General features: G+C 73.9%; 38 protein-coding genes and 1 pseudogene. 15 read left to right on the top strand and 24 right to left on the bottom strand.

The genetic code is table 11. The annotated features are described in order from the left end of the window. A partial coding sequence (gene pcaC / locus ACTWP5_RS29070) for a 4-carboxymuconolactone decarboxylase (protein ID WP_443224136.1) occupies positions 1 to 479 on the top strand: 479 nt, incomplete at its 5' end. Positions 480 to 558: 79 nt separating this feature from the next. On the opposite strand, the gene ACTWP5_RS29065 is transcribed toward pcaC, so the two are convergent. The 4 genes from ACTWP5_RS29065 to ACTWP5_RS29050 all read right to left on the bottom strand — a co-directional run bounded on the left by ACTWP5_RS29065 (position 559) and on the right by ACTWP5_RS29050 (position 7232). Continuing rightward, a complete protein-coding gene (locus tag ACTWP5_RS29065) occupies positions 559 to 1608 on the bottom strand; it encodes a LacI family DNA-binding transcriptional regulator (RefSeq protein WP_443224135.1) in 1050 nt (349 codons plus the stop codon). 141 nt (positions 1609 to 1749) lie between these two features. Further along, positions 1750 to 3093, bottom strand: coding sequence for a poly(ethylene terephthalate) hydrolase family protein (locus tag ACTWP5_RS29060; protein WP_443224134.1), 1344 nt, complete (start codon positions 3091 to 3093; stop codon positions 1750 to 1752). 124 nt (positions 3094 to 3217) lie between these two features. After that, positions 3218 to 5674, bottom strand: coding sequence for a non-reducing end alpha-L-arabinofuranosidase family hydrolase (locus ACTWP5_RS29055; protein ID WP_443224133.1), 2457 nt, complete (start codon positions 5672 to 5674; stop codon positions 3218 to 3220). Positions 5675 to 6221: 547 nt separating this feature from the next. Then, positions 6222 to 7232, bottom strand: a complete 1011-nt coding sequence (locus ACTWP5_RS29050) for a LacI family DNA-binding transcriptional regulator (protein WP_443224132.1) — start codon at positions 7230 to 7232, stop codon at positions 6222 to 6224. A 314-nt stretch (positions 7233 to 7546) separates the two neighbouring features. On the opposite strand from ACTWP5_RS29050, the gene ACTWP5_RS29045 reads away from it, so the two are divergent. After that, positions 7547 to 8518 carry a glycoside hydrolase family 6 protein gene (locus ACTWP5_RS29045; protein ID WP_443224131.1) on the top strand — a complete coding sequence of 324 codons (972 nt, stop codon included), beginning with the start codon at positions 7547 to 7549 and terminating at the stop codon, positions 8516 to 8518. 129 nt (positions 8519 to 8647) lie between these two features. Then, positions 8648 to 9238: a toll/interleukin-1 receptor domain-containing protein gene (locus ACTWP5_RS29040; RefSeq protein ID WP_443224130.1), complete on the top strand. Its 591-nt coding sequence runs from the start codon at positions 8648 to 8650 to the stop codon at positions 9236 to 9238. On the opposite strand, the gene ACTWP5_RS29035 is transcribed toward ACTWP5_RS29040, so the two are convergent. The 4 genes from ACTWP5_RS29035 to ACTWP5_RS29020 all read right to left on the bottom strand — a co-directional run bounded on the left by ACTWP5_RS29035 (position 9207) and on the right by ACTWP5_RS29020 (position 14942). Beyond that, the gene (locus ACTWP5_RS29035; RefSeq protein WP_443224129.1) at positions 9207 to 11117 is read right to left on the bottom strand and encodes an SPFH domain-containing protein; all 1911 of its coding nucleotides are present in this window, start codon (positions 11115 to 11117) and stop codon (positions 9207 to 9209) included. The genes ACTWP5_RS29040 and ACTWP5_RS29035 overlap by 32 nt on opposite strands. A gap of 51 nt (positions 11118 to 11168) precedes the next feature. After that, entirely contained in the window at positions 11169 to 12710 is a 1542-nt protein-coding gene (locus ACTWP5_RS29030) for a toll/interleukin-1 receptor domain-containing protein (protein ID WP_443224128.1), read from the bottom strand. 348 nt (positions 12711 to 13058) lie between these two features. Further along, positions 13059 to 14126, bottom strand: a complete 1068-nt coding sequence (locus ACTWP5_RS29025; protein WP_443224127.1) for a hypothetical protein — start codon at positions 14124 to 14126, stop codon at positions 13059 to 13061. A 252-nt stretch (positions 14127 to 14378) separates the two neighbouring features. Continuing rightward, positions 14379 to 14942 (bottom strand): cupin domain-containing protein, encoded by a 564-nt coding sequence (locus ACTWP5_RS29020; protein WP_443224126.1) that lies wholly within the window; start codon positions 14940 to 14942, stop codon positions 14379 to 14381. 169 nt (positions 14943 to 15111) lie between these two features. Between ACTWP5_RS29020 and ACTWP5_RS29015 the strand changes: the two genes are divergently transcribed. After that, on the top strand, positions 15112 to 16104 hold the full coding sequence (locus ACTWP5_RS29015; RefSeq protein WP_443224125.1) for an alpha/beta fold hydrolase: 993 nt from the start codon (positions 15112 to 15114) through the stop codon (positions 16102 to 16104). Between the two features lie 224 nt (positions 16105 to 16328). Next, the gene (locus ACTWP5_RS29010) at positions 16329 to 17135 is read left to right on the top strand and encodes a DUF427 domain-containing protein (RefSeq protein ID WP_443224124.1); all 807 of its coding nucleotides are present in this window, start codon (positions 16329 to 16331) and stop codon (positions 17133 to 17135) included. Between the two features lie 209 nt (positions 17136 to 17344). Here ACTWP5_RS29010 and ACTWP5_RS29005 read toward each other — a convergent pair whose 3' ends face one another. Both ACTWP5_RS29005 and ACTWP5_RS29000 read right to left on the bottom strand, forming a co-directional pair. Further along, positions 17345 to 17770 (bottom strand): RDD family protein, encoded by a 426-nt coding sequence (locus tag ACTWP5_RS29005; RefSeq protein ID WP_443224123.1) that lies wholly within the window; start codon positions 17768 to 17770, stop codon positions 17345 to 17347. 227 nt (positions 17771 to 17997) lie between these two features. Then, the gene (locus ACTWP5_RS29000; RefSeq protein WP_443224122.1) at positions 17998 to 18615 is read right to left on the bottom strand and encodes a TOPRIM nucleotidyl transferase/hydrolase domain-containing protein; all 618 of its coding nucleotides are present in this window, start codon (positions 18613 to 18615) and stop codon (positions 17998 to 18000) included. A 201-nt stretch (positions 18616 to 18816) separates the two neighbouring features. On the opposite strand from ACTWP5_RS29000, the gene ACTWP5_RS28995 reads away from it, so the two are divergent. Further along, positions 18817 to 19899 (top strand): LacI family DNA-binding transcriptional regulator, encoded by a 1083-nt coding sequence (locus ACTWP5_RS28995; protein ID WP_443224121.1) that lies wholly within the window; start codon positions 18817 to 18819, stop codon positions 19897 to 19899. 126 nt (positions 19900 to 20025) lie between these two features. Here the strand turns inward: ACTWP5_RS28995 and ACTWP5_RS28990 are convergent, their stop codons facing one another. Continuing rightward, on the bottom strand, positions 20026 to 20406 hold the full coding sequence (locus ACTWP5_RS28990) for a M23 family metallopeptidase (protein WP_443224120.1): 381 nt from the start codon (positions 20404 to 20406) through the stop codon (positions 20026 to 20028). Between the two features lie 298 nt (positions 20407 to 20704). Here ACTWP5_RS28990 and ACTWP5_RS28985 point away from each other — a divergent pair, with 298 nt between their 5' ends. Continuing rightward, positions 20705 to 21823, top strand: coding sequence for a peptidoglycan-binding domain-containing protein (locus ACTWP5_RS28985; protein WP_443224119.1), 1119 nt, complete (start codon positions 20705 to 20707; stop codon positions 21821 to 21823). A 76-nt stretch (positions 21824 to 21899) separates the two neighbouring features. On the opposite strand, the gene ACTWP5_RS28980 is transcribed toward ACTWP5_RS28985, so the two are convergent. From ACTWP5_RS28980 to ACTWP5_RS28970, 3 genes are all read right to left on the bottom strand, one after another. After that, positions 21900 to 23822 carry a glycoside hydrolase domain-containing protein gene (locus tag ACTWP5_RS28980; protein ID WP_443224118.1) on the bottom strand — a complete coding sequence of 641 codons (1923 nt, stop codon included), beginning with the start codon at positions 23820 to 23822 and terminating at the stop codon, positions 21900 to 21902. Positions 23823 to 23906: 84 nt separating this feature from the next. Next, on the bottom strand, positions 23907 to 28199 hold the full coding sequence (locus ACTWP5_RS28975; RefSeq protein WP_443224117.1) for a hypothetical protein: 4293 nt from the start codon (positions 28197 to 28199) through the stop codon (positions 23907 to 23909). A gap of 39 nt (positions 28200 to 28238) precedes the next feature. Then, positions 28239 to 31211: a hypothetical protein gene (locus tag ACTWP5_RS28970; RefSeq protein WP_443224116.1), complete on the bottom strand. Its 2973-nt coding sequence runs from the start codon at positions 31209 to 31211 to the stop codon at positions 28239 to 28241. A gap of 404 nt (positions 31212 to 31615) precedes the next feature. Between ACTWP5_RS28970 and ACTWP5_RS28965 the strand changes: the two genes are divergently transcribed. Further along, the gene (locus tag ACTWP5_RS28965) at positions 31616 to 32656 is read left to right on the top strand and encodes an NAD(P)-dependent alcohol dehydrogenase (protein ID WP_443224115.1); all 1041 of its coding nucleotides are present in this window, start codon (positions 31616 to 31618) and stop codon (positions 32654 to 32656) included. A gap of 31 nt (positions 32657 to 32687) precedes the next feature. Here ACTWP5_RS28965 and ACTWP5_RS28960 read toward each other — a convergent pair whose 3' ends face one another. Next, on the bottom strand, positions 32688 to 33923 hold the full coding sequence (locus ACTWP5_RS28960) for an NAD(P)/FAD-dependent oxidoreductase (protein WP_443224139.1): 1236 nt from the start codon (positions 33921 to 33923) through the stop codon (positions 32688 to 32690). Positions 33924 to 34138: 215 nt separating this feature from the next. On the opposite strand from ACTWP5_RS28960, the gene ACTWP5_RS28955 reads away from it, so the two are divergent. The 7 genes and pseudogenes from ACTWP5_RS28955 to ACTWP5_RS28925 all read left to right on the top strand — a co-directional run bounded on the left by ACTWP5_RS28955 (position 34139) and on the right by ACTWP5_RS28925 (position 41527). Further along, positions 34139 to 34933, top strand: coding sequence for an APH(3'') family aminoglycoside O-phosphotransferase (locus ACTWP5_RS28955; RefSeq protein ID WP_443224138.1), 795 nt, complete (start codon positions 34139 to 34141; stop codon positions 34931 to 34933). Between the two features lie 214 nt (positions 34934 to 35147). Beyond that, positions 35148 to 36746: an alkaline phosphatase D family protein gene (locus ACTWP5_RS28950; protein WP_443224114.1), complete on the top strand. Its 1599-nt coding sequence runs from the start codon at positions 35148 to 35150 to the stop codon at positions 36744 to 36746. Positions 36747 to 36752: 6 nt separating this feature from the next. After that, positions 36753 to 37616, top strand: coding sequence for a polysaccharide lyase family protein (locus ACTWP5_RS28945; RefSeq protein ID WP_443224113.1), 864 nt, complete (start codon positions 36753 to 36755; stop codon positions 37614 to 37616). A gap of 109 nt (positions 37617 to 37725) precedes the next feature. Then, positions 37726 to 38430: pseudogene (locus ACTWP5_RS28940) on the top strand (SDR family oxidoreductase); the annotation flags it as partial. A gap of 11 nt (positions 38431 to 38441) precedes the next feature. Continuing rightward, positions 38442 to 39440, top strand: a complete 999-nt coding sequence (locus ACTWP5_RS28935; RefSeq protein WP_443224112.1) for an RNA polymerase subunit sigma-70 — start codon at positions 38442 to 38444, stop codon at positions 39438 to 39440. A 382-nt stretch (positions 39441 to 39822) separates the two neighbouring features. Beyond that, positions 39823 to 40491, top strand: coding sequence for an RNA polymerase sigma factor (locus ACTWP5_RS28930; RefSeq protein ID WP_443224111.1), 669 nt, complete (start codon positions 39823 to 39825; stop codon positions 40489 to 40491). After that, positions 40484 to 41527, top strand: a complete 1044-nt coding sequence (locus tag ACTWP5_RS28925; RefSeq protein WP_443224110.1) for a CU044_5270 family protein — start codon at positions 40484 to 40486, stop codon at positions 41525 to 41527. Before ACTWP5_RS28930 ends, ACTWP5_RS28925 begins: the two co-directional genes overlap by 8 nt. A gap of 145 nt (positions 41528 to 41672) precedes the next feature. Here the strand turns inward: ACTWP5_RS28925 and ACTWP5_RS28920 are convergent, their stop codons facing one another. The 9 genes from ACTWP5_RS28920 to paaA form a co-directional block, all read right to left on the bottom strand. Further along, the gene (locus ACTWP5_RS28920; protein ID WP_443224109.1) at positions 41673 to 42842 is read right to left on the bottom strand and encodes an RNA polymerase sigma factor; all 1170 of its coding nucleotides are present in this window, start codon (positions 42840 to 42842) and stop codon (positions 41673 to 41675) included. Positions 42843 to 42844: 2 nt separating this feature from the next. Continuing rightward, entirely contained in the window at positions 42845 to 43183 is a 339-nt protein-coding gene (locus tag ACTWP5_RS28915) for a YciI family protein (protein WP_443224108.1), read from the bottom strand. 193 nt (positions 43184 to 43376) lie between these two features. Further along, positions 43377 to 43742, bottom strand: a complete 366-nt coding sequence (locus ACTWP5_RS28910; protein ID WP_443224107.1) for a hypothetical protein — start codon at positions 43740 to 43742, stop codon at positions 43377 to 43379. A 241-nt stretch (positions 43743 to 43983) separates the two neighbouring features. Continuing rightward, on the bottom strand, positions 43984 to 44757 hold the full coding sequence (locus ACTWP5_RS28905) for an enoyl-CoA hydratase/isomerase family protein (RefSeq protein ID WP_443224106.1): 774 nt from the start codon (positions 44755 to 44757) through the stop codon (positions 43984 to 43986). Between the two features lie 10 nt (positions 44758 to 44767). Next, positions 44768 to 45871, bottom strand: coding sequence for a 1,2-phenylacetyl-CoA epoxidase subunit PaaE (gene paaE, locus ACTWP5_RS28900; protein WP_443224105.1), 1104 nt, complete (start codon positions 45869 to 45871; stop codon positions 44768 to 44770). After that, entirely contained in the window at positions 45872 to 46417 is a 546-nt protein-coding gene (gene paaD / locus ACTWP5_RS28895; RefSeq protein ID WP_443224104.1) for a 1,2-phenylacetyl-CoA epoxidase subunit PaaD, read from the bottom strand. It abuts the gene before it with no gap. A 29-nt stretch (positions 46418 to 46446) separates the two neighbouring features. Then, entirely contained in the window at positions 46447 to 47301 is an 855-nt protein-coding gene (gene paaC / locus ACTWP5_RS28890; protein ID WP_443224103.1) for a 1,2-phenylacetyl-CoA epoxidase subunit PaaC, read from the bottom strand. Between the two features lie 8 nt (positions 47302 to 47309). Continuing rightward, positions 47310 to 47603, bottom strand: coding sequence for a 1,2-phenylacetyl-CoA epoxidase subunit PaaB (paaB, locus tag ACTWP5_RS28885; RefSeq protein WP_443224102.1), 294 nt, complete (start codon positions 47601 to 47603; stop codon positions 47310 to 47312). Then, positions 47600 to 48664: a 1,2-phenylacetyl-CoA epoxidase subunit PaaA gene (paaA, locus tag ACTWP5_RS28880; RefSeq protein ID WP_443224137.1), complete on the bottom strand. Its 1065-nt coding sequence runs from the start codon at positions 48662 to 48664 to the stop codon at positions 47600 to 47602. The genes paaB and paaA overlap by 4 nt, the downstream gene beginning before the upstream one ends. Positions 48665 to 48670: the final 6 nt, after the last annotated feature.

Below are 48670 nucleotides of genomic sequence, written 5' to 3'. Positions count from 1 at the left end.
AGGCCAACCCGGTCCACGCCACCCTGGTCGAACTGCCCGACGCGGCGCATCTCGCCCCGGTCGAACGGCCCGGCGCCGTGCTCGCCGCCCTCCGCGGCCACCTCGGCCCTCCCGGGGTCCGCCGCGGCATGACGACGCGGCGCGCCGTTCTCGGCGACGCCCACGTCGATCGCGCCCAGGCCGACACGACCCCGTTCACGGCGCGCTTCCAGGACCTCGTCACCGGCTACGCCTGGGGAGAGATCTGGACCGACCCCACCCTCAGCCGCCGCGAACGCAGCATGATCACCCTGACGGCGCTGGTGGCGCGCGGCCACTGGGACGAGCTGGCGCTCCACGTCCGCGCCGCCCGCCGTAACGGGCTGACCGCCGAGGAGATCGCGGCCCTCCTCCTCCAGACCGCCGTCTACTGCGGCGTGCCGGCGGCGAACAGGGCCTTCGCCACCGCGCGGCGGGCCCTGGCGGAGGACGACGGGTGAGCCCGGCGGGTCGGGCGGGGTCCACCCTGCCCGCGCGCACGGTCGGAGGCGGACGGCCGGCCGGCGGTCGCGCCCGCGCTCACGCGCCGGGCGCGGGCGGCGGGGCCGTGCTGTCGCGGACGACGAGCTCGGTGGCGAGCTCCACCCGCTTGTGGGCCAGCGGCCTTCCCTGGGCGACGTCGATGGCCATGGTCGCGGCGGTGGCCGCCATCTCGGCGAGCGGCTGGCGGACCGTCGTCAGCGCCGGGGTGAGCCAGCTGGAGGGGAAGAGGTCGTCGAAGCCCACGACGCTGAGGTCGTCCGGGATGCGCAGGCCGGCCTCGGCGGCTGCCCGGAGGACGCCGAAGGCGGTGCCGTCGTTGCAGGTGACGATGGCGGTGGGCCGGTCGGGCAGCCGCAGCAGCTCGCGGCTGTGGGCGAGGCCGGTCTCGGCGTAGAAGTCGCCGGTGCGGATGAGCTCGTCGTCGACGGGGTGCCCGCTCAGCTCCAGCGCGGCACGGTAGCCGTCGAGGCGGGCGCGGCTGGCGAGGGAGTGGGACGGGCCGGTGATGGTGGCGATGCGCCGGTGCCCGAGGTCGATCAGGTGGCGGGTGGCGGACATGCCGCCGCTCCAGTTGCTGGCGCTGACCACCGGGCAGTCCTGGGTGGCGTCGTGGATGGGGTCGAGCAGCACCAGGGGGATGTCGCGGGTGTGCAGCTGGCTGACCTGCGCGTCGGTGAGCGCGGCGAACACGGCGATGACGCCGGTGGGGCGTCGCGCCAGCACACTCTCGACCCAGCCGGAGCGTCCCGTGTGGCGTCCCGGCTCGGCGACGGACACCGCGAGGGTCTGTTCCCGGGCGACCTCCTGGACGCCCTTGATGATCTCGGCCGGATAGGGGCCGGCGAGCTCGTGGAAGACGAGCTCCAGCGTCGGCGCCGGTCCGGCGGCCTTCTTCTGACGCCGGTATCCGTGACGTCGGATGAGCGCCTCCACGACCTCGCGGGTCTCGGCGGCGACCTCCGCCCGACCGTTGACCACCTTGGAGACCGTGGCGACCGAGACGCCGGCGCGTTCGGCGAGCTGCGCGATGGTCAGGGGCTGGGGGGTCGCGCCGTCAGCGGACGCGTTGGTGTCGGCTGAGGTCACGTGATCAGTCTACGCACCACCGTTCCGATCGTTTCGGTGGGCGGGACCGGCGCTGGCGTGCGGGAACGGCCCGGCGCCGCCGCCGGAGGCCGAACGGTCCTCCTCGGCGGCCGGTGGCGGCGCGGTCCGTCATCGAGGCGTTCAGCCGGCGAGCAGGTCGAAGGACTGCTCCGGGCCGATCGCCGTGCCGTTCGCGATCAGCGGCTCGGCTCCGCCGTTGGCCGCGGACACGTACCGGTTGTTGACCTGTGCCCGCAGGCTGACGCTGCCGTCCGCGTTGGTCACGCGTGCGAAGGTCTCCCACGCCCCGACGGACGCGCGGTTGGCGATGAGCTGGCCCGCTCCCGCGTTCTCCGCGCACACGTACTGGCCGTTGGCATGGGCGCGCAGGGCGACCGCGCCGCCGCCGAGATCGACCAGGTCGAAGCGCTCCCACAGTCCGACGGACGCGCGGTTGGCGATGAGCTGGCCCGCCCCGGCGTTCTCCGCGCACACGTACTGGCCGTTGGCGCGGGCGCGGAGGCTGACCACGGAGCTGGGGAGGGTGGCGAGCGCGGCTTCCCAGCGGGTGGTGGTGGTTCCGGAGGTGGCGTCGGTCTGGAGGCGGTCGCGGGCGGCGGTGTCGGCGTACAGGCTCCAGCGCATCCAGTCGACGTAGGTGGCGACGGTCTGGGTGTGGTTGTAGCCGCTCCAGATGTACTCGTCGTGGGCGGCGCCGACGTGGGTGAGGAACGCCTTGGGCGCGGGGAGTTCGGCGTAGGCCTGGCGGGCGGAGGAGTACTGGGTGAGGGTGTCGCGGTCGCCGTGGACGAACAGGACGTTGGCGGTGACCGAGGAGGCGGGGTTGCCCATGTCGACGCAGGCGAAGGGGACGGCGGCGGCGATGCGTTCGTCGGGCCAGGCGGTGAGCAGGCCGTGGGTGGTCATGCCGCCCAGGGAGTGGCCGGCGACGCCGACGCCGGCGGCGGTGTCCAGGCGTCCGGCGAACGGGTCGCCGGAGGTGGTGTTCAGGGCGAGGGTGCGGGTGATGACCTCGGAGACGTCCATCGACTGGTTGCCGTTGTAGACGTCCTGGACGTTGCCCGGGGTGCCGGAGGAGGTGGTGGGGAAGACGGGGGCGGGGACGACGAAGCCGGCCTCGGCCAGGGGGCGGACCAGCGGCGCGTAGCTCTCGGGGTTGCCGCCCAGGCCGTGGCTGAACTCGACGACGGGGAAGACGCCGTCGGCGAGGGGGGCGTTGGTGACCGGGTTGCCGCCGGGGGTGCCGGTGGCCGGGTAGAAGATCCGCGTGACCAGCCGGCGGCTGCCACGACTCCAACCGTACTCACGCACCCCGATGGCGAACCGCTGGGTCGGTGCGTCCAGGGGCGCCGGGATGGTGGCGGCGGACGCGGGGCCCGCGCCGCCGAGCAGGGACGCCGCCGCGCCCGCGGTTCCGGCCGCGCCCACGGTGAGCATGGAGCGCAGAAGGGTTCGCCGTGTCATCGGCATGGGAGTCTCCTCGGTCATGGGTGGCGTGGTGGGGTGGGGTGGGACGGGTGGCCGGGTGGCGTGCCGGCGTGCCCACCCGGGCGCCCCCCGCGGCGAGTGCGGGGGGCGCCCGGCGGGTTCAGCAGCTGGAGTTGGTCTGCGTGAGCAGGCCCAGGCGGTAGGGCAGCTGGGAGTACTCGACGTTGACGTTCGGGTCGCGGCCCTGGTAGAGGAACTGGAGGTTGCAGGGGTCGATGACCATGGTCTGGTCGTTGTTGCTGCGCAGCAGCTCGCCGTGGCTGATGTCGTTGGTCCAGTCCCCGTTGGGGTAGCTGGTGTTGGCGGCGCCGGCGAACGGGCTGGACTCCATGCCGGTCAGGGGCCGCCACTGGCCGTTGATGCTGTTGGAGGTCCAGGAGCGGTAGTAGCGCCCGCCCGAGCCGATGGCCTCCACGAGCATCAGGTAGGTGTCGGAGTCGCCGACCCGGTAGACGATGGAGCCCTCGAACAGGTTGTTCCGGTTGCTGTCCTGCAGCGCGATCTGCGTGTTGCGGAAGCCGTTCGGGAACTCTCCGACGGTGGTCTCGGCGCGGTAGATGTGGCCGTTGTCGTCCGCGGAGAACAGGTAGCACATCGAGTCGTCGCAGATGACGTGGAAGTCCAGCCAGTGACCGTTGCCGATGTTCTGCTGCACGATCGACGGGACGCTGTTCTGGAAGTTGCGGGGGGCGGACCAACTGTTGGGATCGTTGATGTTGGTCGTGGTGGAGTACGAGGGCAGGCCGGTCTGGTAGACGAGGTACCACAGGCCCTGGGGCTCGAAGTAGAACACGTGCGGCGCGGCGCGGTAGCCCTGCCCGACGCCGGAGGAGGTCTCCAGGTTGGTCTGCGGGGCGGAGCCGGCCTGGGACCAGTTGTCGAAGCTGGTCTGTGACAGGCTCCAGTCACCCGAGGTGCTGGCATGCGTCATCAGCACGTGCCAGCGCCCGTCGTTGCCCTGGACCACCGACGGGTCCTTGACGGAGACAGCGCCGTTGATGCGAGGACCGATCAACGCGGCGCTGGAGGACCACCGGTACGACGAGGGCAGCCCTGAGTCCGGCGGGGTGCCGTTGTCCACGGCCACGAGCTGCCACTGCTGGTTGGCGCCGCCCCAGTCGGCGTACTGGACGATGTTGGCGCCGTCGTTGGTCGCAGCGCCCTGCACCTCCAGCGCCTTGCCGCTGTTGCGGTTGATCAGGCGGACGTGGCCGCCGTCGGAGTCGGCGAGCCGGAACTGCTGGTTGGTGGTGTTGTTGTCGGTCCACTGCACGATGCTGGCGCCGTCGGCGGTCGAGAAGTTGTGGACGTCGAGCACCTTGCCCGAGTGCCTGGATCTCAGCCGGTAGTAGCCGTTTCCGGAGTCGACGAACTGCCACTGCTGCTGCGCCTGGTCGTTGCGCGACCACTGCGTGATCCGCGCCCCGTCGTTCGTCGCCAGGTTGTACACGTCCAACGCCTTGCCGCTGTTCCGGTTCACCAGCACGTACCAGGCGCTGGTGTCGATACCGGTGGGCGGGTTGGAGTCGTCCTCGTTGAGCGCGTTCAGCACCGCGGTGTAGGCGGGCTTCTTGTTCCCCGCGCTGTCGAACAGCAGCGGGTTCTGGCCGGTCCGCCACGAGTCGCTGTCGCGGATGCCCCAGACCGTGATGCCCGTGCAGGCCTCGACGGCCATGCAGGCCCGGGTGACGGTGGCGTAGACGTTGGCCTGGTTGGAGCCTGAGATGTCGAGCTCGGTGATCTGCACCTCGACGCCGAGGTCGGCGAAGCGCTGGAGGTTGGCCTGGTAGTCCCCGGGGACGCTGTTGGTCAGGTGGGACTGGAATCCGACGCAGTCGATCGGCACGCCGCGGGCGATGAAGTCGCGGACCATGTTGTAGATCGCGGTGCTCTTGGCGTTGATCCCGTCGGTGTTGTAGTCGTTGTAGCAGAGCCTGGCGTTCGGGTCGGCCGCGCGCGCCGCGCGGAACGCGGCCTCGATCCAGTCGTTCCCGGTGCGCTGGAGGTTGGAGTCGCGGCGTGCCCCGCTCGAACCGTCGGCGAAGGCCTCGTTGACCACGTCCCAGGAGTGGATCTGGCCCCGGTAGTGGCTGGCGACCTGGGTGACGTGGTTCATCATCGCCGACCGCAGCGAACTGCCCTCCATGCCCTGCGCCCAGCCCGGCTGCTGCGAGTGCCACAGGAGCGCGTGTCCGCGCACGTCCATGCCGCGCTGGAGGGCGTGGTTGAGGATCCGGTCGCCGGCGGTGAAGTTGAACGAGCCGCGGGAGGGTTCGGTGGCGTCCCACTTCATCTCGTTCTCGGCGGTGACGCTGTTGAACTCACGGTTGAGGATCGTGGTGTAGACGCTGTCGTTGAGCTTGCCGGCGGCGACGGCGGTGCCGAAGTAGCGGCCACTCTCGGCCGCGGCGGTGCCGAGCGTGGTGCCGGCCTGGGCGGAGCCCGAGAACGCCACGGACATGCCGGAGGCGAGGAGCACGAGGGCGAGGAGCGTCACCAGCGCTCTCAGCCGTCCTAACGGGGCGGGCAGGAGGCCCACCCGGGTCGGGTGATGCATCGGTCGTCCCTTCTGACGAAACGGTGGACAGCCCTTTCGGGCGCTTCGGCCGTCGCGCGGGAGACGGACGTACGGACGCGGGCGTCCCGAACGTCCGGTGACGGACGTGGAGATCGACACCCTCCCCGACCGGGACGGCGGTCTCCGGGGCGCGGCGCGGAGGGCCCCTGGCGACGGTGGGGCCGAGGATGTCGGTGTGCTGTGGTGCGGCTCGACGGGAGGGCTCGTGCGCACGACGGCCACCGTTGACGGGAACGGGGTCGGCGCGGGGTGGCACCGAAGCGGGCGAACCCGGACGGGGTGGTGACGTGCGGTCAGGCGGTGGGGGGCGGGGTGGGAGTGGCGTAGGGTCAGCCGCAATGTTCGATATCTCGAACGATGACCGGCTTACCAGACGCTCATCACAAAGATAGGCATCGCCTGCACGACGTCAACACCCTCGTCCACGTTTGTTTCAACGAACCTTACGAAAAAATCGCTTTCTCGGACCTGGGGGCAGGCGGCGCCGATCGTCGGGCGCCGACGCGTTGGGGAGGTCACGTGCCGGTCAGGTGCTGGCGCGCGTGACCAGTTCGGTGGGAAGGACCAACGGGTCGGCCTCCTCGCCCGCGACCAGCCGGACGAGCATGCGCGCCGTCTCGCGCCCCAGAGCCTGGATGGGCTGGCGGACCGTGGTCAGCGACGGCTCGGCGATCCGCGCGATGTCCAGGTCGTCGAAGCCCACGACGGCGACGTCACCGGGGACGTCCCGGCCGGCGGAGCGCAGCGCGCGCAGGGCTCCGGCGGCCATGTTGTCGTTGGCGGCGAACACCCCGTCCACGTCCGGGTGCCGCGCCAGGAGATCGGTCATGGCCCGCGCGCCGCTGGGCTCGGTGAAGTCACCGCTCTCCGGGGCCAGCGGCTCCAGCCCGGCCAGGACCAGTGCCTCGCGGTAACCACGGTGGCGCGCCCGGCTCACCCGGGTGTCCCCCGGTCCACAGATCATGGCCACCCGCCGCCGCCCACGGGCGAGCAGGTGCTCCGTGGCCTGACGCGCGCCGCCGACGTTGTCGACGTCCACGTACCACGGCGGGTCGTAGCCCACCGGGCGCCCACCGAACACGACGGGCACCTCGGTCTCCCGGACGATGCCGAGGACGGGATCCTCCTCCCGAACGGCCATGAACATCACGCCGTCGACACCCCGGGCGCGCAGCAGCTCCTCCAGGCGCCGCCGGCTGCGGTCGGAGGCCGCGAGACACAGCATCAGGTGGAGGTCGGCCTCCTCCAGTGCGGCAGACGCGCCGACGATCACCCGGGCGAAGAACGGGTCCGCGAAGATCGACGGCGTCTCCCCGGAGATGACGAGCGCGGCCACACCTCGCTGGCGCGTCACCAGGGCCCGCGCCGTCGGGTTCGGCACGTACCCGAGCTCCCTGATGGCCCGTTGGACCGCCTCGCGCTTGTCGCGGCTGACGTGAGGGGCGTTGTTGAGCACCCGGGAGGCCGCCGAGCGGGAGACGCCGGCACGCTCGGCGACCTCGTCGAGCGTGGGCTGCCGGCGCGGCACGTCTGTCATGGACTGAAGGGCCCTCTCCCTGTGGTCGCCGAACTGGTCATTCCTGGGAGCGCTTCCAGTTTCTGACCCTAGCAGCCCGTCACTTCCGCCTGAAGTGCGGCATCGCGACCCGTCTTGACAGCTCTCACCAGCTACCACACGATGTCCGTGGACCTTCAAGTCACACCCTGCGGTCTGGGAGCGCTCCCAGTTTGATCGGTTTCCGAACGCGCCGCCCGCGCTCGGGACGCCGTAGCACGGCGCCACAGCCCCACGTCGCGGTCTTCAGGACGAGAGCCGCGCGGCGCTTCCCTCCCCACGAATGAGGTACACCCATGCGCAGACTCCTCCACGGGGTGGTGGCAGGACTCCTCGCCCTGCCCCTGTTCCTGGTCTCCTCGCCCACCGCCCAGGCGGCACCCAACCCGCTCGCCATGACGAGCGGCTTCTACGTCGACCCGAACTCCAGCCCCGCGGTCTGGTCAGCCGCCAACCCCGGTGACGGACGCGCGGCCGCGATCCGCGACTCCATCGCCAGCGTCCCCAGCGCCCGATGGTTCGGGTCCTGGAGCGGCGACATCGGCTCCGCCACGAGCTCGTTCGTCGGCGCCGCCGAGTCCGCCGACAAGCTGCCGATCCTCGTCTCCTACAACATGTACGGCCGCGACGCCTGCGGTGGGCACTCCGGGGGCGGAGCCGCGTCCCCGTCCGAGTACGCGAACTGGATCTCCGCGTTCGCCAGGGGCATCGGCAGCAGGCCGGCCGTCGTCATCCTCGAACCCGACGCCCTCGGCGACTACAACTGCATGACCCAGGACCAGATCAACGAGCGCCAGAACATGCTCACCAACGCCCTCACCCAGTTCAGGTCCCAGGCGCCGAACGCCTGGGTCTACCTCGACGCGGGCAACCCCGGCTGGGTCGACGCCTCCACCATGGCCGACCGCCTCCACGCCTCCGGGCTGAGCCTCGCCAGGGGCTTCTCGCTCAACGTCTCGAACTACTTCCCCACCGCCGAGAACGCCTCCTACGCCGGCAGCGTCAACCAGATCCTGAGCCAGCGTCGCGGCTACACCAAGCCGTTCGTCGTGGACACCAGCCGCAACGGCAACGGGTCCAACGGCGAGTGGTGCAACCCCGGCGGCCGCAGGATCGGAACCCCCACCCAGGAGGGTGGCAACGGCGCCGAGATGCTCCTGTGGATCAAGACCCCGGGTGAGTCGGACGGCGACTGCGGTGTCGGAGCGGGCTCCACGGCCGGCCAGTTCCTGCCGGAGGTCGCGTACAAGATGATCTACGGCTACTGACGCCTCACGTCAGCGGTACGGGGTGCCGGCGGGACGCGCCGGCACCCCCCTGCCGGCCACGGCGTCGTGGACGCGAACACCGCCCACGCGCCCCCCTGTTGGGTCGGCCGCCTCGCGTAGCCTGGCGGGATGGAGCTGGCCGGGTTGCTGCTCACGATCGTCGGTACGGTCGCCACGCTGGCGGGGACGTACGTCGCCGTGCGGGAGTACCTCCGCCGGCGAAGCGTCGGGCCGGGGCCGGCCGCGCCGCCGGTGGCCGGGCCGGACGAGGACGGGGACGGGGACGGGGACGAGGCGGCGTACGACGTCTTCGTCGCCTACGGCAGCGGGGACGCCGCGTGGGTACGCGCGTTCGCCGGGCGGCTCGCCGCCCGGGGGGTCCGGGTGGCCTACGACGAACTGCTGGCGCGGCCCGGTGGGGTGCGCGTCCACACGCTGGAGCGCGCGATCCGCGAGGCGGCCCACGGGCTGCTGGTGTTCGGCCCCGGCGTGTGGGACGACGGGTGGGTGCGGCGGGAGTACGCGGCGCTGATGCGGCGGTCGATCGAGAACGAGGCGCAGCGGTTCGTTCCGGTTCTGGTCGGGGACCCCGACGCGCCGCTGGAGCTGCCGGAGTTCGCCGAGGTCCTCTACCCCGCGGACTTCCGGGGCGTCGACGAGGCGACGTACGAGCGGCTGTGTGAGCAGATCAGCCGCGTGGTGCGGGAGGGTCCGGGCTGAGGTCCCCGTCGACCTCCGCCGCGGTCGCTCCGTCGGGCTCGCCGTCGCCGTCGCCGTGGCCGTGGCCTGCCTCCAGCGCCTCCTTCGTCGGTGCCGCCTCCAGCGGGGTGCCCTGCGGGCGGTGGTGCTGGCGGACGGTGGCGATCACCTCCTGGAGACGCTGCCAGGGCATGAACCCGCCCAGCACCGCCGCGTCGCCGGATATGACCTCCGGGACGCGCATGTCCTTGATCTCGGCGACCAGCGCCTGGACGGAGGCGACCTCGGGCCCGAGCAGCTCGGCGAGGCGTTCCAGCTCGGCGACGGCGAGGCCGCGTTCCTCGCGTTCGACCGCGATCTCGATCCGCCGGATCCGGGCGCGGATCTCGGCGTTCTTGACCTCCTCCTCCAGGGTCAGGCGCTGTTGCTGTTCGGCGATGACGCGTTGGCGGATGCGGTCCAGCTCGGGATCCTGGGCGACGGCCAGGCCCATGAGGGTGTCGGAGACGGTGATGCCCCACTCGGACAGGTTCTGGCGGACCCGGGCGGCGAGTTCGGCGCGGATGGTGTCCTGCTGGGTGAGGTACTCCTCCACGGTGCTGGAGGCGGCGACCTCGGTGAGGTAGTTCTCCACGGTGCCGCCGAGGACGCGTTCGACGAACCGCTGGACCGGGCGGGGGTCGTTGACCAGGCCGCCCAGTCCGTGGGCGGTGACCGCGCTGCCGAACTGGCTGACCAGGCGGGGGGCGGCGGAGGCCGGGATCTGGAGGGTCTGGGTGATGTTCACGTTCAGCAGGAAGCCCTGGATGCTGATGACGAGCTGCTCCAGCTCGGCGTCGTAGTTGTCCGCCTCGCCGGGCGTCTTGCGTTTCCACTCCAACGTCAGCAGCCGCGTCGGCATCAGGACGACCCGCACGAACCACGGGTTGAGGGCGTACACCCCGCCCTGCCGCAGCGGCTGCTGCTGCACGCCGCGCCAGCCGAGGCCGGAGAGGAAGGCCCACGGCAGGCGGTAGTTGCTGTGGCCGGGCACCACGGGGCCGATCACGTCGTCGTCCGGCGGCGGCTCGATGCCGTGCAGGGTGACGACCACGCCCACGTATCCGACGGGGATGTTGATGTCCCGCAGGTGGTCGGGGGTCATCCCGTCCTTCCTGCCGGGTCGCAGGTTCTCCGTGGTCAGGACCTCGAAGAGGTCGGGGTGGATGTCGTAGGAGGCGCCGCCGCCCAGGACCGCGAGCTGGCGGCCCTGTTCCCCGCCGCCGAGCAGGAAGGCGTCGCCGTCCTGGAAGTTGTCGCACTCCACGTGCCGGCCGAACGGCTGGTCCGGCGGGCGCAGCCGCCCGACCTTCGCGATGACCAGGCCGACCGTGCCGTCCGGCACGTGGGTGCGGGGGACGACGACCACGGTGAACAGCGCCGGGTTGATGTAGTACGACGCGTCGCCCGGCAGCGTCGCCAGCTGCCGGCCCTGCTCCCCGCCGCCGAGCAGGAAGGCGTCACCGTCCTGGAAGTTGTCGCACTCCACCCGGCGGCCCAGTAGCCGGCCCGAGGGACGCGGGACGCCGTCCAGCGCGGTGACCAGGCCGATCATGCCGGGCGGCACGTCGGTGCGCGGCGCCAGCTCGACGCTGTAGACACCGGGCTTGAGCCAGTACCGGGTGCCCGGCGTCAGGCAGCGGGCCTGCACGCCCCGCGCGTCGCCTGGCACCACCCGCTTGAAGCGCGGGTCCGACGGGTTGCCCCCGACGCGGCGCCGCACCACGCCCACCTTGTCGGCGGGCACCACGACGAAGCCCATCCGTCGGGCGAGGCCACTCTCGGGTTGGAGGGCCGCGGCACCGAGGGCCACGCCGGCCGCCACCAGCACCAGGAGCGCCAGCACGAGAACCATGGCCATCCGTCCTCCTCCTCCGTACGTTCCTCGGTGACTGAACCGCGCTCGGCCCACTCAGCCCGGCCAGGCGAGCAGCCGCTGGTGCAGCGCGCGGACGGTCAGGGACCACTGGTCGTGCCAGTCCTTCTTCGACTCGCTCTGGGGGTTGCGGAGCGTCGGGAAGAAGGCGGGAAAGGCCGCCGGGGCCGACGCCGCGGCGCGGACGAACGTCTCGTAGCGCGGTGACGGGACGTGCGGGGCGTCGTTCCAGCCGTAGGCCTGCGCGAGCGCGGTGAACGCGCGGTGGCCCCGGCCCGTCAGGCGCGAGCGCCGCAGCTGCGCCCGGAACCCGTGGAGGCCGGCCGTGCCGTCCTCGGCCGCGCCCGGCACGAGTCCCGCCCAGGACGCGTCGACGGCGTCGAGCAACGCGTCGGGAAGCGTCCGCGCCAGCCGCGCGGCGTCGGCCCCGAGCGGCCGGACGAATCCGAACTCGTGCCGTCCGGCCTCCTGTAACAGCAGCGTCGTCGTCAACACGTCGGCCTGCTCGACCTCGCCCGCGGCGAGGAGATGCGCGAGCGTGGCCAGGGAGGCGTCGACGGGCGCGCGCACCGCGACGACGGCGGGGTGGCGGCCGGGCCGTGGCGGCGGGTCGAAGGTGGGCACGGGCGGCGGGGGCACGGCCGGCGACGCGGCCCCGCCGGCCAGGGCCGGCGACGGGACGCGCGAACGGGAGTCCCGCACGCGGTCCCGGAGCCGTCGCAGCTGGTGGAGCTCGGACGGGCCCGGCAGCGCGCCACCACGGGCGTCGAAGTACCAGCTGCTGGCCAGCAGGTAGTGCCGCTCGCCCCGGAGCAGGATCGGCAGGAACGGGCGCCCGTGCCGCTGGCCTTCGAGGATGTCGCGGGTGACGTCCTCGGCCGCCTGCGCCTCCGGCGACATCACCACCACGACGGCCAGCGCGCTGGCCAACTGCCGCCGGATGGCCCACACCCAGTCGTCCCCCCAGGTCAGACTCCCGACGGTCCACACCGGCAGCCCGGAGGCGGCCAGGTGGTGGGCCAGCCGGCGGGCGTAGCCCACGTCGGTCCTGGCGTGGCAGATCACGACGCTCGGCTCGGCGGGCGCGGTCAGCGGGCGGGGCGGAGCCTCCCGCACGACGGACAGGTCGTCGGCGGCGTCCTGGCCGTTGCACGGGAGGTGCTCCGGCAGGGGCTCGCCCCGGATGATTCGCGCGAGCAGCGCCACCCGGTCGTCGAACGCGTCGCCGCCGACGGGCAGCCGGCGGAAGTCCATGGGCAGCCGCGTGGCGGCGAACGGCGGCGGCTCGGCGTCGCCGAGCAGGACGGGCACGAGCCGCAGCTCGCGGGTGGTCGACGCCTGGAACAGCGCGGCGTACTCCTGCCGGAGCCACTGCTGGGACAGGGCGGTGGAGCTGAGCACGACGAGCCCGGTGGTGGCGGACCGGATGGCGTCCTCCACCTCGTGGACCACGACGCTGCCCGGCAGCAGCCGGTGACGGTCGCCGAGGGCCTTCACCCCGTGGGCGCGCAGGCGCTCGGTGAGGACGTCGACCCAGTCGGCGTCCTCCGACGCGTACGCCACGTAGGCGTCGGCCATGCCGGGCCCCCTCCCGCAGCTTCGCCGTGGTGTCCCCGCAGCTGACACGCCGCCGGACGTGCCGTCGGTTCCGGGAGCGCGGGGTGTTGTCGAGGGTACCGGTGACGCGGTGTCAGGGGGAGGGCACGGACACGGCACGCGGGGAGACGGGCGACGTGGCCCTACCCGGCCTGCCTCGGCCCGTGGCCTGCCCGCCGACGAGGGACGCCGCCACCGGGACGACGTCGGCCGGGTGATCGACCGCCTCGCCGGGCCGTCACCGGCGCCCGGCGGGGGTGCGGCCCTCCGGCCGAGCCGGTGGCGGGCACCCGCTCGCCTCCTGGCGAGGGGTGTCCTCCCCCGGGCCGTCTACTCCTGCTCCGGCACCTGCCAGGTCACCGGCTCGGTCTGCGCGCCACGGGGCTGGAAGACCAGGACGGACGGGGTGTCCCCCTCGTCCACGAGGTGGATGGAGCACATCGTGACGGTGCCGCCCGGCGGGACCATCTCGTCCGGCAGCCGCTCAGGGCACGGCTCCACGCCCACGCCGTAGACGTCGAGCAGGAGGAGCTGCTGGACCGACTGCCCGCTGACGGTCCGCAGTTCCACGGCCTCCTGGAAGTTGGGGTACACCTCGACCTCGCTGCCGTTGCGGTACTCGACGGTGACGTAGTACGGCACCACGTTCTCGTCGTCCACGTCCCAGTCGCGCAGGTCGTCCATGGTCCCGGCGGCCACGCTCACCGGCGTCGCCCGCAGCGGCACGTTCCGGCTGTCGCTGTCCTGCCACGACGTCTCGACGGCCTCGTCGGCGGCCAGCAGGCTCTCGTCCGCCTCCGCGCCCTCGACGAGCCAGACCAGCGGGGCGGCGTCGGCGTCCGTGTAGGAGACGGAGACCGCCTCCTGTCCCTCGGCCAGCATGAAGATCTGGCAGGCCTCGGCCGTCTCGCCGGCCGCCACCCGCTCCGGGGTGGTCATGTCGCAGCCGCCGGGCGCGGGGGTGTCGCCCCAGCCGCCGAAGAAGGTGAGCCGCTCGGCCGGCTGCCCGTCCCCTCCGTTGACGGAGAGGTTGCGGGCGAGGTCCGCCTCGACCAGCGGCTCGTCTCCGGTCGGGGTGTAGGAGAAGGTGAGGTAGTGGGGGACCATCCGGGCGAGGTCGGCGTCGAGTTGGATGCCGTCGAGGTCGGATACGTCGCCGCGCCCCAGCGCCACGGGGGCGATCTCCACCTCGTGCCCCCGGTCCTCGGGGTCGGTCCAGACGGTCGCCCGGGCGGCGGTGTCCACGGCTATCGGCTCGGGCTCGGCGACCTCCGCGGCCTGTTCGGGACGCTCCTCTGACGCCGACCCCGAGTCGTCGGACCCGCCGCTCCCGCCGCACCCCGCGGCGAGGAGAACGAACGCACCCGCGCTCGCGACACCGGCGATTACTCTGCGCACTCGCACCTGTGATACCTCACGACCCGTTCGATGTTCGTACGACCAACCTGGCGGCAGGTCAGGGCCGTTGCTGTCCCTGCCGCGACCGTGGTTGTCGAAGTTCTGGCCGTAACCCTACGTTGCCGATCATCCGGTCGGCGGTGCGGGGGTGTCGGGACGGCCCCGTGTCGAGCGCGCTCCTCCCGGAGCCCGGCCGGGGTTTCGGGCGTCCGGTCGCCGGACGCGACCGCCGCGACGTCAGGTCTCGGCCCCCTAGACGTGGGCACGCTCTCCCTGGGCTCCGAACAGGGTGAGCACTTCCGCGGGCTCGCTGTCGGCGCTGCCGATCCAGTGCGGCACGCGGGTGTCGAACTCCGCCGCCTCCCCCGGGCCGAGGCGCAGCTCCCTCTCGCCGAGCACGAACAGGACGCGTCCGCTCAGGACGTAGAACCACTCGTATCCCTCGTGGGTCTGCGGGGTCGTCGTGGGGGCGCGTCCCGCGGGTGGGTGGATCACCTTGTACGCCTGGATGCCGCCGGGGCGCCTGGTCAGCGGCAGCATGACCAGCCCGGACCGGCGCACCGGCCGCAGGTGGACGCGGGGGTCGCCGGTCGGCGGCGCCTGCACGAGGTCGTCGAGGGTGACGCCGTGGGCCCGTGCCAGCGGCAGCAGCTGCTCCAGCGTGGGGCGGAGCTTCCCGTTCTCCAGCCGCGAGAGCGTGCTCGACGTGAGGCCGGTCTCGGTGGTCAGCGCCGCCAACGTCGTGCCCCTCGCCCGGCGCAGGGCGCGCAGGCGTGGCCCGACTCCCGCGAGGACGTCCTCGTCCGTTCTCTCCATCCCCGCATTGTGCGGATCCGCAAGTTTTCTTGCAAGAGCGGAACAACGGGGGCGACGCTGTCCGCGGAGGTGACACCCAGTGGTCGAGACACTCACAACAGCCCGGCGGAACGGAACGGTTGGCGTCCGCGAGGCCGGATCACGACGGGCGCGAGGCGCCTGGCTGGCCGTGGCCGCCCTCGTCCTGACGTCCGCGTGTGCGTCGGACGGCGGGCGGACGACGGACGGGCCACCGCGCCCGCCGGCGGCCGAGGCCGGCGCCCCGGCCTTCGACTCCGCCACCCGCGACGACGCGGAGTTCAACCGGCTCTTCCGTCACGAGTTCGCCGACGTCGACGGCGTGCGCATGCACTACGTCACCGGCGGCACGGGCGAGCCGCTGGTCCTGCTGCACGGCTGGCCGCAGTCCTGGTACGCGTGGCGGGGGATCATGCCGGCGCTTGCCGAGCGGTACACGGTCTACGCGCTGGACCTGCCGGGCCTCGGCGACAGCGAGGGAGCGCCGCCCAGCTACGACAAGGCCACCCTCGCCCGGTACGTCCACGGCCTGCTCGCCGACGAGCTGGGCCTGGACGACGTCAACCTCGTCGGGCACGACCTCGGCGCCGGCGTCGGGTTCCGGTACGCCGCGCGGTACCCGGACGAGGTCGCCCGGTACGCCCACCTGGACTATCCCCTGCCGGGCCCCGGACTCAGCGCGGACCAGTACCGGTCGCTGAGCTGGCACCTCGCCTTCCACGACCAGGACGCGTTCCCGGAGGCGCTCGTGACGGACGACGTGCGGGAGTACCTCGCGCTGTTCTTCCCGTACGTCGCCCACGGCGGGGCGAGCTTCGGCGGGTCGGGGGCGCGCTCCCCGTTCACCGAGGAGCAGATCGACGAGTTCGCCCGCACCTACAGCCGGCCGCAGGTCCTGACCGGCGGGTTCGAGCTGTACCGGACGCTTGGTCAGGACGAGCGTGACAACGCCGAGGGCGCGCCGGTCACCGTGCCCACGATGCTCATGACCGCCGAGGGACTGCTCGCGCCCACCCGGGCCACGCTCGAACCCCTGGTGGCGCGCCTCACCCGGGCTGTCGAGGTGCCGGGGGCGGGCCACTGGCTGTCGGAGGAGAACCCGGAGTTCGTCACCGACGAACTGCTGGCGTTCTTCGACGACTGAGCGGTCGGGAGGCCCCGGTCGCCCGCGCGGGCCGGTCGCGGGCCTCCCCCGCCACCCGGCATCCCCGCCACCCGGCACCCTCCGCCACCCGGGCTTTCGGGACGCCGGCTCGGTGGGTCTGCGGGGATTCACGCGCCCCGACCGTAGGGTCGTGCCAGGGAACGCAGGCCGGGCCGCGTCCCGCCTCCTCTCCCCCACGCCGCCACGCCGCAGGAGGTACGACGGTGACGTTGACGCTCTCGCAGGGGCCGCTGTCCGCCACGCCTCCCTCGTCGGTCAACTACGACCTCACCGGCCCCGCCCACCGCCTGTTCCTCCAGGAGTTCCCCCGCCGGGTGCGCGCCGTGGTCAACGGCGAGACCGTGGTGGACACCCGCAGGGGCGCGCTGCTGCACGAGACCGGCCTGCTGCCCCAGCTCTACGTCCCCGCCGAGGACGTCCGTCGCGAGCTGCTGGCGCCCAGTTACCACACCACCTGGTGCCCCTTCAAGGGGCGGGCCAGCTACTGGTCGATCCGCGTCGGCGACCGCCGGACACCGAACGTGGTGTGGTCCTATCCCCGGCCGCGGACGGAGGCCGCGTGGCTGCGCGACCTGCTCGCCCTGTACTGGGACGCGGCCGACGCCTGGTTCGACGAGGAGGAGCAGGTCCACGGCCATCTCCGGGACCCCTACCACCGTGTCGACGTGCGCCGCAGCGGCCGGCACGTGCGCGTGCTGGTCGACGACACGCCCGTCGCCGAGACGACCACCCCCATGCTGCTGTCCGAGACCGGCCTGCCCAACCGCTACTACCTCCCGTCCACCGACGTCCGGCGCAAGGCGCTGAGCGAGAGCGCCACCCGCAGCGTCTGCCCCTACAAGGGCACCGCCACCTACTGGTCGTTCACCGCCGGCGGCCGGCAGGTGCAGGACGTGGCGTGGTCCTATCCCGACCCCCTGGAGAGCGCCCTCAAGGCACGGGGTCACCTGTGCTTCCCCCACGAGACGAGACGGGTGACCGTCGAGGTCGACGGGGAGCCGCTGCGCTGAGGAGCGCCGACGGCCGTTGGGTGGTCCGGCCGTCCCCCGGTTGGTGTGACGGGGCGTGGTGGAGGACCCAGTCGGTGGCGGAGGTGTGGGTGGGTCGCCAGTCGAGGTCGGTTCTGGCGGCCTCGCCGCGGACGCGGCTGTGGGATCCGAGGGCGTGGACGGCTGGTTCGTGGCCCCACTCGGCGATCGCCGTCTCGATTCCTCGGAGTTCAGGAGAAGCCGTAGCGGGTGTAGCGCCGCAGGTGGCGCCGGCGCACGGTGCGCAGTCCGCACGCCTCCCCCACGCCGCCGCCCTCCTCAGCCATCATCATCACCACGAGGAGCCCGTAGCCGCTCAGCCATCGGCCGACCGACCGCCAGAAGCCGGGCCGCCCACCGTCGACCACCCGGACCACCCGCAGGCCCCACAGCAGCTTGCCGACGCTGGCGCGCAGCAGCCACATGCCGAGGACGTGGTTGAGGAAGGAGACGGCCAGCGCGCAGCCGAGGAACGGCAGCACGTACCCCAGGATGTCGAGGTCCTCCACCGCGAAAGCCCGCGCGCCGACGATCCCGACGCCGAGCGTGACCAGGAGGTCGGTGGTCGTCGCGAGCAGCAGCCACCCCTCGTCGGCCTCTTCCGGTATCACTGACACGGCCCCTCTCCCGATCACGGTTCGACGCGGGGAATCTACGGCGCGGACGCCGACGGTTCGATGCCGGTCGCGTCACGGGACCGCGACAGCCGCCGGCCGATGGAGCCGCCGGCTGGCGGGCCGTCACCGGCACCGCCCGTACCGCGGGCGCGCCCCGTCGCCCGCCGCTGACGGGGCGGGACCTGACCGGTCCGGCGGGGACCGGAGCGCGCCGCGCCGTGAAGCGGTCAGAGACTGGTGAGCAGCCCGTCGAGGGGAGCGGGCACGCGGTCGGGGTCCAGGGCCTCGACGAGGACGCGGCCGTAGTGGATCTTGCGCCCCTTCTTCGTGCCGAAGAAGCGCCGCAGCCGCTGCTGCGAGGTGCGGTCCCGCTGCGCGGGCTGGCGCAGGAAGGTCTGTAGGGCGCGCAGGTCGCCCTCCGCCCGGACGAGCTCCTCCACCCGCGTCTCGCCCAGCGCGCGGATCAGCTCGTCCTCCAGGTCGGCCGCGCACACGAAGAACCCCTGCGGCGCGGCGCCGGCCCGTTCCCAGCCGCGCGTGTAGAAGCGACGCTCCGCCTCGTCGCACAGCCCCGCCAGACGCAGGTCCAGGCCGGGCGGACCCAGGAGGCCGGCGAAGCGCCCGACGCTCATCGCACCGCCCATCGCCAGGACACAGACGCCCTCGGCCTCCAGGTCGCGGCCACGGCGGGCGGCCAGCGCGCTGACCGCCGCCACGTCGCTCGGCCCCTCGAGCAGGACCACCGCTCGGACGGACAGCCCCGTGGCCAGCTCACGGGCGAGGTCGCCGGAGCCGCCGGCCGCCCAGGTGGTGACCGCTTCCCGGAACGCCCCCATGCCAGTCATGTGACGAGTCTGCCCCTTCTCCGCCCGCCTCGGCAGATCATTTCCGCGACTTCTCCTTTCGCCCGAGAACGCGAAACTTTCCCGCCCGAGTGCCGCGAGAGATGGAAGAATGACGGCGTAGTGGAGGGCGACGCGTGTGAGCTGGGCTCGTGCCGGTGATCGTGGGCACGGCCCGGCCGCCCACGGCGAGGGAGGGCGATCATGGCGGAGGAACGGCCGGGGGCGTCGGAGGCGACGGAGGAGTCGGAGGCGACGGCGTCGGCGACGACGGGGAGGGTTCCCGGGGGTGACACGCGGCGGCCGGTCACCATCGCGTACATCGCCGAGTCGGCGGGCGTCTCGGTACCCACCGTCTCGAAGGTGATCAACGGCAGGTCGGGCGTGTCCGACGACACCCGGGCCCGCGTCGAGGCCCTGGTCAACGAGTACGGGTACCGCAAGCCCTCGGGCAGCCGGAACAACGTCGTGGAGCTCGTCTTCCGCGAGCTGGAGAGCATGTGGGCGGTGGAGATCATCCGCGGCGTCGAGCAGGTGGCCCGCGAGCAACGGGTCGGCGTCATGGTCTCCGAGTTCGGCCTCCACGACTCGACCGCCATGTCCATGGACGACACGGTCGGGCGCCGGCCACGGTGCGTGCTGTCGGTGGCGCAGCTGTCCGAGGCCGAGCGGGAGCAGCTGACGGCCAGGGGCATCCCGTTCGTCGTCTTCGATCCGACGGCCGAGCTCCCCGACGACGTCCCGTTCGTGGGGGCGACGAACTGGCGGGGCGGCCAGTCGGCGACGCGACACCTGGTCGCGTTGGGGCACCGGCGCATCGCCATGATCAGCGGGCCCGAGCAGGTGCTGTGCTGCCGTGCGCGGCTGGCCGGCTACCGCTCCGCGTTGGACGAGGCCGGCCTTCCGCTGGAGCCCGACCTCGTCGTGCGCGTCCCGCTCACGCGGGCCGACGGTTACGCCGCGGCGCGCACCCTGCTGTCGCGTCCCGACCGGCCGACGGCGATCTTCGCCGCGAACGACCTCCAGGCGTTGGGCGTCTACCAGGCCGCGCGTGAGATCGGGCTGGGCGTTCCGCAGGACCTGAGCGTCGTGGGCTTCGACGACCTGCCGGTCGTCGCCTGGGTGGACCCGCCCCTGACCACCGTCCACCAGCCCCTGACCGAGATGGCGGTCGCGGCCACGGAGCTGGCGCTGGCTCTCGGCCGGGGCGAGCGGGCGCCCCAGCTCGGGCTGGAGATCGCGACGACGCTCGTCGTCCGGGAGAGCACCGCGCCGCCGAAGGACTGAACGCGCCTCGGGCGGAGCTCCCCGACGGGCGAGTGCCAGCGGGCATGGCCTGGCCCCGCCCGGCGGGGACGGGTCGGTGCTACCGGGCGTGTGCCGGGGCGGGCGCGGGCCGGGGGTCGGCTGGGGTCACCACCTGGGGGGCACGTCCGAGCCGAATCCGCCGCCCGCGGGACGCTTCTCGAAGTGCAGGTGGGGGCCGAAGGCGTTTCCGGTCGAACCCACCTCGCCGATCTTCTGTCCGGCCTCGACGTGACCGCTGGTCACGGCTCGCTGGGAGAGGTGGCAGTACCAGAAGTCGAACTGCCTGGTCCTCAGGACGAGGTAGTTGCCGTAGCTGCGGTCGGTTCCGGAACGGATGGTGCCGCCGCGCACGGCCACGCAGTTCGCGCCGTTCGGGGCCGCGTAGTCGGCGCCCGTGTGGTAGCCGAGGCTCCAGTGCGGGCCCTTCTTGCGGTATGCGGTGGTCGCGCTGTGTCCCGGCACCGGGGAGGAGACGCGCTTAGCCATGATTCACTCCTCGCGGGAATGGTTTTCAGTTGTTTCCTGCGGATACTGGGCCGTGGTCCGGCTGGCCCATACCTTCCACGATGACGAGGCGCGTCCGAGTTCGCAAACAGGTGATTCACGCTTCATCCAGTTCGGCGGGAAGAGTGTGCGGAGGCTTCCCGTTTCGGGGACACCGCTTTTCGGAGACCTCGCCATTCGAGGGCGCCATTCGCGGAAGCGGTTCGCGGACGCCTTTCGAGGGTTCCGCCTTTCGGGGACCCCGCTCGCGACGTGGCGCTCTCTCTTCCACACTGACCCCATGCTCACGTCTGACCTCCTCCGCGACAGCGCGGACCTCGCCGAGGTCGCCGCGGGGAACCGGCGCGTCCACGCGCCCGAGAACTCCGAGTCGGTCGGGCTGGTCCAGCAGGCCCTGGTGGCCACCGGCTTCCCGCTGCCCGAGTTCGGCGTGGACCGGGCGTTCGGCACGGAGACGGGGACGGCCGTCAGCGCGTTCAAGACAGACCGCGGACTCCAGCCCTCCGACCCCGTCGTCGGCACCGGGACCATCACCCGGCTGGACGCGGAGCTCGCCTACCTGGAGGGCCTGGACCCACCCGCCGCGCGCACCGACGTCAAACGGCTGACCGGCGAGCCCTTCACCGCGGGTGTCGTGGAGGTCCTCCACCCGGACCTCGACATCACGAGCAGGGTCCTGGACTTCTTCGAGCTCGGCGACCGCATCTGCTTCTCCATGTCGATGGCCGTGCTCGACGCGCCCCAGCTCGCCAGCTTCGTCGGACGCTTCGTGGAGCCGCACATCACCAAGGACTTCTGCACGCGCAGTGGCCCCTGCGGCGCCGACGACTTCTTCGACATCATCAACAGCCCCGCCCCCTACACGGCGTTCCTGCGCGCGCACAACCCCGGGATCAGCCCGTCGGTCGTGGACGCCGTGGGGGCCGGCGTGCGGCCGGACATCCTCAGCCACCGCCCGGAGCGGCAGGCCGAGTGGTACGAGATCAAGCCCCTCTCCCCCGGCGGCGTCTCCGAGGGCATCGGCAAGGGGGTCCGGCTCCGGTCCGGCTACGAGGGCAACGGCTTCCCCTACCGCCCGGGGAAGCTGTACACCCCGAGCGGACTGATCACGCTGGGCGAGTTCGTGACCCCGGAGGGCGAGCGGATCGAGGTCTCGATCGAGCCCCGCCGCCTGCTGCCCGGGCTGATCTTCTACCGCTTCTGCGTCAGCGGCGACTTCGTCAGCTACTTCAACCGGGTGCGCCTGGCCGCCGGAATCCTGGCCATCCTGGCGGCCCTGGCGCCCGAGCTGCTGGCGGCCGCCGCCACGGCCGAGGAGGTCGCCGCCTTCGTCCAGCTGGTCCGCTCCATCGCCGCCGGCCTCGGACTCGCCCTGCCGGCGCTCAGCCGGGCCCTGTAGCGGCCGGCCGGGCCCTGTGGCGGCTCCTTCCGCGCGGCTCGTCAGCGCGGCTCCCCATCGTCTGTCTCTCAGCGCCTCAGCTCAGCATCGTCTCCCACAGCTCGCCGGCGGCGAACGGCCGCAGCGGGTTGGCGGGATCGCGGCGCAGGCGGCGGACCACGACCTTGCGGCCGAGGGTGCCGAGGGCGACGTCGAGGGTGGCGTCGTCGAGCGCCACCGCCGCGAGCCGGCCGCAGGTGCTGTACGGGACCGTCCCTCCGGTGTCGACGCCCGGCAGGGTCCACGTCAGGCCGTTCCACGCCGACCACACCAGCTCGCCGTGCGCGGTGACCGCGACGGCCACCAGCAGGTCGCCCACGCTCAGCAGGCGCAGCGCGACGGGCCGGGCCGCCGCGTCGGTCTGCGGCAGGGAGAAGGCCAGGCTCCAGGCCTCGGGGGTCCCGTGGTCGGCGTGGTCGCGCACCAGGTGGCTGACCGTGCCGTCGCGGCCGGCGACGAGCAGGTGCAGTCGACCCTGGTGGTGCGCGGCGCGCACGCCGAGGCGGGGGTCGAGCAGGGCGGCGTTCGGCACGGTCTCGGTCGTCCAGCCCGTGGCGGGCTTCCAGTGCGTCCACCGGCACGCGTCGTTCTCGTCGATCGCGAAGACGTCGAGCGCGTCCGGGTCGTGCGGGGAGGCCAGGGCGGTCAGGTCGGTGCCCGGGGCCGTCGAGAAGCCGTGGGTGATCGGGCCGGTGTGGGCGGCCCAGTCGGTGTCCTGCGGCGCCCACCAGGTGGTGACGACCTCGTGGTGGGTGTTGACGAAGAACACGTCCAGCTGGCCCGGCCGCCGGCTGACGGCCGCCACTGGGGAACGGGGGCGCGCGGGCATGGTGGGGTTGAGGGTCCAGGGGTGCTCGGTCCACTCCCCCTGCGGGTTCGCCCACGCGGTCCACAGGCTGCCGTCGACGCCCGTGCCGAACAGGTCGACGTGGTCCGGCGCCCGGGACACCGCGGCGGCGGAGGCCGTGTCGAACCACCGGCCGTAGCCGACGTCGCCGACGCCCATCGCGCCGGGCCCGCCCATGCCGCCGCCCCAGCGGTCCCAGCGGTTGACGTCGGCCTCGTACTGGGTCCACACCACGACGCCGGGGCGCACCGCGAACAGCGCCGGCCCGCGCGGTGGGTAGGGGGTCATCACCAGCGCCCCGGGGTCCTCGGGGTGGGCCGGATCGGGCACCCGTGCCGCGTCGTAGTCGATCCTGAGGACGAGCCCGTTCCGCGTCGGCCCCACGGGCAGCTGGGAGCTGGAGATCTCCCCGCCCTGCGGGGTTCTGCGGTCCGGGTTGTACCAGGCGAACTGGAAGGCGACGGAGCCGAGGTCGGCCCACTGGCCCTCCGTCGGATCGGACCACCGCGACGGGGGCGGCAGCGCCAGGCGGCGTCCGGCCTCGTCGTAGACGTGCGGCTGGACGCCACCCGGGTCGACGATCCACATCGCGATGTCGGGGAACTTCCTGGCGAGGTCCGCGATCTCCACCGGCCAGCAGTAGACGCCCGGCCGGTAGCCGCCGGCGAGGATCTCCTGCCGCCAGGCCCCCAGGTAGGACGGGAAGGCGCGCTGGTTCATGAAGCCGCCGAGTTCCAGGTCCAGGTAGAGCGTGGCGTCGGCCTCGATCTCGGAGGCCCGCGCCCGCCGCACGTGGCGGCGGCCGTCGTCCGCTCCGTTGGCCGCCGTCCAGTCCGGGTTGGCGTGCGCGTGGCCCGACGGGCCGATGAACTGCCGCGCGAAGACCAGCGGGGCCAGACCCCAGCCCTCGGAGCGGTAGTACCGCCAGCCGGAGACGGCGGGAACGCGCCCGCGCGGCCGGGTCCAGTCGGTGTCCGACTCCTGTCTGGCGTCGTGTCCCAGGTAGAAGCCGGCCCAGCGCAGGTTGGTGTGCGCGAGCATGGCGCGCATCTGTGCGTCGCCGTGCCCGCCGTCGAGTCCCGGCGGTGTCATCCGGTCGAATCCCGCGTACACGTCGTGCCTCCTCGCGAGGGCCGGGCGCGGCCGTCAGTGGCGCCGTCCGCCACCGTCGCGCCCGCCGTCACGGTGACGGTCGCCCTACCGGTCGTGGTCGTGGTCGTGGTGCTCGCCGTCGAACTCGACGACGTCGGAGTAGAGCAGCCGGAGTTCGGCCGGGTCGAACGGGTCCGCGCCGGTGTCCGTCCGCAGACCCTCCGTCTCCCAGACCACGAGACGGAGGTCTCCGTGCCCCGCCAGGTGCTCGGCGGCCACGGGCAGCTGCCCGGTGAAGACCGCCGTGCCCCCCGCGATGTCCTCCCGCGGCAGCTCGACCCGGCTCTCGGGGATCTCCTCCCAGCCCACGTCGCGGTCGCGGACGCCCGGGAGGGGACGTTCCAGGAACGCCACCGCCCGCGGGGCGCCGTTCGGGCCGGGCACGGAGGAGGGGCCCTCCAGGCGCACCTCCACGCTGACCAGGTCGGGGTGGGCGGGGAGGACCGACCGTCCGCGGTCGTGACGGCCGCGTCCGTGTCCGCCGCCGGCCTCGTGCTCCGACAGGACGTCGTCCTCGCCCATCGGGGTCAGGGTCAGCACGCGGTCCGGCAGCAGCCGCACGGTCTCGGACAGCACGACGGGCGACAGGTGGTGGAGGTCGAGCGACTTCGGCTGGTACCGGGCCAGGGCCAGCCGCACGAAGGGCTGGTACGTCGTGCCGCCCTCGATGTCGACATCGCAGTACCAGCGCTCGGTCGTCGGGTCGAAGCGGGGCTTGTAGCCGACGACGGTGACGGTCGTGGCGCCGGTGTCGGTGGGCAGGATCACCCCCCTGACCACCTTGTCGGCTCCCGGGAACGCGGCGGCCGTGAGGGGGGTGACGGCGGCGGACTCGTGGACGGGGTCGCGGCCCACCAGCGTGACGGAGGCCAGTTCGGCGGGCTGCGGGCCCCCGGCCTGCTCGCCGAGCAGCACGCCGAGCAGCTCGCCCTCGCCCGAGGAGTACCACGGTCGCGACAGGTAGACGCGCAGCCCGCCACCCGGGCGGCGCCGCACGATCGTGCCCCTGGCGCCCTCGACCTGTTCGACGGCCAGGGTGGGCACGCAGTACTCCAGGAGGGGGGCGTCGGGCCGGGCGCTGCTGAGGACGGCGTGCTCGGCCGGGTCGCCCCGAACGGACAGCGCCTCGGGGTCCTCGGCGAACTCCGGCGGGAAGAACTCCGCGAAGGACGAGGCGCCCACGGCCCGGTAGCGCACCGTGCGGTGCCGGGTGTCGCCGAACTCGTGCCGGGCGGGGATCGACGGCCTGTCGGCCTCGGCGGCGTGGGTGTCGAACATCAGGGTGTCGCCGTCGAGCCGGTAGGGCTGCTGCTCGTCCGCGAGGTCGGGCCTGGGCCGGACGGCGGTGACCGGCAGGCTGAAGACGGCCTCGGACCGCTCCCTCCTCACCGGCGGTTCCGGGCCCTCGTCGGTGACGTCGGTCCACTCGGCGACGACGTCGATCCGTTGGGTGCTTCCGGGGTGCAGCTCCACCGTGCCGGACAGGTGTTCGGCCGTGGCGCCCGGCGGCCGGTGCGGGTCGTCCGGCGGGATCGTGAGGGCGGGGCGTGTCAGGGGCCGTTGCAGGGCGTGGACCAGGGTGATCTCCTGCCAGGGCGTCAGCATCCAGTGCCGGCTCCGCGCCATCGCCTCGCGGACCTGCTCCAGCCGGGCGTCGCCCTCCCCGAGCCGGTGGCGGCACAGGTGCAACGCGCCGAACAGCGCCTCCTCACCGGGCTCGCCCGCGTCCACCAGGGAGGACATCCGCACGGTGTGGACGGTGCCCTTCGGCAGCGGCACGGTCAGCACGCGGGCGCGCTCGTCGAAGTGGCGTCGTCCCTCCCCCTCGACGATCCGCAGCCGCAACGACTTCGGCTGGTGCCAGACCTCGCCGTCCCAGCGGGTGGTGAACGGCTCGTCCGGGTCGTCCGGCAGGCCGACGAGGACGACCCCGACGGAGGAGGGGTCGGCGAGGTAGCCGACGCTGGCCTGTTCTCCGGTGTGCAGCACGTAGTGCCCCTCGGCGGGCCGCTCCCCGCCCTCGGGCAGGGCGACCGGGTACGGCACGCGTTCGACGCCCGGCAGCGAGGGGTCGTCCAGGGTGCCGCTCTCCCGGACGGCCAGCTCGTAGGCCGCCTGCCGCCGGTTCTCGTCGCGGGAGCTCATGTCCTCGTCGAGCATGCCGTGGCGTTCGACGCACTCCAGGGACGCCTTGGGGGCGACGAGGTGCCGCTCGTCCGACGCCCGGTAGGGCGGGTGGTCGCCGCGGTCCACCTGGGGGAGCTGGTTGAACTCGGCCGCGTACCGTTCGGCGGACAGCTCGGCGGTGCTGCGGACCACCATGCGGTAGGCGGCCTCGGACTCGTTGAAGCGCAGGCGCGGGACCGCCTCCGGGTGGGGCACCGGGTCGTAGCGCCGGAAGACCAGCGGCTCGCCGGGCGGGTTGACCAGCTGGGCGGCGGCCGGGTCGTCGCCGAGGGAGGCGAGCAGCGCGTCGGCCTCCTCCCGCGTCAGGCCGTTGCCCGCGAGGTCGACGGTGCGCATCCGCAGGCGGTAGGCGCGGCCGTAGCGCAGCCGGGGCAGGGAGCCGGGGTGGACGGCGGTCTCGATGCTCAGCGGCAGCTCGACCTCCGGGGGCGGGCCGGTGGGGGGAGTCCCCAGGTCCTCCTCCGGCGTGTCGTCGGGGGTGCCGGCGGCGGTCAGGTACTTCCCCGGACGGGGAGCGGACAGCGAGAAGCCGTCCCAGGTGACGAACTGCTCGTGGAGGTGGACGACGTCCGACATGCCCGGCCGGGAGAGGAGGGTGTCCTGGAAGAGGCCCTCGTCGGTGACCGTGGCGATCGGGTCGTCGGCGCTGCCGTCCGGGCCGGCGTAGGTGACGTCCCGCTCGTGCAGCGAGAACCATCGGCCGAGGCCGTCGTCGAAGACGTCCAGGCGGTGCCCGCGGACCAGGTCCTCGGCGGTGAGCTTCACCAGCGGGCCCTCGCCGTCCGGGCCGGCCTGGTCGAGCGTGCTGGCGTTGTCGGCGGCGCGCGTGAGGTCGGCGTGCAGGGCCGTGGCGCGGCCGTTGCGGACCAGCGAGATGCCCTTGGTGCGCAGGGCGGGAGGCGGCTGGTCCCCGGCTCCGGCGCCGGCGCCGGGCTGCTGCGGGGCGGGCTCTCCGGGAACGGGCTCTCCGGGCGTGGCCTCCCCGATGAAGGGCTCGGTGGGGGGCGGTTCTGCCGGGGGCTCGACCGGAGGCGGCTCGGCCGGGGGTTCGGCCGGCGGTTCAGCCGGGGGCGGCTCGCCGGGGGGCGCCTGGTCGACGGCCCCCTCCCGTGCCGCCGCCGCGGCGGCGGCGATCTCCGCGGCGGCCGTCTTCAGGGCGGCGCCGTCGATGTCGGTCTGCTCCAGGGAGAACATGCCCTCGGCGTCCTCGGGGCCCTCGGGCAGCGCCGCCAGCCCACGCGCCGGCGGCGCCAGGGGGTCGGCCCCGCCGGCCGCCGCGCCGAAGAGGCCGGCGTCGCGACTGTGGACGAGGACCGTGCCCGGTCGCAGGTTCCGGGTCGCGTCGAGGTGCGGGGTCCAGACGGGCCGCAGCCGCAGGACGTGTACTCCCGCGCCCTCCGGGAGGGAGTCGGCGGGCAGCTGGAAGTCCAGCACCAGGCCGAGGCGGCGCATCAGGAAGGGGTGGTCGCCGAGCACGGAGAGCATGCGGTGGAAGTCGATCCGCTCCCGCTGGGTGAGGGGCTCCGGCCCGCTCGGCGCGGCGATCCCGGGGCGCTCGGGCGGCGCCTCGTGGAAGGCGAGCTGCTGGTCGCGCGTGGTCATGCCGCCGAACGCCATCGGGCCGGTGGGTTCTCCCTCCGGGGCCAGCGCGGAGGCCATGAGGCCCCGCAGCTCGCCCATGCCGGCCGCCGTCATCGACGCCCGCGGGCCGGCCATCATGCTCGCGGTGGGCATCTCGCTCGGGGAGTCGGCCGCGAGCCCCGCCAGGCCGCTCTGGTTCTCCCTGGCGGCGGCGGCCGCCGGATAGGTGGCGTAGCGCTGGGCCGTCGGGTCGTCGGGTTCGAAGGAGTCCACGGGGGTGGCCCGGCCGAAGAGGCGACGCCACGTCGCCCCGTCCGGCCGGACGTCGCCGGACGGGGCGGCCTCGACGGACGGGGCGGCCTCGGCGCCCTCGGTGTCGAGGACGTCGAACCGGAAGGTGATGTCGGTCAGCGTGCGGGGCCAGTCGTGGAAGTCGGCGAACGGGTCGAGGGTGTCCGCCTCGTCGGACCGCAGCCGGGGAGCGACGAGGACCGACACCCGAGGGCTCCCGTCCGCTCGGCCCAGGCCGGCGGGAAGCGAGGTCCACTGGACGTCCTGCGTGGTGGTCATGGGTGAGCTCCTCCGGGTCTTCCGGATCCTTCGGTTCCCTCAGGCGGCGAAGGCCAGGCAGTACTGGTCCCACGCGTCGCGGTCGACGACCTGGGCGAACGCGGGGTCGGGCGAGCCGCCGAAGCTGCGCTCCAGCGTCAGCGAGACGGACTTGCTGAAGAACAGGACCCTGACGCTGACCCGCAGCTCCCCCCGCCCCCAGACCGTGTTCGTCTCCGACTGGTAGGTGAGGGCCAGCTGGAACTCCACGGAGACGCTGACGATGCCGAGGACGGACAGGTGGCCCCCGCAGCGCAGGTAGCCGGCGAGGGAGACGCTGCCGTCGCCCTTCATGGAGAAGTAGATGCCGGCCATCAGGGAGACGCCGCCCTCGGCGATGCCGAGGTTCAGCGAGGCGCTGCCGCCGAACTCCAGGGCTCCCTCGATGAGTTCGATTGACGGGGGAACGTGCTCCAGCGCGCCGTCGGGTCCCTGCCGCACCGTGGGGCCGCGCACGCTGAGGGAGAAGAAGCCGCCGCCGGCGAAGGGCGCGATGCTCAGGTTGAACGGCTTGTGGCGCTCGGAGAAGGAGAAGCGGAAGCCGCAGGGGTCGGGGGTGAAGGGCACGGTCAGCTCGGCGCCCAGCACCACGTTGGTGAGACTGAACACGCCGAGCGGCAGGCCCGGCAGCGCCAGGGAGTAGCCGGCCCTGATGCCGCCGGGGGTGACGTCCACGAAGGAGCCGGGGCCGAAACCGTCCGTGGGCAGCAGCGAGCGCAGCTCGTTGACGAAGGAGAGGGGGCCGCGGAACCGCACGTCGAGGCCGCTCGCCGAGACGTCCGGCTTGGCGCCCGGCCGGCTGGTGAACGACAGCCGCTCGACGCCGACGGTGACGAGGCCGGCGATGTCGAGGGAGAAGTCGCGCAGCAGCCCGCTGACCCTGGAGTCGCGCTCCCCGGACGGGGAGACGGTGGTCGTCGCCTCCAGCGCGAGCGCGGCGTTCTCGACGTTGATGAGGGGGTTCTCGGGAGTGACCAGCTCGGGCGTCCAGACGTAGCGGATCACCCGGTTGAGGGAGGACGGGTCCTGGAAGGTCCGCAGGATCGGCACGGGCAGCGGCGTCCGGTTGCGGACCACCTCGCCCTTCACCTCCTCGAGCAGGGCGGCGACCCGTTCCTCGGCGAGCTCCCGGAACGCGTCGGGGGACGGCTCCGGGATGGCTCCCAGCAGGTCCCCGAGGGTCACCGAGCCGATGAGGCGTGCGGTGGCGAAGGCGTCCTTCAGCGCCGCGGCGGGGGCCTCGCCGGGGCTCGCGAGCTGGGAGGGCAACGGCCCGGCGAGGCTGGTGATCTCGGAGACGCCGACGTTGGGGGCCGCGATGCCGCCCGCGTTCTCCGCGCCGAAGGTGAGATCGACGCGCGGAGGCACGGGTGCCGCGCCGGGAGCCGGTTCCGCCTGCCCCAGGGTGAGGAACGTGCCCGAGGGGTGGAACTGGGGACCCGTCGCCAGATAGCCGTCGCTGAACCGGACGTCCTGCTCCCCCATGCCGGCCCCCATCGCCTCCAGGGCGGGCACCCGGACCCGCGCGTCCCTGACGACCGCCAGCGAGTGCAGCGGATGGCGTCCTGCCGGGTCCATGGCGAAGAACAGCGAGGTGACGGGCAGCGTGGTGGAGCCGGGGTTGCCCTCCGGGGGCACGCCCAGGGTCAGGGTCTGGCCCGCCAGGTCCGCGGTCCGGTCCTGCCGGGCCTGGGCGTTGTACTCGCCCGGCGCCAGGCCGACCTCGTTGATCCCGAAGAACATCAGCGGCAGGGTGAACGTCACCTGGTGGCCCTCGCGGTCGACGCCGACGAGGGTGAAGCGGTGGGGCTGGCCGCTCTCGTTCCTGGGGAGGAAGGGCCGGGAGGTGTCCTGGCTGACCTCGGGCGTCTTCAGGTCCGTGATCCGCAGGGAGACGAACGGCATCTGCCGGCCGTCGTTGGGGTAGCCGGCGGTCTGGGCGTCGTAGCGCATCTCCGGCTGGCGGACCGTGACGAACTCCGTCTGGCGCAGCCGGGCGACCGTGCCGGTGCCGCCGGGTGGGGTCACGAACTCCCGCCGGTAGGTCGTGACGAGGGCGGCGAGGTGGCCGGTGCACAGGTATCCGCGGTTGACCGTGCGGACGAAGTAGTCACGCCCGAGTCCCGCGTTGTGCGCGTACCCGAGGAGGCTCGACGCGGGCCAGCCGAGGGGCTGCGCGACGTGCGCCTCGGGGTACTCCTCCCACGAGCCGCGCATCCGGACCGTGGCGCCGAGCGGGGTGAGCATGAAGCGGTCGGCGTGCAGCGGCTGGGGGTCGTAGTCGTGGAACGGCGTCTCCGCGGGCAGGCCGAGCTCCTCCCTGACGGCCTCGACCTGCTCCGGGGGCGGGAGGGTACGGCCCACGGTGGTGAGGGTGACGATCTCCTGGAGCTCCTCCGGGCTCAGCGGTGTCCTGACGCCGCCGCGGTCGACCCGGCCGGTGGCCACCGCGCGGGCCCGCAGGTGGACCTCTCCGGTGCCGGCGGTGAGGTCCGTGCCGGCGTCGGGCGCGGGGGCGGGGGCGGGGCCGCACAGGTTGGCGTGCCAGAGCTCGGTGCGGCCCGTCTCGGAGGTGAACGGCTCCTTCCGCAGCTTCCAGGTGACCTCGCCCTCCGGGCCCAGAAGCAGCCGGGTCGGGAACTCGATGCTGGTCTCCCGCGTGCCCCGGAACCGCGGGGCCGCCCAGTCGAGGAGTTCGTCGAGGGCGAGGCCCAGGCCCTCGCGGTCGAGCGAGACGGTGAACGCCAGCTCGGTCGGGCCCGAGGCCCACGCCTCGGCGACGGCGTCGGGTTCCTCCCCGCTCTCGAAGAACCGCTCGGTCACGTGCTGCGGTGGGAGGCGGAAGACGAGCAGCACGGGCTCGCCGGATTGCTCCGGGAACAGACGCCCGTTCCGCAGGACGAGGTTCACGCACCTGACGGAGGCGAGGAACATGTCCTCCCGGCGGTGCAGACGGAGTTCGATCTCAGACACGGAATCTCCCGAGGGTCGGCTTCCGGGCGACCTCTCCTCGAAATTTTTACTCCGCGCGGCGGCGGACGCATCCCGGGAGAAAATCCCGGTCCTCGTGGTGCGGAATGTGTCCTTCGCGTCACTTTTCGTCGGGAGAAGAACATGCGCGACGTTCGGCTGTTCCCGAACCCGACGCGCTCTCGCGCTGTCCGAACGGGAAACATCGCCGGATTGTCGGCCGCCGCGTCGTCACGGATTCGGTCGACGCCGAGGAGTCCCCCCGCGGCGTGTCGCGTCCTCGCGGACCACTTTCCACGTTTCATTTCCGCCTTTCGAGCATAAAGGCGCGGAGTTTCGGTACACGGACGACACGGTTCACCGGCGACGGACCCGTCGGTGTTCGCGAGCCCGGGACGGAGAGGACCATGAAGGCACTGCAGTACCGCACGATCGGCGCCGCCCCCGAGGTGGTCACGGTTCCCGACCCCGAGCCCGGCCCCGGCCAGGTGGTGCTCAGGGTCAGCGCGGCCGGCGTGTGCCACTCGGACATCGCCGTGATGGGCTGGTCCGCGGAGGACTATCCGTACGGGCTGCCGTTGACGCTCGGCCACGAGGGCGTCGGCACGGTGGCGGCGGTGGGCCCCGGCGTCACCTCGCTGCCGATCGGCGCCCCGGTGGCCGTGTACGGCCCCTGGGGCTGCGGATCGTGCGTGAAGTGCGCGGAGGGCAGGGAGAACTACTGCCTGCGGGCCGCCGAGCTCGGCATCTTCCCGCCCGGCCTCGGCGCCCCCGGCGCCATGGCCGAGTACATGGTGGTGGACGACCCGCGTCACCTGGTCCCGATCGACGGCATGGACCCGGTGGCCACGGTGCCGCTGACGGACGCCGGCCTGACGCCGTACCACGCCGTGAAGCGCTCGCTGGGCACGCTGGCGCCCGGCACCACGGCCGTGGTGATCGGCACCGGAGGACTCGGGCACGTGGCGATCCAGCTGCTGCGCGCGCTGACCTCGGCCCGGGTGGTGGCGCTGGACGTCAGCGAGGACAAGCTGGAACTGGCCCGCACGGTCGGGGCGCACGAGGTGGTGCTGTCCGACGCGAACGCCGCGGCACGGGTCATGGAGCTCACCGGTGGCCGCGGCGCCCAGGGCGTCTTCGACTTCGTCGGCGTCGAGCCGACCGTGCGGATCGCGGCCGGTGTGGCGTCGGTCGAGTCCGACGTGACGATCGTCGGCGTCGGCGGCGCCGGGCTGCCCGTCGGGTTCGGCCTGCTCCCGTTCGAGGTCAACGTCACCGCGCCGTACTGGGGGACGCGCTCGGAGCTGATCGAGGTGCTCGAACTCGCCAGGTCCGGCGCGATCTCCGTGCACACCGAGACGTTCGGCCTCGACGACGCGCCCCTGGCCTACGAACGGCTGCACGCCGGCAGGATCAACGGCCGCGCCGTCATCCTCCCCAACGGCTGACCGCCCGGCAGGGCCGGCCGGGCACGGGGGGTCAGCGGTCCGCGCCGGTCGCCAGGGGCGCGTCGCTGACCGCCGCCGGCTCCGCCGGCCTGCGGGTGGCGCGTCCGCCGCGGGAGAGCCTGGCGCTCACGTTCACCCGCCTGCTGAGCCGGTAGAGCGTCAGCGGGCTGCCGCTGACCATCTCCTTGTAGCGGACGGCCCACGTCCCCCGCAGGTACCAGCGGCGCGGGCTGTCGTCGGCGTGCGTGAACTGGATGACCGCGTCCCGCCGCCCGAGGCTGACGGGCTGGTGGACGTAGCCGAACCGGAACGGCTTCACCCTCCTGCCGCGCAGCCCGCGCACGATGGCGTCGGCGGCGTGCTGCGCGGTGGGCAGTCCGCTCTGGCAGGTGCCGTGGATCTGCCCCCACCCCTGGCGTACGGCGGCGGCGTCGCCGATCGCGTACACCTCCGGGTGGGACACCGACCTGAGCCCGGCGTCCACGACGACCAGGCCGCGGTCGTCGGTCGCGAGGCCGGACTCGGCGGCGAGTCCCGGCGCCCGCACGCCGGTGGTCCACAGCGTGAGCCCGGAGGGGAGCCGTTCGCCGCCGGCGAGGGCGACCGCGTCGGGCAGCACCTCGGTGACGGTCACGCCGGCGCGGACGGTCACGCCGAGCCGGTTCAGCGAACGGTGCAGGTGGGCGCGGGCCCGCTCGCCCATCATGGCGCCGGGCTCGTTCCTGCTGACGAGGGTGACCCGCAGCCCCGGGTGGCTCTCGGCGATCTCGGCCGCGGCCTCGACGCCGGTCAGGCCGCCGCCGCAGACCGTCACGTCGCCGCCGGTCACGGCCAGTTCGGCGAACCGGGTGGCGAGGCCGTGCGCGGCGCGCGGGTCGTCGAGCGTCGCGGCGTGTTCGGCGGCGCCGGGGACACGGCGGGTGTCGGTGCCGCTGCCGAGGGCGTAGACCAGGGTGTCGTAGGGGAGCACGGCCGGTTCGGGCCGCCCGACGTCGACGGTGACACCGCGCGCCCGGAGGTCGATCGCGGTGGCCCGACCCTCGACGAACGTCACGCCGGTGCCGGCCAGCAGCTCGGGAATGCGGTGGTCGGCCAGTTCCTGGCCCGCCGCGATCTGGTGCATCCGCAGCCGCTCGGTGAACCGGGCCGACGGGTTGACCAGCGTGATCCGGGTGCCCAGCCGACGGGTGCGGCGGGCCAGGCGGACCGTGGCCATCATGCCGGTGTAGCCGGCGCCGAGGACGACGATGCGGTGGCGGTCCTTCATCTCACTCACTCCGGTGTTCGTCACGAGAGGGGAACGCCCAGGGGACAGGTGAGCCGACGGAAACGTGACACCCGGCGGGGAACGTCGCCGTGGTCCGCGTCACGCCCGGCCCCGCGACGCCTCGGACGGCCGCTCCCGCGCTGACTACAGTGGTCGCTGTGAGCGATCCCCTTCGAGTCCGGGCCGGTGACAGGCCCCGTGCCGCCGCGCAGGATCTGTCACCGGCGCTGTTCGGCGTGGGCGGCGAGGGCTGGCTGCCCGTCACCACGGGCGAGTCGGGCGCCGCCGTCTTCCGCAGCGCGGACGGCGCCCGCTACGCCAAGTGCGTGCCTCCCGCGGACGCGGCCGGCCTCGAAGCCGAGCGCGACCGGGTCGCCTGGCTGGAGGGCCGGGGCGTCCCGGGCCCCCGGGTGCTCGACTGGCGCCCCGGGGAGGCGGGGGCCTGCCTGGTGACCCGCGCCGTCGCCGGCGTGTCCGCCGACCGGGTGCCGGCCGACGAGCTGTGGGCCGCGTGGGGATCGGTCGCGGACGCCGTCCGCCGGCTGCACGAACTGCCGGTGGAGCACTGCCCGTTCCGCAACGGCGTGGACGCCATGGTCGCCCTCGCCCGCGACGTCGTCGCCCGCGACGCGGTCAACCCGGAGTTCCTCCCGGTCGAGCACCAGCACACGCCCGCCGAGCGGCTGCTGGCCGACCTCCTCCCGCACCTCCCGAGGCGACGCGAGGAGGAGGCCGCCGACACGGTCGTCGGCCACGGCGACCTGTGCCTGCCCAACATCGTCCTCGACCCGCGCACCCGGGAGGTCGCCGGCTTCGTCGACCTGGGCCGTCTGGGGCTGGCCGACCGCCACGCCGACCTGGCGCTGCTGCTCACCAACGCGCGCGAGACGTGGCGGGACGAGGCGCGGGCGCGCGCCGCGGACGCGGCGTTCGCCGAGCGGTACGGCCGGGTCCCCGACGCCGACCGGCTGCGTTTCTACCTCCTCCTCGACCCCCTCACCTGGGGCTGAGCGGCCTCCCGCGCGCGGCGTTCCCGCGCCACGGCGGAGTCGTCGCACGCGCCCGTCACCGCCACGGCCGGTCACCGCGACCGGCCGGGCGGCGCCGTTCGGTGATCGTCACTCGTCTTCCTGGCAGCCCGCGGATCTTCATCTGTCCGCCGTGCCCCGGCCATGCGGCCCGACCAGCATCGGCCCGGATTCGCACCAATGCCAGGAGTACCACATGGCTTCACACCACAGACCGTCCGTCGACGGCCCGAGCGGACCGACCGGTGCGCGCGGCCCGCGGCGGCGTTCCCTCCTCCAGGCCGCCGGCGTCAGCATGGGCGCCCTGCTCGCCGGCGCCGGGCTCGCCGGCCAGGCCGAGGCCGCCGGCGGCGCGCCGCGGCTGCGGGAGGACCCGTTCCGTCTCGGCGTCGCCAGCGGGGAACCGGCCGAGGACGGCTGCGTCCTGTGGACCCGCCTCGCCCCCGCGCCGCTGGCCGACGACGGACACGGCGGCATGCCCCTGGCCGGGTACGACGTGCGGTGGCAGATCGCCGAGGACGAGGGGTTCCGCCGCGTCGTGCGCTCGGGCTCCGCGATCGCCCTGCCCGAACTCGGCCACTCCGTCCACGTGACGGTCCGCGGCCTGCGGCCGGGGCGGCACTACTTCTACCGCTTCCGCGCCCAGGACCACCTCAGCCCCGTCGGCCGGTTCCGCACCGCGCCCCACCACCGCGACGCCGGCGGCTCGTTCACCTTCGCCACCGCCTCCTGCCAGGCCTGGTACCACGGCTACTTCTCGGCCTACCGCGACCTGGTCGCCCACGACCCCGACGTCGTCTTCTTCCTCGGGGACTACGTCTACGAGTACGGCATCACCAGCTCCACCATGTGGCGCGCCGCGCCCCTGCCGGGTCCGCGCCACGAGATCGAGACCAGCACGCTGGCCGACTACCGGGTGCGGTACGGGCTGTTCAAGTCCGACCCCGACCTCCAGGCGGCGCACGCCGCGGCGGCCTGGGTCCTCACGCCCGACGACCACGAGGTCCAGAACGACTACGGCGACGGGCGCTCGTACTACGGCCTGTCCGAGGAGGACTTCCTGCTGCGCCGCGCCGTCGCGTACCGGGCGTACTACGAGAACTGCCCGCTGCCGCCGCTCGCGCTGGCCGACGGCCCCGACAGCCGCCTGCACCGCCGGCTGAGCTACGGCGGCCTGGCCACCCTCCACGTCCTCGACGCCCGCCAGTACCGCGACCCGAAGCCCACCACCACCGAGGAGCAGTACGCGCCGGAGCGCACCATGCTCGGCGCGGCACAGGAGCGGTGGCTCCACGACGGCCTGCGCTCCTCCCGCGCCCGCTGGAACCTGCTGTTGCAGCAGGTCGGCATGGTGAGGGTGACGGAGAGCCGGATCGACCAGTGGGACGGCTACCCGGCGGCCCGGCAGCGGCTGCTCGACGTCCTCGGCGAGCCGGGTGTGGCGCCGAGCGTGGTGTTCACCGGCGACTGCCACCGCTCCATCGCCGGCGACCTGCTCGCGGACTTCTCCGACCCCGGGTCGGCCGTCGTCGCCAGCGAGTTCCTCGGCACCTCGATCGCCTCGGACGGGGACGGCGCCCCCACCGACAACTACACCCGCGACTGGATGCAGCACCCCTGGATGACGTTCTACGACGGCCGCCGCGGCCACGTCCGCGGCACCGTCGACGCCGGCGCGGTCACGACCGAGTACCGGGCCGTGCCCTACGTCCGCGCCGACGCCGGCGCGGCCGGCATGTCCCTCGCACGGTTCCGGGTCGAGGCCGACCGCCCCGGCATGCAGAAGGTGAGCTGACGACCCATGAGCCCGAGCAGCCTGGCGCGTCCGACGCGCGGCACCCTCGACCGCCGCCCCGCCTCCGGCACGGTCGGCGGCCTCACCGCCACGGGCGGCCTCGCCACCGTGGAGCTGGCCTGGGACCCCTACGAGCGGCGGCTGGTGGACCACTACGAGGTCCACCTCCTGGCGGACTCCGGGGCGACCACCCTGCTGACCCGCACCCTCTACCCGCACGCCACCCACCGGGTGGGTCCCGAGGCCCGCACCCGGCGCTACACCGTGGTCGCGGTCGTCGACTCCGGCGCCCGCACCCGGCCGGCGCGCGCCGTCGCGGGCACCAACCTGCGGTCGGTGGCCGCGAGCCGCGTCGTGGCGCGGGTCGGCGCGTTCGACCACAGGGGGCTGGAGTTCGCGCTCTCGCCGAACCTCAGCGCCCAGTACCTGACGGCCTTCCCCGACGACGTCGACTACCACCACGGCACCTCGACGCCCGGCCGCGACTGGTGCTACCTCCACCCCGGACCGAGCGACGCGTGGGCCGGCCGCAGGGAGCACACGTTCCGGCTGCGGTTCTCGCTGGACGCGGCGCCGGAGCGGGACCTCGCGTTCGCCCTGTGGCTGACCGACTCCCACGCCACCGCCGCGGGGGCCGCCGAGCTGGCGGTCAACGGGCGCCCCGTGCGCACGCTGACGTTCGCGGGCGGAGCCACCCGTGGCTCGCTGGAGGGCGACGCCACCCGGCCCGGCTCCCCGCTCAGGCCGTCGTACTACGAGTTCCCGCTGCCGGCGGACGCCTTCACGGCCGGGGAGAACGTGCTGGCGCTGCGGAAGACCAGCGGGTCGTGGATCGCCTACGACGCGGTGGGGGTCTTCGAGCAGCCGTGACCCGAGCGTGGGTGCCGGGGGGCGCGGGTGAGGGACGGGGACGCACGGCGGGCCGCGCACCGCGACGGGCCGCCGGACGCCCCCCACCCCCTCGCCCGTCGTCACCGGCGCCAGCCGCGGCTTCGGGCGGGCCATCGCCGCCGCGCTCGTCGCCGCGGGCAGCGGCGTCGTCGGCCTCGCCCGCGACGAGAGGGAGCTGCGCGCCGCCGCCGACGCGATCGGCGAGGGCTTCACGGCCGTCGCCGCCGACGCCACCGACGACGCCCTCGCGCGGGAGGTGATCCGCGCCCACCGCCCCGGCCTGCTCGTCCTCAACGCCGGGGCCGTGCCGCACATGGCTCCCCTCCACGAACAGAGCTGGGAGACCTTCAGCCGCACCTGGCACGTCGACACCCGGCATGTCTTCGCCTGGGTCCGGGCGGCGCTGCGCGAGCCGCTGCCGCCGGGGAGCGTGGTCGTCGCGGTCTCCAGCGGCGCCGCCCTGGGCGGGTCCGTGCTGAGCGGCGGGTACGCCGGCGCCAAGGCGGGCGTCCGGTACATCTGCCAGTACGCGGCCGACGAGTCGCGGCGGGCGGGACTCGGCGTCCGCTTCGTCACCCTGTTCCCGCAGCTGTCGCCGGACACCGGCATCGGCTCGACCGCGGTAGCGGCCTACTCCGCCCGCCAGGGCGTCGACCGCGACACCTTCGTCGACCGGATGCGGCCGGCCCTCACCCCGCACCAGCTCGCGCGGGCCGTCGTGGACCTCGCGGCGGACCCCGACAGCGCGCCGGAGTACGTGGTCAGCGGCGCCGGCCCGCGCCCGGTCGGCTGAGGCGTCGCGCCGTGCACCTCACCGGACCACCGCCCGGAGACGCCGGGCCCGCCGCGCACCCCGAGTTCGCCGCCCTCACCGAACCGTTCCGCCCCGAGCTGCTCGCGCACTGCTACCGGCTCCTCGGCTCGATCCACGACGCCGAGGACCTGGTGCAGGAGACCTACCTGCGGGCCTGGCGCGCCTTCGGTGGCTTCGAGGGCCGCTCCACGGTGCGGAGATGGCTGTACAAGATCGCCACCATGGCCTGCCTGACGGCGCTGGAGACGCGTGCCCGGCGGCCTCTCCCCTCGGGTCTCGGCGCGCCGTCGCAGGACCACCGGGTGGCCGTGGCGCCCGGCGAGCGGTCGGTGCCGTGGCTCCAGCCCGCGCCCGACGCCCTGTTCGGCGGCGACGACCCGGCGGCGGTGGTGGCCGGCAGGAGCGGGGTGCGGCTCGCCTTCGTCGCCGCGCTCCAGTACCTGTCGGCCCGACAGCGCGCCGTGCTGACGTTGCGTGACGTGCTGGCGTTCACGACGGTCGAGGTCGCCGGGATGCTGGAGACGACCGAGGCGGCCGTCGACAGCGCGCTGCGCCGCGCGCGGGCCCGCCTGGCGGAGGCCGGGCCGGTCGCGGACGACCTGGCCGAGCCGGACGAGGGCGTCCGGCGCGCCCTCCTCGACGGCTACGTCGACGCCTTCGTCCGGGCGGACGCCGACGCGTTGGTGAGCCTGCTGCGGGCCGACGTCGAGCTGGAGATGCCGCCGATCCCGACCTGGTTCAGCGGCAGGGAGGCGGTCGTCGGCTTCCTGGCCCGCCGGGTCCTGCGCCGCGACCGGTGGCGGCTGGTGCCGACCCGGGCCAACGGCCAGCCCGCCGCCGTCGCCTACCAGCACGCGGGCGACGGCCGGTACGAGGCGCTCGAAGTGGTGGTGCTGACCCTCGTCGGGGGGCGGATCGGCCGCGTCACGGCGTTCCACGACCCGGGCCTGGTGCCGTTGTTCGGCCTCGCGCCCGCGCTAGCGACCTGAGTGGGGCCACGGCCCGCCCCCGCGTCACCACCCCTCGTCACGACACCCACGGAAGGTGCGCGTGAGGGCCCGCCGCGCGGCGCACGGCCGCAGGGACAGGAGCAGCCTCGTCCTGGCCAGGCTGTTCCTGGGAACCGTCGTCCTGGGCGGTGCGGAGCTGCTCGCCTCCGGGCGGCCACGGCGGTGGGCTCGTTCGCCGGCGGCCGAACCGGCGTGACCCGCCCCGGGGGGCGCCCGCGACGGCGCACGAGGGTACGGTCCGTGCGCCGGGCCCTCCGCTGCCGGGCCGTCCGTTGGTGACCGTGAACTCCCTCGCGTCCATCGGGCAACAGCCAGCGACACGGCTGACGACGGACGTCGCCGGCGGCGAAACGAGGAACGTGTGACCGATCCACCCACCGACACCGACCCCCCTGCCGATGACGGCGCCGTCATCGACGCCTCCCGGGACCAGCCCGAGGCGTTCGCCCAGCTGTACGACCGGTACGCGGCGGACATCCACCGCTACGTCGCGCGCCGCCTCGGCCACAGCGTCGTGGACGACATCACGGCGGAGACCTTCCTGACCGCCTTCCGTACCCGCCACCGGTACGACACGAGCAGGCCCAACGCCCGGCCGTGGCTGTACGGCATCGCCGCGAACCTCATCGGCCGGCACCGCCGCTCCGAGGTCAGGTCGCTGCGGGCGCTCGCCCGGACCGGGGCCGACCCCGTCGCGGAGTCCTGGACGGACTCGGCGGACCAGCGCCTCGCCGCCCAGGCGGCGCACCGGCCGCTGGCCGCGGCGCTCGCCTCGCTCTCGGCACGGGACCGGCACGTGCTGCTGCTCGTCGCCTGGGCGGACCTGAGCTACCAGGAGGTCGCCGACGCGCTCTCCATCCCGATCGGCACCGTCCGTTCCCGGCTCAACCGCGCGCGACGCGTGGTGCGCAGGGCCCTGGGCGGTGTGGATCCGACCCTCGCCACCGAGGAGCTGCGCTCCTCCCGATCCTGTGCCGGTACCGGTACCGGCACCAGCTCCAGCGCCCAGGAGGCGATCAGTCATGGATGAGATGACATCGGTGCGCTCGCTCCGCGACGACGTCCCCGCTCCCGACCGGGCGCGTCTGGACCCCGGCCGCCACCTGCTGCTCAACGCCGCCGCCGGCGGGCCGACGCGCCGCCGCTCCCCCCGGGTCGCCTGGCGGCTCAGCGTGATCGGGGCCACGGCGGCCGTCGTGGCGACCGTCGTCGTCGCGACCCAGCTCGGAGCGTCGGGCGGGCCGGCTCCGCAGCGGCCACCGTTGGGCGACGCCACCGCCCTGCTGGCGTTGGCGGCGGACACGGTCGAGCGCAACGACGTGACCGAGCCGCGCCCGCGCCAGTGGATCTACGAGCGGTCCCTGCTCAGGCTCGGCGACTGTAGCCACCAGCAGCACGAGGACACCGAACTGCTCTACCCCTCGGTCGACGGCATGGTCGACCCCTGCGACCAGCCCCACAACACCATCGAACAGGAGGACTGGATCCGGTTCGACGGCGAGAAGGGCGCCGGCTGGGGATACCTGGAGAACGAGGAGAACCCGCCCTTCCGCGTCCACGACATGGACCTGGACGGGGACGAGCGGACGCCGCAGGAGTTCTACGAGCTGATGTCCTCGCTGCCGACCGAGGACCCCGAGGCGCTGCTCGCGACGCTGCGGGAGCGCAGCGTCATCCACCCCGGCGGGGCGTCGCAGGCGGAGCGGGACTTCACGGAGATGAGGATCCTGTTCGAGACGGCGTACGTCTTCCCGCCGGAGGTCCAGGCGGCGCTGTACCGCGCGCTGGCGACCGTTCCGGGCGTCGAGGTCGCCGACCACCTCGTCGAGGACCTGGCGGGGCGCAGCGCCGTCGCCGTCACCTTCGTCACCGACTCGTTCAACGGCAGGGTCAGGCACGAACTGCTGCTCGACCCGGAGACCTACGCCTACCTGGGCGAACGCAGCGTCGCGGCGGAGGACTTCGTCGAGCCGGTCACCGACGTGGAGCGGCGGGAGGGCGACCTCATCACGAGCACCGCCGTGCTCGAAACGGTCGTCACCGACGAGGCCGAGCCGATGCGCTGACGCGCGACGGCGTCCGCGCCGGTGCGCAGCACGACGAGACCGGGCCCCGTCCAGCACGGCTGGCGGGGCCCGGTCCACGCCGTGTCGTGGCGCGTCGTGCCGTCGCGTGCTCCGGTGGCAGCCCCGCCCGTGCGCGTCGAGGTGCTCAGAACTCCTCGAGCCGGCGTGTCAGGAACCGTCGCTCCGGTGTCGAGGTGGCCAGCGCGAGGGCGCGGCGGTAGGCCGCCCGCGCCTCGTCGTCGCGTCCGAGGCGCCGCAGCAGCTCGCCGCGCGTCGAGTGGTAGTAGAGGTAGGCGTCGAGGTCGAGGCGGTCGACGGCGCGCAGGGCCTCGGCGGGCTCGCCGGCCTGGGCCAGCGCCGCGGCGCGGTTGAGTTCGACGACGGGTGACCCGGTGAGCTCGACCAGCCGCCGGTAGAGCTCGGCGACGCGCGGCCAGTCGATCGGCACGCGGGTCTGGAGCGAGGCGATGGCGGCCTGCACGACGTAGGGGCCGCGTCCGCCGAGCGCGATCGCCCGGTCGAGGGCGGCCCGCCCGGCCGCGATCCGGTCGAGGTCCCACAGCGAACGGTCCTGGTCCTCCAGCAGCACCAGGTCGTCGCCGGAGAACCGGGCGCGGCGCCGGGCGTGGTGGAGCGTCATCAGGGCCAGCAGGCCGTGGGCTTCGGGCTGCTCGGGCATCAGCGCGGCGAGCACGTTCCCCAGCCGGATGGCCTCGGCGCCGAGGTCGACCCGGCCGCTGTAGCCCTCGTTGTAGATCAGGTAGACGACGGCCAGCACGGCGTCGAGGCGGTCGGGCAGCCGGTGCGCGTCGGGGACGGCGAACGGGATGCCGGTCGCCCTGATCTTGGCCCTGGCGCGGGTCAGGCGGCGCTTCATGGTCTCCTCGGAGACGAGGAACGCCCGCGCGATGTCGGCGGTCGCGAGGCCGCCGAGCGCCCGCAGCGTGAGCGCGACCTGACCCTCCAGCGGCAGCGCGGGGTGACAGCAGGTGAAGATCAGTTCGAGCCGTTCGTCCTTGATCGTCGCGTCGGCGACCGTGTCGTCGAACTCGTCCATGAGTGCCTCGGGCACCGCGAGCAGGTGGATCTTCTCGGCCAGGGTGCGTTCCCGGCGGATGCGGTCGATCGCACGCCGGCGGGCCGTCGTCGTCAGCCACGCGCCGGGGTTGCGCGGCACGCCGGACGCGGGCCACCGCTCCGACGCGATCGCGAACGCCTCCTGCGCCGCCTCCTCGGCCCGGTCGAAGTCGCCGAGGAACCCGACGAGCGAGGCCAGGACCCGGCCCCACTCCTCCCGGAAGACCTCCTCCAGCACGGTCAGCCCCGCATCACCGGCCTGACCTCCACGGTGCCACCGAACCGGGTGGCCGGAAGCCGCGCCGCCAGGTCGGCCGCCTCGTCGAGGTCGGCCGCCTCCACCAGGCAGAAGCCGCCGAGCACCTCCTTGGTGTCCGCGAACGGCCCGTCGGTCATCAGCGTGCGGCCGCCGACGACGCGCACGCTGGTCGCCATCTCGGTGGGCTGGAGCTGTGCGGCGACCAGACACCGGGGGTCCTCGGCGAAGGCGAGGTACTCCGCGACCGCCGCCTCGCGCTCGGCGTCGTCCAGCGCCTCGAACGTGCCGGGCTCGGAGTAGATCATCAGGGCGTACCGCATCGCGACCTCCTGGGAAACAGGCTCTTCGCCGTACGACGAACGAGCGGCGGCGCGGGGGACACCGGCGTCCCCCCCATCTTGCCCAACCCCTCCCGCCGTCGGGCGGTCGGCTCCGCCCCACCGTTCGTCAGGACGCCAGGGCACCGCGGGACGCCAGGGCGTCAGGGCGTCAGGGCCCTCGCCCGAGCCGTCGTCAACTCCCGCCCGACCTGTCGGGCGGGAAGGAGATGGACACGACGACGCCCATGAACAGCCCGACGAGGGCGCCCGTCAGCCCGCCGCCCACGATGCCGGCCACGCCGTGGGGGCTGCCCGCCACGACGCCGGCCGCCACGCCCAGCAGGCCCACGACGACGCCGAGGGCGACGAGACGTCGGCGCTTCCTGGCCTCGCAGGCGGCGCAGCCGACGAGGTCCTGATGTCTCGGGTTGTACCGCGTGCCGCACCGCGCGCACGTCGTCCAGGCCCGCCGCTCGGCCTCGGCGAGCATCTCCAGGTACCGCCTGGTCTTCTCCGCGCAGACGGGGCAGAGCTCGGGGTGCTCCCGGTCGTGGGCCACGGTGGCGGGATACGAGCTGCCGCACCTGGCGCACCGACGGCGTCCGTCGCGCGTCTCCACGCGCCGTCACCGCCCGCGGGAGCGGGGAGCGTCGCCGGCCGGCCCGTCGCCGTCCCCCGTGGTCCGTCCGGTCATGGCCCACCCCCGCCTTCGTGTCGCCCGTGTCTTCCAGCATGCCCGACGGGGCGGGGGGACGGCGCCGAACGGGTGCCGGTCCCCGAGCGTGCCGGACCGGTGGTGTCTACGCGCCGGTGAACCGGGCCTTGCCCGGGCCGTCCTCGACGAAGCTGCGCATGCCGCGCTCGCGGTCCTCGGTGGCGAACAGGCTGGCGAACCAGGCGCGTTCCAGGGCCAGACCCGCGTCGAGGTCGGTCTCCAGGCCGGCGTCGACGCACTCCTTCGCGGCGCGCAGGGCGAGCGCCGGGCCGCGGGCGAGGCGGGAGGCCCAGGCGTGCGCCGCGTCGTAGACCTCGGCGGGGGGCACGACGCGGTCGACGAGGCCGATGGCGAGGGCCTCCTCGGCACCCACCATGCGGCCGGTGAAGATGAGGTCCTTGGCCCGTGAGGGGCCGACGAGGCGGGCCAGGCGCTGGGTGCCGCCCGCACCGGGGATGAGGCCGAGCAGGATCTCGGGCTGGCCGAGCCGGGCGTCGGCGGCGGCGATCCGGTAGTCCGCGCAGAGCGCCAACTCGCAGCCGCCGCCCAGCGCGTACCCGGTGACGGCGGCGACGACGGGCTTGGGGAGGCGGGCGAGGGCGGTGAACGCGTCCTGGAGCGGCCGGGACCGCGCGACCATCGCCGCGTGGTCCATGTCCTGCATCTCCTTGATGTCGGCGCCGGCCGCGAACACCTTCTCGCCGCCGTAGAGGATGACGGCGCGCACGTCGTCCCTGTCGGCGACCTCGTCGGCCAGCTCGCGGAGCCGGTCCTGCGCGGCGATGTCCAGCGCGTTCATCGGCGGGCGGTCGAGACGGATGGTGCCGACGCCGTCCGCGACGTCGAGTCGGGTGGTCATGGCGGGCTCCTCAGCTGTCGAAGTCGACGGTGAGCGCGTCGGACGCGGGGTAGGACTGGCAGCTCAGAACGTACCCCTCGGCGACCTCGGCCGGTTCGAGGGCGAAGTTGCGGCGCATGTCCACCCGGCCCTCGCGGACCAGGGCGCGGCAGGTGCCGCACACGCCGCCCTTGCAGGCGAACGGCAGGTCGGGGCGGACGCGCTGGGCGCCGTCGAGGACGGAGCGGTGGCGGGGCAGGGACGCGGTGGTGGTGCGGCCGTCGAGGACCACCGTGACGCGGCTGGCCGGCCCCTCGGTGTGGTCCTCGGCGTGCCTGAGGGTGTGGGCCGGCTCGTCGTCGGCGTGGAAGAGCTCCTGGTGGACGCGGTCGCGGGGCACGCCGAGGTCGGCCAGGACGCGGCGGGCGGCGCGGGCCATGCCGTCGGGGCCGCACAGCCACCAGTGGTCGGCGCGCTCGACGTCGACGAGCGCCTCGACGAGGGCCGCGAGGCGCGCCGCGTCGAGGCGGCCGGTGAGCAGCTCGGCCTCGCGGGGTTCGCGGGAGAGGACGTGCGCGAGCTGGAACCGGGCCGGGTGGAGGTTCTTCAGGTCCGCGAGTTCCTCGGCGAACATGACGGTGGCGGTGCGGCGGTTGCCGTACAGGAGCGTCACCTGCGCATCGGGGTGGGCGGCCAGGACGGACGTGGCGATGGACAGCATCGGGGTGACGCCGGATCCGGCGGCCACGAGGACGTGGCGGGCGGGTGTGCCGAGCTCCGGGGTGAAACGGCCCGTCGGCGGCATGGCCCGCACGGTGTCGCCCGGCCGCAGCTCGCGCACCAGCCAGGTGGAGAACAGGCCGCCGGGCACGAGGCGCACCGCGATGCGCAGGGGGGCGCCGGCGGCGGCGCAGATGGAGTAGGAGCGGCGCTCGTCGCGCCCGTCGACCTCGCGGCGCAGCGTGAGGGCCTGGCCCGGTCGGAAGGCGAACTCCTCGGCCCTCTCCTCCGGCACGTCGAAGGTGACCGCCACGGCGTCCTCGCACAGCGGCTCCACGTGGGCCACCCGCAGGGTGTGGAAGGCGGTGCGGCGGCGGGAGTGGCGGGCGGCGGGGACGGTGGGGACGGCGGTCATTCAGAACTCCTTGACGTGCTCGAACGGCTCGCGGCACGAGCGGCAGTGCCACAGGTCCCGGCAGGGCGTGGCGGAGAACGGCGAGGTCTGCCGCGTGTCGGTCGCGTGGCAGCGGGGGCAGGGCGGCGGCGCGGCGCGGCGGGTGGGCGAGAGCGTCAGCGGGAGGGGACGGCCCGGTCCCGGTCCGCCTCCGGGTGGCTCGGGGTGGGGGGCGGCGGGCCCCGGCGGCGCGATGCCGTGCTCGGCGAGCTTGCGGCGCCCGGCCGCGGTGATCCAGTCGGTCGTCCACGGCGGGGCCAGCGCCGTGCGGACCGCGACGCGGGGGAAGCCCGCGGCGCGCAGCCGCCGGTCCACCGCGGCCCGCATCTCCGCCACGGCGGGGCAGCCGCTGTAGGTGGGGGTGAGGGTGGCGACCACCGTGCCGTCGGGGTCGATCGCCACCTGCCGCAGGACGCCGAGCTCCTCGATGGTGAGCATCGGCAGTTCGGGGTCGGTGACCTCGCGCGCCGCGCGCCGCGCCCGGTCGAGCGCCTCCCCGTCGTTCACGCGGTCCGCACCGTCCACCCGGTCCACGCTCACCACACCCCGTCCGGGTGGGCGCGGCGGACGCTCTGCAACTCCTCCAGCAGCGGCGCCAGGTGGGGGGTGTGGCGCCCCTCGCGACCGCGCCATCCGGCGGGGGCGGCGCGCGGCGCGGTGATCCCGGCCGCCTCGCAGACCCGGTCCAGGGCGGTCGTCACCTCCGCGCGGACGCGCGCGGTGTCGACGCCGAGCGGGTGTGGCGCGGCGAGGAGTTCCTCCAGGTGGGGCGCGACCCCGGCGACGCCGCGCAGCATGCGGCGGCGGGACGTCGTGGTGCCGTCGCCCAGGCGCACCACCCAGCCGGCGGCGTGGTCGCGGTGGTAGGTCAGCTCCTTGACGCCCTTGGCCGCGATCGCCGCGAGCACCGGGTCGGGGCAGGCGGCGAGCTGGTCCAGCAGGGCCAGGCGCCAGCAGGACAGCGCCAGCAGCCGCGCCATGGAGAAGGCGAAGTCCCCGCCGGGCAGTTCGGCGAGCGTGACGTTGCGGAACTCCGCCGGACCGCGGGCGTAGGCGTAGTGGTCCTCGCCCCGGCCGCTGCCGTCGGCCTGTCCCGTCCTCGCGTACAGCAGGCGCGCCTGGCCGAGGAGGTCGAGGCCGATGTTGGCCAGGGCCACCTCCTCCTCCAGCTCCGGGGCGCGGGTGCACCACTCGGCCAGGCGCTGGGCGCTGACCAGGGCGTCGTCGCCGAGGGCCAGGCAGGCCTCCGCCAGGGCGGCGGCGTCGACGCCGTCGGGCACGCGCGTGTCGACGCCGTGCAGCGGGTCGGCGAAGCCGGTGCCGAACGCCCAACGGTCGTCGCCGCCCGGGTGTTCCTCCGTCAGGGACAGGTACACGTGGTCGTCGCTCATGGCCGGTCCTAGATGTGCGGGACGTCGTCGGGGATGTCGTAGAAGGTGGGGTGGCGGTAGACCTTGTCGCCGCTGGGGTCGAAGAAGGGGTCCTTCTCGTCGGGCGCGGAGGCGGTGATGTCCGCGCTGCGCACGACCCAGACGCTCACGCCCTCGTTGCGGCGGGTGTACACGTCGCGGGCGTGGGTGAGGGCCATGCGGGGGTCGGCGGCGCGCAGCGAGCCGACGTGGACGTGGTTGAGTCCGCGCTTGCCGCGCACGAACACCTCGTACAGCGGCCAGTTCGCGTTGGTGGCGGTCACGGGGTGGCTCCTTTCGGGGTCCGGGCGTCGGTTCGCGCGGTGCCGGCCGCGTGCCGGGCCGCCCGTCTGGCGGCGTGGGCGGCGGCGGCCTCGCGCACCCAGGCGCCCTCCTCGTGGGCGTGCCGGCGCCGGGCGATCCGCTCGGCGTTGCGGGGCCCGTCGCCCCGGATCACGCGCCGCAGCTCGGAGAAGTCGGGGGTGCCGAAGTCGTGGCGGCCCCGCTCCTCGTTCCAGCGCAGCTCGGGGTCGGGGAGGGTGACGCCGAGCCGCGTCGCCTGCGGGACGGTCATGTCGACGAACCGCTGGCGCAGCTCGTCGTTGGAGTGCCGCTTGATCTTCCACGCCATGGAGGCGGCGGAGTTCGGGGAGTCGTGGTCGGGCGGTCCGAACATCATCAGCGAGGGCCACCACCAGCGGTTCACCGCGTCCTGCACCATCTCCCGCTGCGCGTCGGTGCCGCGCATCATCGTCAGCAGCAGCTCGTAGCCCTGCCGCTGGTGGAAGGACTCCTCCTTGCAGATGCGGACCATGGCCCGCGCGTAGGGGCCGTAGGAGCTGCGGCACAGCGGCACCTGGTTGCAGATCGCCGCGCCGTCGACGAACCAGCCGATGACGCCGACGTCCGCGAACGACAGGGTGGGGTAGTTGAAGATCGAGGAGTACTTCTGGCGGCCGTCGAGGAGACGGTCCGTCAGGTCCGTGCGGTCGGCGCCGAGTGTCTCGGCCGCCGCGTACAGGTACAGCCCGTGGCCCGCCTCGTCCTGCACCTTCGCGAGGAGGATGGCCTTGCGGCGCAGCGAGGGCGCCCGGGTGATCCACTCGCCCTCGGGCTGCATGCCGATGATCTCGGAGTGCGCGTGCTGGGCGATCTGCCGGACCAGCGTCGAGCGGTAGCCCTCGGGCATCCAGTCCCGTGGCTCGATCCGCTGGTCGCGCGCGAGGGTGGCGTCGAAGTGGCGCTGGAGCTCCGCCGTGCCGGGTGGGGCCGCGCCGGAGCCGGGAGCGGAGGAGGGGGTGGGGGCGTGCGGGGAGGCGGGGCTGGGGGCGGGGGTGCCGGTCATCGGCCC

The organism is Streptomyces sp. 4N509B, assembly GCF_052245655.1.
GTDB lineage: Bacteria > Actinomycetota > Actinomycetes > Streptomycetales > Streptomycetaceae > Streptomyces.
Note: the sequence above shows the minus strand (reverse complement) of the source record. Positions and strands in the feature narration are given on the sequence as shown.

Bases quoted from the DNA above. Each gene is read 5' to 3' on its own strand.
- ACTWP5_RS28950 (WP_443224114.1), top strand. From the start codon at position 35,148: ATGGCTTCACACCACAGACCGTCCGTCGACGGCCCGAGCGGACCGACC.
- ACTWP5_RS28985 (WP_443224119.1), top strand. From the start codon at position 20,705: ATGCTCACGTCTGACCTCCTCCGCGACAGCGCGGACCTCGCCGAGGTC.
- ACTWP5_RS28925 (WP_443224110.1), top strand. From the start codon at position 40,484: ATGGATGAGATGACATCGGTGCGCTCGCTCCGCGACGACGTCCCCGCT.
- ACTWP5_RS29020 (WP_443224126.1), bottom strand. From the start codon at position 14,942: ATGGAGAGAACGGACGAGGACGTCCTCGCGGGAGTCGGGCCACGCCTG.
- ACTWP5_RS29040 (WP_443224130.1), top strand. From the start codon at position 8,648: ATGGAGCTGGCCGGGTTGCTGCTCACGATCGTCGGTACGGTCGCCACG.
- ACTWP5_RS29030 (WP_443224128.1), bottom strand. From the start codon at position 12,710: ATGGCCGACGCCTACGTGGCGTACGCGTCGGAGGACGCCGACTGGGTC.
- ACTWP5_RS29055 (WP_443224133.1), bottom strand. From the start codon at position 5,674: ATGCATCACCCGACCCGGGTGGGCCTCCTGCCCGCCCCGTTAGGACGG.
- ACTWP5_RS28965 (WP_443224115.1), top strand. From the start codon at position 31,616: ATGAAGGCACTGCAGTACCGCACGATCGGCGCCGCCCCCGAGGTGGTC.
- ACTWP5_RS29060 (WP_443224134.1), bottom strand. From the start codon at position 3,093: ATGACACGGCGAACCCTTCTGCGCTCCATGCTCACCGTGGGCGCGGCC.
- ACTWP5_RS28905 (WP_443224106.1), bottom strand. From the start codon at position 44,757: ATGACCACCCGACTCGACGTCGCGGACGGCGTCGGCACCATCCGTCTC.
- paaC (WP_443224103.1), bottom strand. From the start codon at position 47,301: ATGAGCGACGACCACGTGTACCTGTCCCTGACGGAGGAACACCCGGGC.
- ACTWP5_RS28915 (WP_443224108.1), bottom strand. From the start codon at position 43,183: ATGCGGTACGCCCTGATGATCTACTCCGAGCCCGGCACGTTCGAGGCG.
- ACTWP5_RS28960 (WP_443224139.1), bottom strand. From the start codon at position 33,923: ATGAAGGACCGCCACCGCATCGTCGTCCTCGGCGCCGGCTACACCGGC.
- ACTWP5_RS29045 (WP_443224131.1), top strand. From the start codon at position 7,547: ATGCGCAGACTCCTCCACGGGGTGGTGGCAGGACTCCTCGCCCTGCCC.
- ACTWP5_RS29000 (WP_443224122.1), bottom strand. From the start codon at position 18,615: ATGACTGGCATGGGGGCGTTCCGGGAAGCGGTCACCACCTGGGCGGCC.
- ACTWP5_RS28990 (WP_443224120.1), bottom strand. From the start codon at position 20,406: ATGGCTAAGCGCGTCTCCTCCCCGGTGCCGGGACACAGCGCGACCACC.
- ACTWP5_RS28995 (WP_443224121.1), top strand. From the start codon at position 18,817: ATGGCGGAGGAACGGCCGGGGGCGTCGGAGGCGACGGAGGAGTCGGAG.
- paaE (WP_443224105.1), bottom strand. From the start codon at position 45,871: ATGACCGCCGTCCCCACCGTCCCCGCCGCCCGCCACTCCCGCCGCCGC.
- ACTWP5_RS28945 (WP_443224113.1), top strand. From the start codon at position 36,753: ATGAGCCCGAGCAGCCTGGCGCGTCCGACGCGCGGCACCCTCGACCGC.
- paaA (WP_443224137.1), bottom strand. From the start codon at position 48,664: ATGACCGGCACCCCCGCCCCCAGCCCCGCCTCCCCGCACGCCCCCACC.
- ACTWP5_RS29035 (WP_443224129.1), bottom strand. From the start codon at position 11,117: ATGGCCATGGTTCTCGTGCTGGCGCTCCTGGTGCTGGTGGCGGCCGGC.
- ACTWP5_RS28975 (WP_443224117.1), bottom strand. From the start codon at position 28,199: ATGACCACCACGCAGGACGTCCAGTGGACCTCGCTTCCCGCCGGCCTG.
- ACTWP5_RS29050 (WP_443224132.1), bottom strand. From the start codon at position 7,232: ATGACAGACGTGCCGCGCCGGCAGCCCACGCTCGACGAGGTCGCCGAG.